Genomic DNA, 51,020 nt, shown 5'->3' with positions numbered 1-51,020 from the left:
CCGCCGACGACGCCACCAAGCCCAAGCCATGACCAGCCACTACACCCGACAAGCCCTCACCGAGCCGTGATCACAATCCCCGGCTGGAGTACTAGCTGGTCTGATCGCGGTCTTTCCAAGCCGGTCGCAGCTCACCGCTCACCTGCCCGCGGAACGCCTCCTAGATGGCGCACGTCGCGTCCGTGCGATCGGGTTGTCTCTCAACATGCTCTGCCAGGATTACGCGGACCGTCACTGGCAAGCGCTCCTGGCAAGCGGCACCCACGCACGATGCCTGTTTTTGGATCCAGCGGGGACAGCGATCAAGGCGCGCGAGGCGGAGGAGGGATTCCTATCCGGGCAGCTCACGGCGCTGACGAAACTCAACCTGGAGACATTGCTGCGAGTCCGCGAGCGCCTACCCGTTGAACTCCGGACTCGGATGGAGTTGGCGACCTATGACGAGACTCTTCGCTTCAACGTCGTGCTCGCGGATGATCAGTGTGTGGCGCAGCCCTACCTGACCGACAGTCGCGGCGTCGACTCACCCGCCTTCGTGATCCAACGAGACGCGCACCGGACCGGGCTCTACCAGGTGTTCGAGCAGTTCTTCGAGTCGCATTGGCAGCGCGGGAAGGCGCTGTGAGCGCCTATAAGGACCTCCTTCCCGTCGCGACCGAGGCCGTCAGGCGAGCTGTTCTGGCGATGCGGCAGGGCGTTCCTGGCGCACTCACCCTCAAGGGCGACCGCGACGTCGCCTCCGACCTCGACTTCGCTATCGAGCGGGATGTTCGCGCCTTCCTGGCAGCGGAGACGCCCGACATCGGCTTTCTCGGTGAAGAGGAGGGAAACGCCGGTCGAGCCGACCTCCGGTGGGTACTCGACCCCATCGACGGCACCGCGAACTTCCTCCGTCGGTTGCCGATGTGCGCCGTCTCGCTCGCACTCGTGCATCGGAACAATCCGGTGCTCGGCGTGATCGAGCTGCCGTTCCTGGGCTCGCTCTACACCGCCGTGGAAGGCTGCGGCGCGCACGCTAACGGGCAGCGCATAGCGACTAGCGGGGTCAGCGTCTTGAGGGACGCGATCGTCGCCGTCGGCGATTACGCGGTCGGACCCGACGCCGATACCAAGAACGCGATGAGACTCGCCCTGGCCGCCCAGCTCGCTGCACGGGCCCAGCGCGTACGAATGACGGGTAGCGCCGCGCTCGACCTGGCCTGGCTCGCCGAGGGACGACTGGACGCTGCGATAACTCTTTCGAACCACCTGTGGGACATGGCAGCCGGCGTCATCATCGCGCGGGAGGCGGGGGCTCTCGTGGTGGATCGGTACGGCGCCGCGCACGACAGTGCATCTCAGGAGACACTGGCGGCGTCTCCGCTGCTCATGCCGGCGATACTCGACCTGTATTGGGGTGCGGCAGGCTTATGAGCGATTCCTCTCTTCGTACTGAAGGATCTGCGGCCATGCCATCTGACGCCTGGAACCAGGATCGCTGTCGATGATCCGACAGACGCAGGGACAAAGCTTCTGACGCCTACCGCACCGGCTTCCGCCCGGCGTTCATCGCGGCTAGCTTGCCTTCGTGGGGGATCTTGAGCAGGGCATCTACGAACACCTGATCACGGAGAAGCTGGCGACGCAGCTCAGGCATGTCGATAGCGCCCTCGTCCGGGATGCGAAGCTGGATGCCGCCGACGCGCACGACGTCCTGGCCCGGCACATCGCGGGCCTCGCGCGGCGGGCGCTCCTCGGCGTCGGCGGCGGAGGGAACAAGCTGGCCCGGCAGGTTGACCTGGCAAACCGCATCGCCGCGCACATCGCTCAGGCCGAGCCCCGCGCCGTCACCGCCGACGACCAGGTGGCAGACGCCCAACGTCTGTTGCACGCCATCGCCTCACCGCCCACCCCACCGGCCGCACCGGTCTTCCCGATCCGCCCCTCGACGCCGCTTTCCACCGGCGCGCTCCTGGTCAACGGCCGGCACCAGCCGCGCATCGGCCACGAGGTCAGCCACGAGATGGCGTCGGCGGACGAGGTGGACCTGCTCTGCGCCTTCATCAAGTGGCACGGGCTGCGCATCATCGAGCCCGCGATCACCGAGCTGGTCGGCAGAGGCGGTCGGGTACGGGTCATCACGACGACGTACATGGGCGCCACCGATCAGCGGGCGCTCGATCGGCTCGCCGAGCTGGGTGCCGAGATCAAGGTGTCCTACGAGACGCGGACCACCCGCCTGCACGCCAAGGCATGGCTGTTCCGGCGGAACAACGGCACCACCACCGCGTACGTCGGCTCGTCGAACCTCTCCAAGACCGCGCTCGTCGACGGCGTGGAGTGGAACGTGCGCATCTCGAACCTGGAGCAGCCGCACATCATCGACACGTTCGAGGCGACGTTCGCCGACTACTGGAACGACTCGGCGTTCGAGACCTACGACCCGGCAGCCGATGGCGAGCGCCTACGTGTCGCGTTGCGCGGGGAACGCGCCGACGACGCACCGACTGAGATCGCGAACCTGGACGTGCGGCCGTTCCCGTACCAGCAGGAAGTTCTTGACGACCTCGACGCCGAACGCCTGGTGCACGGCCGCTGGCGCAACCTGGTGGTGATGGCGACCGGCACCGGCAAGACGGTGGTGGCGGCGCTCGACTATCGCCGGCTCCGGCGAGCCGGCCGCGTCGACTCGCTGCTCTTCGTCGCACATCAGGAGCAGATCCTGCGGCAGAGCCGGTCGGTGTTCCGCCAGGTCATGGGTGACGGCACGTTTGGCGAGACGCTTGTGGGCGGCGATCGGCCGCAGGGGTGGAAGCACGTCTTCGCGTCGATCCAGTCGTTGCGCCAGCGGGAGATCGACCCCGAGGCGTTCGACATGGTGATCGTCGACGAGTTCCACCACGCCGAGGCGGCCACCTACACGGCGCTGCTGGAACGGCTTCGGCCGCGCGTACTCCTGGGTCTGACCGCGACGCCCGAGCGGAGCGACGGCCGTGACGTGCGCCGGTGGTTCGACGGCCGCGCGTCGGTGGAGTTGCACCTGTGGGAGGCCCTCGAACGGCAGTTGCTGGCGCCGTTTCAGTATTTCGGCCTGCACGACGACGTGGACCTGACGCGGGTGCGGTGGAAGCGCGGACAGGGGTACGACAAGGGCGAGCTCGACGGCGTCTACACCGGCAATCACGCACGGGCGCGGCTCATCCTGCACGCGGTCCGGCGGATCGCTGACGTCGGGCGGATGCGCGCGCTCGGCTTCTGCGTCAGCATCGGGCACGCGGAGTTCATGGCCGACTGGTTCACCCGGCACGGTGTACCGGCGGCGGCAGTGACATCGCAGGTCAACCGGCCGGAGCAGCACACGCTGATCGACCGCTTCCGCAAGCGCGAGGTGAAGGTGCTCTTCACTGTCGACCTGTTCAACGAGGGCGTCGACCTGCCGATGGTCGACACCATCCTCATGTTGCGCCCCACCGAGAGCGCCACGATCTTCCTCCAGCAGCTCGGACGGGGTCTGCGGCTGGACGACGACAAGCCGTGCCTGACGGTGCTCGACTTCATCGGCGGTCAGCACGCGAACTTCCGGTTCGACATGCGCTGGCGGGCGCTCGCCGGGGTCAGCCGGCGGGCGGTCGAAGCGGCCGTCCGGGAGGACTTCCCCTCGCTACCCAGCGGCTGCCACATCGAGCTGGACCGGGTGGCGAAGGAGATCGTCCTCGCCAACCTCAAGTCGGCGCTCCCGACGTCGAAGAACGCGCTTGTGGCCGAGCTGCGGCAGCTCGGTGACGTCAGTCTGTCCGACTTCCTGCGCGAGACCGGCCTGGAAATCGAGGACGTCTACCGATCGGCGAGCATCGGCGGCTGGGCCGGGCTGCGGCGCCTCGCCGGTCTCGACCCGGACGAAGGCGGCCCGGACGACCGTGACCTGAGCCGGGCCATCGGCCGGATGCTCCACACCGATGATGTCGACAGGTTGGATCTGATCGCTCAGGTCGCCGCCGGACAGCGCCCCACCGCCGGGCGGCTGCTCGACATGCTGCACTTCAGCCTGTGGGGGGCGTCGGTGCCGCTGGCCGAACGCGACGCCCGGCTCAGGAGGCTGTGGGCGGAACCGGCGCGCTGTGCCGAGCTGCCGCAGGTAGTCGACGTGCTCCGTGACCGCATCCATCGGGTCACCGAGCCACCTGCCCCGGGCCGGGTGCCGCTGCGGGTACACGCCCGCTACAGCCGCAACGAGGCGTGCGCAGCATTCGGCATGACCAACCCCGGCTCGCTGCGCGAGGGCGTGAAGTGGCTGCCCGACGAGCGCGCGGATCTGTTCTTCGTCACGCTCGTGAAGTCCGAGGAGCACTACTCCCCCACCACCATGTACGCCGACCGCGCTATCACGGACAAGCTGTTCCAGTGGGAGTCGCAGAGCACCACCTCATCAGGCTCGGCCACCGGCCAGCGGTACGTCAACCACGTCGCGCAGGGCTCGACGGTGCACCTGTTCGTCCGCGAGACCAAGATCGCCGATCGCGACCTGGGCGCACCGCCGTACCTGTACGCGGGTCCGATGACATACCGGGAGCACAGCGGCGACCGGCCCATGCGGATCCTCTGGGAGCTGCGGCATCCGCTGCCCGCCGACATGTACGCCGCCGCCCGGGCGATCGCTGCCTGACCTGGGATCTCGCCCGCTCGCCGAGTCAGGCGAGCGGGCGAGAAGCGTCGGCCTGCTCACGACGTCGGGCCGGCGCTGGCAGCACTCGGGACAACAGCACCGCCACCCCACCCGCGACCACCCCGACCATCGTCCCGGTGACCAGGCTCGACATCACCGCCGCACCCCGCAACAACGCCTCCCGCGCCCCCGGCTCCAGCCCGGCCAGCCCTGGCGCATCCATCCCCAGCGACGAGTCCCAGAACACCTGGTGACCGGCCGCCAGGAACACCCCGTACAGCGCCCCGATCACCACGATCGTCAGGAACGGGCGCGGTGGCCGCCGCCACAGCACGGCGGCCACCCAGCACAGCGGCGGCCCGACCGCCAGCAGCGCAGCCACGACCGTGCCCTCCGGCACGACGTCCAGGTCGTGCAGCGCCACGCGCGGGGCGGCCAACGCGGCGAGCGCAACCAACGCCGGCCAGGAGAACCCGAGGGTACGGCGACCCGCGCTCATCGCGTCACCTCCGCCGACCCGGAGCCGGATGCCGAAGCCGGCGCCGAAGCGGGCACCGAAGCCGACGCGGGAGCCGGAACGGACGCGGTCGAGCGCACGAACTTCAGCAGCGCGACGAACGCGAGTACGGCCGTCACCGCGCCCCCGGCGAAGCGCACCCAGTGACCGGCGACGAATTCGGCCGCGACCTGGCGCAGGTACTCCGGCGAGTGCGTTCCCACCGGGTCCACGAACATGATCTCGTTGCGCGGCCAGAAGAAGACAGCGGAGAACACGAACTCGCAGACGACGAACACGGCCGTGGCGCCGGCGACCCACCAGCGCAGCCGGCGGTCGCGCCAGGTGAGCAGCATCGCGGCGACGCTGCTGAGGATCACCGACGCGCCGAGCGGCGGGAAGTAGTCGTGCGGGCCGCCGTGGACGAGGAACTCGCGGGCCCGGTCGAGCGAGGCGGGCGCGTCGCTGAAGATGTTCGGGTAGAGCATGACGGTCTCGGCGGCGACCCCGCCGAACGACATCATTGCCGCCCACACCATGACAATAAGGGCGAGCCAGGTCAGTCTTGTGCGTACCACGAGGGTTCTCCTCACGTTTCGGGGACGCCATCGACGCTAGGTCGGCCGTCCCCGGCCGTCGTCCGCGTGGCCGCGCGACCGGATGTCGCTTCTCGGCGTACGCCTCGGGGTCGTCCCTGACGCCTGCGGACGACAGCGGTGAGGGTCCGCGCGGACCTAGGCTCGAAGGCGTGCCCGACACCTCGCCCACCCGCGCCGATGTGCTGCTCGCGGCGGCCACGCTCGGCCTGGTCGCGGTGGCCGTGGCGGCCGACCGGCCCTCGCCCGGCGGCGCGGTGCTCGCCGTCGTGGTCGGCGCGGTGCTCGGCGGGCTGGTGCTGTGCGCCAGGCGGTGGCCGCTGCCGGCGTTGGTCGCCACGGCGGTCGTGATCCTCGGGTACTACGCGCTGGACCTGCCGCCCGTCGGAGTGGCCGCCCCGGCCGCCGCCGTCCTCTACCGGGTGTCCGAGCGCGGGCGTGTCGTCCCGGCCGCCGTGGTGGCCGGGAGCCTGCTGGCCGTGTCCGTGGTCGCCCGGCTGGCCGAGGGCGACGACATCGCGGTGGTCGTCGGTACGGAACTCGGCTCCGAGGCGGCGTTGCTGCTCGCCGTCATCGCCCTCGGTGACGCGGTACGCAACCGCAGGTCGCTGCGGGCGGCGCTGGTCCGGCAGGCGGTCGCGGCCGACGAGGAGCGCCACCGGGAGGCGGCCCGTCAGGTCGAGGCGGAACGGCTGCGCATCGCCCGGGAGGTGCACGACACGCTCGGGCACACCATGTCGGTGATCACGTTGCAGTCCGCCGTCGCCCGGGAGGCGCTCGCCGACAGCGACCCGGCGCAGGCGGAGAGCGCGCTGGCCGCCATCCGGTCGGTGAGCGGCAGCGCGATGGCGGAGCTGCGGGCGACGCTCGGCACGCTGCGCCGGGAACCCGGTCCACGGGAACCGGCCCCCGGCTTCGACCGGCTCCCGGCGCTCGTGGACGGCGTACGCCGGGGTGGGCTGACTGTCGACCTGCGGATCGAAGGTCCGGTGGACACGCTGCCGGCAGTCGTGGGCAGCACCGTCTACCGGGTCGTGCAGGAGGCGTTGACGAACGTCCTGCGCCACGCCGATGCCACCCGGGTCACCGTCACGGTCCGCGCCACGCCCGGCCGGCTCGCGCTGGAGGTGGTGGACGACGGCCGCGGCGGCCCGCCCGCCGGGCGCAGGGACGGGACGGGCCAGGGCCTGCGCGGCATGGCCGAGCGGATAGCCCTGCTCGGCGGCACCGTAGAAACCGGCACCATCCAAACCGGCAGCACCGGAGCAACCGCCGCAACCGGCACGGGCGGCACCGCCGGCTTCCGGGTGTCGGTCCACCTGCCACTGACGGGAGTCGCCGCGTGAACCCGATCCGCGTCGTGCTCGTCGACGACCAGCACCTCGTACGTACCGGCCTGCGCGCGCTGCTCGACCGGGCGCCGGACATCGAGGTGGTGGGCGAGGCCGGCGACGGCGGCAGCGGCCTCTCGGTGGTACGGGAGCAGCGGCCCGACATCGTGCTGATGGACGTACGGATGCCCGGCGGGGACGGACTGGAGGCGACCCGGCGGATCCTGACCGACTCGATGCTGGACGGCGTGCAGGTCGTCATGCTCACCACGTTCGACGACGACGAGTACCTGTTCGAGGCGATCCGCGCCGGGGCAGCGGGTTTCCTGCTCAAGGACACCCCGCCCGACGCGCTGCGGGACGCGGTCCGGACCGTCGCCGGTGGCGACGCGCTGCTCTCCCCCGCCGTCACCCGGCGGGTGCTCGCCGCGGCGGCCCGTTCACCGGTGGCCGACCCGGGGCGGCTGGCCGGACTGACCGCACGGGAACGGGACGTGCTGGCGCAGGTGGGCGCCGGACGGTCCAACGCGGAGATCGGGCAGGCGTTGTTCCTGAGCCCCGACACCGCCCGCACCTACGTGAGCCGGCTGCTCCAGAAGCTGAACGCCCGCGACCGGGCGCAGCTCGTCGTGATCGCGTACGAGAGCGGGCTGGTCCGCCCCGGCGAGGGCTGAGCCGCGCCGGGGCGGGTCACAGTCAGGTCGACGCCGCGTCCGCAGGTGCCGGTGCCGCGTGCCGGCCGCCGCCGTTGCGCCGTTCGTCGCCGTGCCCCGGCCACCACGCCTTGTGGCCGATCAGCCCGGTCAGCGCCGGCACGAAGAACATCGACATGACGAACGCGGACAGCACGATCCCGATCGCCACCGCGAAGCCCATCTGCTGGAGGAACGAGATCGGCGCGAGCATCAGCACCCCGAACGTGCCGGCCAGGATCAGCCCGGCCGCGGCGACTGTCGGCCCGGCGTGTTCCACCCCGATCGCGGCGGCCTGGTGCGGTTCGTGGCCCTCGCGCGCCTCCTCGCGTAGTCGGGCGATCATCAGGATGTTGTAGTCGGTGCCGATCGCCACCACGAACAGGTAGAGGATGATCGGCAGCTGGAACGTCACGCCCGGGTTGCCCTGGAGCCCCTGGAACACGTAGACGGTGGCGCCGAGCGTGGCGGCGAAGTTGAGTAGCACGGCGATCACCAGGTAGACCGGCGCGACGAGGCTGCGCAGGAGCAGCGCCAGGATGATCGCGATCAGGAGTGCGGCCACCGGCAGGATCACCGACAGGTCCCTGTTGTTCGCCGAGTTGATGTCCGCGAAGATCGCCGTGGTGCCGCCGACGAGTGCCCTGGTGCCCGGCGGAGCCGCCTCGTGCAGGGACTTCCGCAGGTCGTCGCGTACGAGCGTGATCGCCTCGTTGGACATCGGGTTCTCGTTCAGCAGCAGGTTGATCCGGACGACGCTCGGGTCGGTGGCGCTGCGCTCCGGCGGCTGCGCCTGCCCGACGCCGGGTGCGCGCGCCGACGCGGCGGCGAAGTCGTTCACCTGCTGCTCGGTGAGCGGGGTGCCGTTGCCGGTGGTCAGGTAGACCTCGGTGGGCGCGAGCGCCCCGGCGGCGAACCCGCGCTGGAGGTCCTGGGCGGCCCGCGCCGACTCGGTGTCCTGCGGGAAGCCGGCGCCGAAGTCGTAGTCGGCCTTGTAGCCGAGCACACCGGCGGCGAGCGCGACGAGCAGCGCGCCCGAAGCGGCGGCCACCACGGCCGGGCGGCGGCCGACGACGGCGCCGAGCCGCCGGGACAGGGTCGCCTTGGGCGGGCGCTGCCACGCCTTCGACGGCCAGAACACCCACCGGCCGAGCAGCGACACGAGCGCCGGGATCAGGGTCAGCGAGGTGACGAGCATGACGCCGACGGCGATGGCGAGCGCCGGGCCGAGCGACCCGAAGAAGCCGAGTGAGGCGAGCAGCAGCACCAGGAACGCCACGATGACCGCACCGGCGGCGGAGGTGATGACCTCGCCGACCCGCTGCACCGAGACGATCATGGCGGTGCGCTTGTCGTCTCCGGCGCGCAGGCGCTCGCGGTAGCGGAACAGCAGGAACAGGATGTAGTCGGTGCCGATGCCGAACAGCACGATCAGCAGGATGGTCTGGAGGTCCTGGCTGACGTTGAGGTCGAACGCCTTGCCGGCGGCGGCGACCAGCCCGGTGGTGACGGACATGACGACGCTGATGACCACGACCGGCAGCAGCGCGGCGATCGGGCTGCGGAAGATGATCAGGATCAGCCCGATGATGAGGACGATGGTGGCGACGCCGACGACGGCGAACGCGTCGTTGAACGTGTCCTCGTTGTCGACGAAGCTCGCCACGTCGCCCGCCACCCCGGCGGTCAGGCCGCTGCCGGCCAGGTCCGGCCCGAGGGCGGCGCGCAGGTCGCGTACCGCGTCGAGCAGGCCCGGGTCGTCGGGGCTGTCGGCGTCGAGACCGACGGTGACCACCTGCACGGACTTGTCCGGCGCGACGGCCTGCGGGCCGGTGAGGTAGCCGGAGGTCTGCGGGATGTTCCGGGCCTTGAGCGCGGCGGCCAGCTGCCCCACGCGCGCCTCGCCGGCCGCGGTCAGCGGTTTGCCGTCGCTGCGTTTGACGACGACCGTTGCGGTGGCGGTGGCGGCCTGCGGGAACGACTTCGCGCCCAGCTCGGTGGCCTGCACCGACTCGTAGGTGCGCGGCAGGAAGCTTTCCTGGTCCGCGGAGGTGATGTCGCTCAGCGAAGGACTGGCGGCGATGATCGCGATCGCGGCGACGACCCAGCCGCCGATCACCCACCAGGCCTTGCCCACGACGAATCTGCCCAGGCGCTCGAACATCGTTTCCCCCGTGTGTTCGGCTGTGTCGCACGCGATCCTACGCTGCGTGAGCAATCCCTTTCGGACGGCTCGCGGACTTCCGTCGATGATCCGGGTGGTCGAGGATCGACGGATGAGCGCGACGCTGCCCGGTCCCGGAGTGCTGACGGCCTGGTTGGCGGCGACGGTGCCGGCTCCGCTGGTCTTCTTCGAGTGGACCCACAGATGGGAGGAGGACCAGCCGGTCTCGACCGCGCTGTGGTGGCCCGTGCTCGCGTCACCGGTGCTCGCCGCCGTGCTGGCGGCCCGGCAGCCCCGGCGGCCCGGGGTGGCCCTGGGCGTGTCCACGCTGGTCGCGACGGCGCTTCTCGCGTTGTCACTGGCGTTCTTCCGGTGGGTCGTGCCGCTGACCGGCGAGGCCCGCTGGGGGCGGGCTCTGCTCGGCGGCGCGGCGCTCGCGGTGGCCGGAGCGCTGATCGGGTACGCCGCCGGCGGGCGCCTGCCCCACCGGGCCCGCCCGGCGTCGCGGCGCGGCTATCTGATCGGCGGGCTCGCCGTGGTGTTCGGCGCGCTGCTGGCCCAGTCCGCGGTAGGGCTCGGCGCCGAGGACAGCACGATCGGGCAACCCCCGCATGAGTACGGCGGCGTCGGCCCCTACTCGACGTCGGCGGGCCGGTTCACGGCACCGGCCGCCGGGGCGTACGCGATCTTCGCGGTGGGCTTCTCCCCGGCGGACCCGGACTGCCGCGTCACCGGCGGCGGCGCGGAGGTCCGGACGGCCGAGCCGGTCTCCGTCCCGCCGGGCGACTACGGCAGCGACGCCGCCACCTATTCCTGGGTGGCGACCGTGCGGGTGCCGATGCCGGGTACGTGGACGCTCGACTGCCGCACGACCGACCCGGAGGCGTCCTACGTGGTCGGTGACGTGCCGGAGATCCGGGGCGCGGTCGGCGAGGTGATCCACTGGCCGGTGGGCGTGATCTGGCTGCTCGGCGCGGTTCCCGGCCTGCTGATCGTCGCGGACACCGCCAGGCGACGGCGAGCCGGTCCGATGGTCGCGGTGTCCGGCAGGATGACCGCGTGAACGACGACGAATGGTACGAGCGGCACGGACTGCGTCCGGCAGACGTCGAGCCGGTGCGGTCGATGCTGCGCGAGCAGATCCGTCTCGGTGCCGATAACGACAGCGCCCTCATCCACCTGGGCTGCGAGCAGTTGTTCCTGCACGGTGACCTGGCCGACGTACTGCTGATCTGGCAGGCCAAGCACTCCAGCTTCGACGCCGCGTGCTCCGTGGAATGGCAGTTGCTGTGCGGGGCGGGGCGGGAGCAGACGCTCGCTCACCTGCGGACGCTCGGCACGGCGGAGGCGGCCGAGGTTCTCGCCTACCTGTCGGCTGTCGATCCCGAGGACGTAGCAGCGTTCGACGTGGCCGAGCAGTCTCGCTGGTACGTCGAATACCACGGCGGATTGTCGTAGGGGTCTCGTAGCCTGGCGCGGTCATCGACGATCGCAGGGAGGCGACGTGCTCGACCACTTCTCCGTAGCGGTACGCGACCTGAAGGCCAGCGGCGCCTTCTACGACGCGGTCCTCGCCCCGCTGGGCGGGCGGCGGCTGATGGAGCCCGGCCCGATCGGCTACGGCGTCGACGCGCCCGACTTCTGGGTGGAGCCCGCGCCGTCCGGCGCCACGCCGGTGCCGGTGCACATCGCGTTCACCGCCGCCGACCGCGCGACGGTGCGCGCGTTCCACGACGCGGCGGTGGCGGCCGGGGCGGAGGTGCTGCACGCGCCGAAGGAGTGGCCGGAATACCACGCCGCCTACTACGGCGCGTTCGTCCGCGACCCGGACGGCAACAACGTCGAGGCGGTCTGCCACCGCCCGGAGTGACTCCCGGCGCGTCCGGGAGGCAGGATGGACCGGTGGAGATCGAGCCGGTCGAGCACGCTCCCGTACGCGCCATCCGCCGGGCCTGGCTGGCGCAGCGCTGGCACGATCTCGCCTTCCTGCACTGGGCGGTCCCGCCGGAACGGGTGGCGCCGCTGCTGCCCGCCGGCACCCGGCCGGACACGCTCGACGGGCTCACCTACGTGGGGCTGATCGGGTTCCGGATGGTCGGGCTGGGTCTCGGCCGTGGCCCGGGCGTGCCGTACCTCGGCACATTCTGGGAGACGAACGTCCGGCTCTACTCGGTCGAGGGTTCGGGGCGGCGCGCTGTCGTGTTCCGCTCGCTCGACGCGTCCCGCCTGGTGCCGGTGCTGGTGGCCCAGGTGAGCCTGCGTCTGCCGTACAAGTGGTCGGCGATGCGGCTGGACCGGTCCGGTGACACGCTCACCTACCGCTGCCGCCGCCGCTGGCCCGGTCCGGCCGGCGCGACCAGCCGGATGGCGGTACGCGTCGGCGCGCCCATCCCCGAGCCGACGCCGCTGGAACACTTCCTGACCGCCCGCTGGGGCCTGCACACCCGGGCGTACGGCCGCACCCGCCACCTGCCGAACTGGCATCCACAGTGGCCGCTGCACCGCGCCGAACTGCTGCACCTCGACGACGAGCTGGTCACCGCCGCGGGCCTGCCCGCACCGGACGGGCCGCCGGTGAGCGTGCTCTACTCCTCCGGCGTACCTGTCGTCTTCGGCGGCCCCACGTCGGTCGGGTGACCGCCACGTTGATCGACGCCAGGTCGCCGCAGTGGCGGCATCCGGCACACCGGAACACCGCCACTTCCCCGAGGTGGCGCCGGCACGTCCGCGCGGCGCGGAGGCGAGCGGGGTCAGTGCAGCGGGTCGTGGGTGCCGTGCGGGACGTCGGGACGGCATCGGCGTACCCGGTCCGCGGCCATCCGGCCACCCACCGCCAGCCCGTACCGCTCCACCGCGGCGAGCCCGTACGCGCTGCACGTCGGCGTGTAGCGGCAGGTCGCCGGCCAGCGGTGCGACAGCCAGCGCCGGTAACCGAGGATGGCGGCCCGGCCGGCTCGGTCCACGGCGGGCCGCCGGACGACGCCCGCGGTCACCGAGCCGAGGGTGAGCAGCATCGAGAAGAGGCCCAGGTCGCAGCAGCCCGGCCCGTCGCAGGTGGGCACGTCGCAGTTGCACCAGTCCCGGCTCTTCTTTTTCTTGTGGTGCCGCTTCCGGAAGATCACCACGCCATGATGCGACACGCCCGCCAGTGTCGATGAGGCGACCGGACCGGGTCCGGTGTGATCGGGTCGGTGGGCGGCCGGGAACCTAGCGTCGAAGGCGTCACCAGGAGGGAAGACCGGGTGCTGGATCGGCTCAACGCCGCGCTGGACCACCTCGAACAGCGGCTCGACCAGCCGCTCGACGTGGCCGCGCTGGCCCGGATCGCGGGCGTGTCGGAGCACCACTTCGGCCGGCTGTTCTCGGCGCTGGCCGGGCTGCCGCTGTCGGAGTACGTGCGCCGACGCCGGATGACGCTTGCGGGCGCCGACGTGCTCGCCGGCCGGGAGTCGCTGCTCGACGTGGCGGTCCGCTGGGGGTACGGCTCGAACGAGGCGTTCGCCCGCGCGTTCCGGGCCGTGCACGGCGTCGGGCCGACGCAGGCCCGGCAGGCCGGTGCGGTGCTGCGGTCCCAGCCCCGGATGTCCTTCCGGCTCGTCGTCGAAGGGAACACCAGCATGGACTACCGGATCGTGACCAAGGACGCCTTCCGGCTCGCCGGGCTGACGGCCCGGGTGCCGCTCGTGCACGAGGGGATGAACCCGCACATCGTGGCGTTCGTCAGGGGCATCGACCCGGCTACCGTCCGCCGCATCGAGGCGCTGTCCGACCAGGAGCCGCACGGGATCGTCAACGTCAGCGCCGAGCTGGCCGGTTCCCGGGACGAGGGCACCGAGCTGGACTACTGGTACGCGGCGGTCACCGGCGCGGACGTGCCGGACGACCTGCGCAGTCTGCCGGTCGAGGCCGGCGAGTGGGCGGTGTTCTCCAGTTCCGGGGCGTTCCCGGTGGCGGTGCAGCACCTGTGGCGGGCCGTGTTCACGTCGTGGTTCCCGTCCAACCCGTACGAGACCCGGCCGGGGCCGGAGATCTCGCGGGTGCGGGTCGCGGAGGACGGCGGCACCGCCGACGCGGAGCTGTGGATCCCGGTTCGCCGCATCTAGGGTCGCGCCACCGCCGCCGCTCGCGCCAGCGCGGCCGGCACGTCGTGCACGTGGTACGGATGCTCGCCCGGCTCGATCGCGGCGAGGAACATCGCGTACACGGCGGCCAGCCGCAGCGGCGCGACCGGCCGGAGCAGGTCGACGACCCGGTGCGGGTCGCTGCCGGGCACGTCGGCCCGCCACCGTCGCGCCCATGCGTCGACCAGCCGGGCGGCGACGCCGGCGTCGACGTCCTCGGTGAGGCGCAGGATGTCGAAGGCGGGGTGGCCGACGAACGAGTCCGCCCAGTCGATCACGGTCCGGCGCCGGTCGTCGCCGCGCACGTTGCCGGGGTGCAGGTCGCCGTGCACGAGCGTGTCCGGCAGGCCGCAGCCGGCGACCTGCCGGAGCCGCCGGTCGAGCCCGTCGAGCAGGCCGGCTGCGGCCGACACGTCGTGCCCGGCGAGCCGTTCCCGGATCCAGCCCGCCAGCCGCGCCCCGCGCAGGTCCGGCACCCCCGCCGCGACCAACTCGCCGACGATCCCGCACGCCCGCCGCTGCACCGCATGATGCTCAGCCGCGACGGCGGCCCGCTCGCCTTCCCCGGCCCCGTACCGGTCCGCACCCGGCACGTCCGCCAGCAGCATCCGCCCCTCCCTGTCGGCGGCGAGCACGACCGGCCCGTTGATCAAGGAGTTCGTGTCGTCTGGGAGATCGTCACCGACACCAACTCCTTGATCACCGGGGAAGCCCAGGACTGTGGGTTCGTGCCGGGCGAACGGGGGGAACTGCTTCAGCCACGCCGGGCCCTGGTCGGTGTCCAGGCGCCAGATGGCGGAGAGGTTCCAGGTGCGCTGCTGCGCCACCGCCGTCACCCGGCGGCCGAGCCGGCTCAGCTCGCCGGTCGCCCACGCGACGCTGCAAGCCGGACCGCCGGCCTCCGCCCACGGCTGGCGCAGCGGGTGCGGCGCGAGGTCCACGGTCGCCGGTTCCAGGGGTACGGCCGGTGCGTCGACTACCTGCGCCAGGTAGCGGACATGGCCGCCGGGAGGCGCGGAACGGTCGGCGTCGAGCAGCCGCAGCACCGTCACCTCCAGACCGTGGCGCTGCCGGACGGTGTCGACGATCGAGTGGACCTCCTGCCACCACGGCTCCGGCACGTCGAACGGCGGCAGCGCGCCGAGCGGACGGCCGGTGGCGTCGAGCAGGACCAGCGAGACGGTGCGGGACACGGCCGGACGGTATCCGGGCACCCCTACGGGAGGCGAGCGGATTGATCCGGGTCAGGTTCGGGACCGCTCCCCGATGTCCCGGGCACGGGCGCCCGGAACGCTGAGGCGATGAGCCTCCTCGATTCCCGCACACGTCCCACGCACCAGTGGCTACGCCCGGTCGCCGTGGCGTCTGCGGTGCTGCTGCTCGGCTACGGCCTGCTGCGCCTGCTCGACCGCCTGGACGGGCACAGCGACAAGGGCGCCTGGGCCTGGAACACCGGGCACACGCTGTTCCTGCTCGGCGTCCTCGGCTTCGCCGCGCTGATCGTCGGGCTGCACGGCCTGCTGCGTACCCGGTCGTCGCGACTGCGGACGCTCGACGACGTGGCCGCACCGGCCGGTCTGGTCGGCGCCGCCGCCTTCGTCTGGGTGATCCTCGGTGACCTGTTTCCGCGCTTCGCCGACGCGGTGCCCACGCCCGGCCTGGTGCTGTACGGCGGACCGCTGCTGTTCGAGCTGGGCCTGCTGGTGCTGCTGTACCGGGCGGCGGCGGCCCGGCTGCTGCCGGTGTGGGCGCCGGTGCTGGTGCTGGCCGGGTTCCTGGCGATCGCGGTGAACCTGAACCTGCTGCCCGTGGGCGCCGCGCTGGTGCTGGCCGGGCTGCTGCCGCTGCGCGTCACGCCCCGCCCGGTGGCCTGACCGGCGTCACCGCCAGACGGTCCGGCGGAGCCCCTTGTGACCGGCGCACACGTCGCGCTGGCCGCCGGTGCGGCTGATCGAGCCGTCGCGGCACTGCACCAGCCAGCCGCGGTCGGACCAGAACCCGGGTACGCACTCGAACCAGTCGCACACCCCGGCAGCCGGCCGGCGGATGCGCTGGCCGTCGCAGAAGTCGTACCCGAAGGGGTTCGCCGGTGCGCCGCAGCGGCGCTCGACCGGCGGCTGCGGCGTGCCGCGCGGCGGTGCGGGACGGACGCGGGACGGCTCAGGGCTCGTGCTGGGCCGGACCTGGACGGCGGGCGCGACGTGCGGCGGCGCGGGCGTGCCGGTGGCCCCCGGGGTCGCGGCGGCGGCGCGCTCCGAGCCGGCCCGGGTGGGCGGGTTGGACTCGATGAGCATCGCCGGCACGATCAGCGCGAGCGCCGCGCCGACCGCCACCGTCCGCCGGCCGCCGGGCACCAGCGCGGTGACGCGGGCCTGGGCGGGGCTGAGCACTGCGGGGCGTTCCGGCCGCGCCGCGGTGTGCTCCGCGATCAGCTCGTCCAGCTCGGCCACGACTGCGGCGCGCTGCTCGATCGCGTCGGCGAACGCCAGCGTGAGCGTGAACCGGAAGTCGGCCGCCGCGCCGGTGGGCAGCAGCAACCCGGAGGTACGCCGCCGGTCCAGCACCTGGATCAGGGTGACCGGCGCGCCGGGGTCGTGGGACAGGCCGGTCATCCGGCCGTACGCCCAGTCGCGCCGGCCGCGTCCGCCGAGCAGGACCAGGCGCCGGTTGGTGAGCACGGCGAGCCCGGCGTCGACCACCTTGACGCCCTCGGGGCGGCGGGGGCGCAGCGCGGGCGGGTCGGGGTCGACTGTCAGTTCGGGGGCGGGCAGCACGGCTGTGTGCCGGACCTCGACCAGTTGCGCGGCCGGGAGTGTCCAGAAGACCACCTCGCCGGGAGCCAGCTCCATCGGCAGGCCGACGCCCGCCTGAGCCGAGCCGTGGAAGGACACCGCGAGGGTACGCAGGCGGCGCAGCTCGTCGTCGCGGCGTCGCCACGCCTCGTCCGCGGCGCGGAAGGCCCGCTGTCGCCGCTCGTTCTGCCGGTGCGCCCACCGGTACCGCCATGTGGAACCCGTCGAATCAGTCTTCGTCACGCCGACTCCTCCGCCGCGCGAGCCCACCAATCGGGGTGTCATTCATGTCAACTGTGCGGCAGGGGTACGAAGACACGCGAAAGTCGCCAATTAGACCGATCGGCTGATTGACCTACACAATCGGCGGAAACTCCCGCGTCGATTCACGTTCCGTGCCACCGGCTCCCGGCGGTCCCGCTTCGTCATGCGCGCGCGTGGACACGTCGGTAACGTCAGCCGCAACGGCGGGGCGGAGCGCGGCCCCCGGGCGGCGAGGAGGTGCACCGGTGGGCGACCCGGCCGTGGTGGTGGGAGTGGACATCGGCACCACCAGTTCCAAGGCCGTCGCGTTCGACACCACCGGCCGGCAACTGGCCAGCCACTCGATCGGCTACCCGCTGGAGGAGCCGAACCCGGGCTGGGCCGAGCAGGACCCGGACCTCATCCACGAAGCCGTGATCGGCGTGATCCGCACGGTCGTGGACGAGCTGCGCGTACCGGTTGCGGGCCTGTCGTTCAGCACCGCCATGCACAGCCTGATCGGGCTGGACGCCGACGGCACCCCGCTGACCCCGTCGATCACCTGGGCCGACTCCCGCGCGAGCGCGCAGGCCGAACGCCTGCGGGCCGCGCCCTCCGGGCTCGCCCTGCACCGGCGCACCGGCACCCCGGTCCACCCGATGGCGCCGCTGCCCAAGCTGGTCTGGTTCGCCGAGCAGGAACCGAAGCTGCACGAGCGGGTCGCGCACTGGGTCGGCATCAAGGATCTCGTGCTGCGGCGGCTCGCCGACGCGCTCGTCACCGACCACTCGGTGGCGTCCGCCACCGGCCTGATGGACATCCACCGGCTGGCCTGGGACACCGAGGCGCTCCGCCTCGCCGGAATCACCGAGGAGCAGCTCCCCCAGCTCGTACCCACCACCCACGTGCTGCCCGGGCTCACCCCCGAGGCGGCCCGCGCCACCGGGCTGCCCGTGGACACCCCGCTGGTGGTGGGCGCCGGCGACGGGCCACTGGCGAACCTCGGGCTCGGCGCGGTACGCCCCGGCGTGGTGGCCTGCTCGATCGGCACCAGCGGCGCGATGCGGGTGATGGTGGAACGCCCCGGCGTGGACCCGCTCGGCGGTGTGTTCTGCTACGCGCTCACCGAGGACCGCTGGGTGGTCGGCGGCGCCATCAACAACGGCGGCATCGTCCTCCAGTGGGCGAACGACGCGCTCGCCCCCGAGCTGGGCGAGCACGCCGAGGAGGAGCTGCTCGACCTGGCCGCCACGGCGCCGGTCGGCTCCGGCGGGCTGATCATGCTGCCGTACCTGCTCAGCGAGCGGGCGCCGCACTGGAGCGCGCTGCCCCGCGGCGCGTACGTCGGGCTGACCCACGGCCACGGCCGGGCGCACCTGGTCCGGGCCGCGCTGGAGGGCGTCTGCCAGCAGCTCGCCCTGGTCCTCGCCTCGGTCCGGGCCGCCGGGAACGAGGTACGCGAGGTCCGCGCCAGCGGCGGGTTCGCCCGCAGCGCGCTGTGGCGGCAGATCCTCGCCGACGCGCTCGGCATGCCGGTGCGGTTCCCCGCCGGGCACGAGGGGTCCGGCTTCGGCGCGGCGCTGCTCGGCATGCAGGCGCTCGGCCTGATCTCCTCGATCGAGGTCGCCGCCGATCTGGTCCGGATCGAGGAGACGGTCCGCCCGGATCCCGCCTCCGCCGCCACGTACGCCGCACTGCTCCCCCTCTTCTCCGAGCTGTACGACGCCCTCGTACCCACGTTCGCGTCCCTGCGGCGGATGGCACCGAGCCTTCCGCCGGAACCACCACCCACCGCACCACCCCGCTGACCGACCGAAGGGCGTGATAGCCGTGGTCACACTGCTCGCCGCACCCGCGGAGCCGCTCACGAACGCCGGTGACACCCAGCTCGTCCTCGCGGCCCTGCTGGGCATCGCCGCGGTGGTGCTGCTCATCGCGTGGGGCAAGGTGCATCCGTTCCTGGCGCTGATCCTCGGCGCCGCGGTGCTCGGCGTGGTCGCCGCCGTACCCGTCGACAAGATCGTCACCTCGTTCAGCGGCGGCGTCGGCTCCACTGTGGGCGGCGTGGGCCTGCTGATCGCGCTCGGCGCGATGATCGGCGGCCTGCTGGCCGAGTCCGGCGGGGCGGACGGCATCGTGGAGCGGGTGGTCGGCCGGGTCTCCGGGACCGCGCTGCCCTGGGCGATGGCCGGTGTGGCCGCGCTTATCGGCCTGCCGCTGTTCTTCGAGGTCGGCGTGGTGCTGCTGGTGCCGATCGTGCTGCTGGTCTCGCTGCGGGTGAACGTGCCGCTGATGAAGATCGGCATTCCCGCGCTCGCCGGCCTGTCGGTGCTGCACGGCCTGGTGCCGCCGCACCCCGGCCCGCTGGTGGCGATCGACGCGCTCGGCGCCAACCTCGGTCAGACGCTCGCGCTGGGCCTGCTGGTGGCGATCCCCACGGTGATCATCGCCGGCCCGGTCTTCGGCAACTTCATCGCCCGGTACGTGCCGGCCACCGCACCGGCCGAGCTGCTGCCGACCCGGCGCGACGCGGCCGTCGACCGCAGCCCGACCCGGCCCGGTGACGGCCGGCTCGACGCCGACGGCGACCTGGTCACCGCGGACGACCTGGTCAACCCGGGCACCGGACGGCCCGGCGGCGCGATCGACGAGCCGGTCGGGCGGCGCTCGCGCCGGTCCCCGGCGCTCTGGGCGGCTGTGGTGACGGTGCTGCTGCCGGTGGTGCTGATGCTGCTGCGGGCGATCGGCGAGCTGACGCTCGGCGAGGACACCGCAGGCCGCAAGGCGCTGGACATCGCCGGCACCCCGATCATCGCCCTGCTGGCAGGCGTCATCTTCGCCATGATCTTCCTGGGCTACCGGTCCGGCTTCAGCCGTACCCAGGTCTCGGGTTTCCTCGGCGGCTCGCTGCCGCCGATCGCCGGCATCCTGCTGATCGTCGCCGCCGGTGGCGGCTTCAAGCAGGTGCTCGTCGACGCCGGCGTGGGCAACCTGGTCGCGAACGCCGCCGACGGTGCGAACCTCTCGCCGCTGCTGCTCGGCTGGCTGGTAGCGGTCGGCATCCGGGTCGCCACCGGCTCGGCCACCGTCGCCACCATCACCGCCGCCGGTATCGTCGCACCGCTGGCCGCCACGCTCCAGGGCCCCGAGGTGGCGCTGCTGGCGCTGGCCATCGGCTGCGGGTCGCTGTTCTTCTCCCACGTCAACGACGCCGGCTTCTGGCTGGTGAAGGAGTACTTCGGGTTGACAGTCGGGCAGACCATCAAGAGCTGGTCGGTGATGGAGACCATCATCTCGGTGGTCGGCTTCCTCGGCGTCCTGCTGCTCGACGTCTTCATCTAGCGACGGTCAGGGAGCCTCGACGCCGGAGATGCGGAACTTGTGCACCTCGGCGCCGAGGATCTCCGTCACCTGCTCGGCCTCCGGGCCGGAGCCCCGGAACGCCAGCAACTGCTCGTCGGACTCCCACCGCTCGTAGACGTTGATCCGGCCCGGCTCGACCAGGTCGGCGCTGACCGCGAAGTCGACGCAGCCGGGCGCGTCCCGGGCCGCGCGGACGGCGGCCTCGCAGGACGCCAGGTAGGCGTCCCGCCGGGCCGGATCGACGTAGAGGGTGCCGGCGACGATGAGCATGCCGGCCATCCTGCCACCCGCTCCCGGTCAGGACCGGGTGATCGCGTTGGCGTGGATCGCCTCGTTCAGGTACGCGGCCATCCCGGGCCGCAGCGTCTCGAAGTACGCGGTGAACCGCGGATCCGCCACGTACATGTCGGCCAGGCCGGTGTGGATCTCGTACGAGCAGTCGTACCACCACTTGGTGATGAGCTGCCGGTGCTCCTCGGCCAGCGCCATCGCCTCCGGGCCGTCAGCCGGCGCGCCCGAGTCCATCAGCGCGACGAACCGCCGCCCCCAGTCCTCGTTCTCCGCCTTGTTGCGCAGCCAATCCTCCTTCGAGTAGCGGCCCGCGCGCTCCTGCGACTGCCGGTACGCCTCGGTGCCGCCCCAGCGCTGCTCCGCCTCCTCGGCGTGCTCGTCCGGGTCGAAGTCACCGAACACCTCGAACCGCTCCTCCGGCGTCAACTGGATCCCCAACGTCCTCGCCTCCATCGCGTGTTCGATCGCCGCGACCATCTCCTGGAGCTTCCCGATCCGCCCGGACAGCAGCTCGTGCTGCCGACGCAGGTGCGCCACCGGGTCGGCGTCCGGATCGTCCAGGATCTCGGCGATCTCCTCCAGCGGGAACCCCAGCTCGCGGTAGTACCGGATGAGCTGCAACCGGTCCAGGTCGGCCTCGTCGTAGCGGCGGTAGCCCGCAGGCGTGCGCCCGCTGGGCCGCAGCAGCCCGATCTCGTCGTAGTGGTGCAGCGTCCGGACCGTCACCCGGGCCGCCCGCGCCACCTGTCCCACCGTGTACGGCATGGTTCCCTCCCTTCCGCGACCAAGACTCCCGCCTCCCGCTGCGTGAGGGTCAAGCCGGACAGCACGACGCCCCGACCAGGATCGGCCGGGGGCGTCGTCGGTACGGTCAGTTGGTGACCTTCTCCTTCTCGGGAGCGGCGAAGGTCGCGTTGGCCGGGGTGCGGAAGGCGTGCACCAGACCGGCGATCGAGAGCAGCAGGAGCAGACCCGCGCCGAGGTACAGGGCCAGGGCGCCCTGCTCGGCCTTGCGGCCGAACTCGCTGAAGCCGTACGAGGTGAGCAGCAGGCCGCGCAGCGTCTCGCCCTTGAACACGGTCTCCCGCTGGGCGCTCACCTCGGCGAGCTGCTTCTGAAGGTCGGCCAGGTTGGCGGCGTTGCTCTGCTCGGCCTGGGCCACCTGCGCCCGCAGCGCGCTCTGCGGCTCGCCCAGGTCGGCGTAGGTCTTGCCACCGGCCATGTTCTTCAGGTGCAGGCCGATGTACTCGTTGGCGTAGCACTCGGCCTGCTTGCCGGTGGTCATCTTCTGGCCGGCGTACTCGCGCAGGCAGTCCGACTTCTTCTCCTCGTCGGACAGCTTGTCCGCCGGGGTGAAGGTGATGTGCTGCGCGCCGAGCTGGTCGCGTACGTAGTCGTTGGCGAAGTTGGCGTTCGTCGTCAGGACGACGCCGACGACGAGCAGCAGGACCGCCAGGCCCAGCCCACCGATGCTGAACAGCAGATCGAGCGTCCGTCGCTTCATATCAAACTCCCGTGTGGAGGGTGTGTTCGTCTTGTTGACGAGAACCATCATGGCGGTGCCGGACCGCCGGTGAGCAGGGTCGAATCCCCTGTCCCGTCCGGGACCTTCGGCCCCCGTGGACCCGGGCCGGTCAGCGCTCGGCGCCGGCCCCGGACAACGCGGGGAGCAGGTCCGGCAGGGCGGCCGGACGGCCGTACCGCCAGCCCTGGCCCTGCCGGCAGCCGATCGCGGTGACCGCCGCGTGCTGCGCGACAGTCTCCACACCCTCGGCCACCACGGCCAGGTCGAACGCGCCGGCCAGCCGGTTCACCATCTCGACGGTGGCGTACGCGCGGGCGTCGCCGGCGTCCAGCCGGGACACGAACGACCTGTCGATCTTCAGCTCGGTGGCCGGGATACGGTGCAGGTAGCTCAGCGAGGAGTACCCGGTGCCGAAGTCGTCGATGGCGATGCGGATGCCGAGGTCGCGCAGCTGGGACAGCCGGTCGAGCACCGACTCGCTGCCCTCGATCAGCGCCGACTCGGTCAGCTCCAGGGTGAGCGCGCGGGGCGGCAGGCCGGCCGCGCCGACCGCGCCGGTGACAGTCGCGATCAGGTCCGGCCGGCACAGGTGGGCGGCGGCGATGTTCACCGCCACAGTCACGTCCGGCGCGTGCTCGCGCCAGGTGGCCGCGGCCCGGCACGCCTCGTGGATGACCCACCTGTCGATGGCCACGATCAGCCCGGTCTCCTCGGCCAGCGGCAGGAACCGCGCCGGGGTCAGCACACCCAGCCGGGGATGCCGCCAGCGCACCAGCGCCTCGGCGCTGCGTACCGTGCCGGTGTCCAGGTCGACGATGGGCTGGAACTCCATCAGCAACTGGCCCTCGTCCACCGCGCGGCGCAGGTCGGCGATCAGTTCGGCCCGGCTGACCGCCGACTCGCGCAGCTCCGGCGTGCACGTCCGGTACGCGGCCTTGCCTGCCGCCTTCGCCGCGTACATGGCGATGTCGGCGTCCCGGAGCAGGTCGGTGTGCGAGGTGTGCTGCGGCCCGTACTCGGCGATGCCGATGCTCGCCGACGGGTGGACGCCCAGATCCTCCTCGCCGGGCAGCGGTTCCAGGGCTGCCAGCAGCCGGACCGCGAGCCCTTCGGGTGACACCGGGCGCTCCCCTGCGACGAGCACTGCGAACTCGTCGCCGCCGAGACGGGCGATCATCCCGTCCGGGCCGACCGCGTCCCGCATCCGCTCCGCGGTGGTGGTCAACAGCCGGTCCCCGGCGGCGTGCCCGAACCTGTCGTTCACCTGCTTGAAGCCGTCCAGGTCGAGCAGCACCACGGCGACCGGCCCACCCCCGCGCAACGCCCGCCGCAGCCGCCGTACGAACGTCAGCCGGTTGGGCAGGCCGGTGAGCTGGTCGGAGTACGCGAGCCGGCGCAGCCGCCCGACCAGCCGCAGGTTCTCGTTCGCGGCCAGCCCCTGGCGCAGCGCCAGCACCCCGAGCAGGCCCATCATGCCGACGAAGACGACCTGCGGGGTCTGCCCGCTGGGTTGCCGCGACAGCAGGACCGCGACGATCGCACCGCCCACCGGCAGGTACGGCAGCGCGACCCGCCACCACGGCGGCAGCGGCGAGTCGACCACGTCGTCCTCGCCCTCCCCGTCGTTCGGCGGCGGATAGCGGGTGGCCAGGCCGACCAGCAGGTAGCTCAGCGGCCAGCAGACGTCGACCGGGTGCCCCGGCGTGTAGTCGCCGCGCGCGACCAGGGAGACGTAGACGGCGTCCGCGCCGGACCGGATCGCCAGGCCCGCACCGATCACCGTGAGCGCCCGCCACATCGGCCGGCCCGGACCGGCGACCGCCACGAGGATGGTGAGCTGCATCAGGTCGAACATCGGGTAGAGCAGCCCGAACGTCCGCATCGGGTCGGCCAGCTCGGCGTCGGTGATCCGGTGGAACACCACCACCCAGCCGATCGGGATGAGGGCCAGCCCGACGATGACCCCGTCGAGCAGGGTGCGGGCCCGGCCGATCACGCTGCGCGGGCCGGTGCGGGAGCAGAGCAGCGCGGCGGTGCCGGTGACGATGCCGGCGGCGAACAGGCCCCCCACCAGCGGCGTGTGGGGCAGGCCGAGCCCGCCGAGCCGTTCCACCGTCCACACCGCACGGCCGAGCGCGGCGAGGGCCATGGTGGCGGCGAGCAGTTCCCAGAACCGGCGCAACACGGCCGGCTGACGTCGCGCCGCGCCGGCGCAGAGCACTGCCGCCCAGCTCGACACCGCCATCGCGCCGAGGTCGCTCACCAGCGCCGCGCCCGGCAGACGGGCGGCCAGCCAGGCCATCTCCCCGAGTACGACGACAGCGGCCGCGACAAGTCCGACACGGCCGACGAGCGGATGACGGGCCGGCGCCGCGACGGCGAGGCTCACGTCGTGCTGGGATACAACGATGCGCTCCGGCTCTCTTCCAGACGTGCACCCTCGACGACGAGGACCGGACGACGGACGGCGCAAGCCTAGCCAGCGCCGGGGACTGCCGCCAGAGTCGACGACTGTCGGTCAGCGGACCGCAGGCGGGTGCCGGTAGAGGGAGACCAGCACGCCGTAGCGCGGCTGCCCCGGCGGCGCCTCCTCGGCCTCGCCGACCAGTTCGTCCAGCGTGGACCGCAGGCGCCGGGCCTGGGCCGGCGTGAGCCGCAGGTGTCGCAGGTGCACGAGCGGGTCGGGGTCACCGGCGAGTTCCTCGGCGTACGCCCCGAGCAGCGCGGCGGTGGCGCCCGCGTCGGTGTCAGCGCCGACGAGCCGGCGGAACGTGCGTTCGTGGTAGCGCTCGGTGCCGCCCCGGACCTGGCGGCTGTGCGCCGGGCGGACCATGCCGGCCTCGGTCAGCACCGCGAGGTGGTGGGCCACCGTGCCCTTCGCCGCGCCGAGACGGGCGGCGAGCTGGCTGAGCGTGGCGGGACCGGCTCCGAGCGCGAACAGCAGCCGGTGCCGGAACGGGTGGGCCAGCGCCTTGAACTGGGCCGGGTCGCGGATCTCCAGCGGATCGTCGGTCACCGCGAAAGCGTCTAGTTCTCTTGACGCTTTGTCAACCGGCTGCTCTACTTCTCCCCCACCGCGAGAACGGGGACTCGATGGATCCGGACCAGATCACCGCCATCGTCGAACGGGCCGCCGCGCTGGTGGCCGACGAGTACGTCCTGCCCGACGTCGCCGACCGGGTCGCCGGCCACCTGCGCGAGCGCCTGCGCGCCGGGGCGTACGCCGGTGCGGGCGACCCCGCCACGCTCGGCGCGCTCGTCACCGCCGACCTCCAGTCGGCGAACCGCGACCTGCACCTGCGGCTCAAGCACCACGACCAGCCGCTGTCCGACAGGGCCGACGACCCGACCGGGGAACACTTCGCGCGCCTCGCCGCGCTCGGCATGGGCGGCGCGACCCGGGTGCAACGGCTGCCGGGAAACGTCGGGCTGCTGGAGATCCAGCCGTACGTGTTCCCGCCCGACCTGGCCGGCGACGCGCTGACCGCCGCGCTGCGGCTGCTCGCCGGCACCGACGCGCTCCTGCTCGACCTGCGCGGCACCGAGGGCGGCAGCCCGGACGGGGTGGCGCTGCTCTGCGGCTGGTTCTTCGCCGAGCCGACGCACCTGCACACCATGCACGAGCGCTCCGGCGCCACCCGCCAGTTCTGGAGTGCCGCCTGGCTGCCGGTCCCCCGCTACGCGCCGGAGAAGCCGGTCCACGTGCTCACCGGTCCGGCGACGTTCTCCGGCGGCGAGGAACTGGCGTACGACCTTCAGCAGTTCGGCCGGGCCACAGTGGTCGGTGAGCCCACCCGGGGCGGCGCGCATCCCCGCGTCGGGCACCGGCTGCACCCGCACCTGGAACTGACGGTGCCGGTGGCCCGGCCCGTGCACGCGGCGAGCGGCACCAACTGGGAGGGCTGCGGCGTCACCCCGGACCTGGCGAGCCCGGCCGACGGGGCGCGCGACGTCGCGTACCGCCGGAGCCTGGAGGCGCTGCTCGCGGCGGACCCGGACCGGCCGACGGCGGCCGAGGCGCGGACGGCTCTCGCCGCCCTGGGCTGAGCCGCGCGGGTCAGGACCAGTCCTCCGCCGGGGCCGGGTCCTGCGGCGCGACGGCCGTGCCGGGCGGCCCGCCGTGCGTCCACGGCGTCTCCTCCGGCGCCGGGAACGCGCCGCCCGGCAGGAAGCCGTCGGACAAGCTGGTCAGGCAGATCCGCTCGCCCACCTCGGGCACGCTGCCGGGAGGCGCGGTCAGCCCCCGGCCCATCCCGCCGGACAGTTCCAGCACCACCTCGGTCTTGCCGTCGGCGCCGGGCGTCACGAACACGACCTTCGCCTTCTGCGCCGGGCGGGCCGGGGAGTACAGCGTCGCGCCCACCGGCATCGGCACCGGCTCGGTGGTGACCACCTGGATGCGCGGGCGCAGCACCGGCCGCTTGCCGGAGTCGTCCACCCGCGCCGGGTCGGCGAGCGTCACCTCGCCGACGAACGCCTCACCGGACAGCCGGTGCTCGGCCATCACCAGCGGATCGTCGTAGGCGCGCTGCACCGCCCACGCGGTCGACGCCCGTTCCAGCCGCTGCAACCGCAGCGCCGCCGCCACCGCGCCGTCGCGCCGCGGCTGCGGGCCGCCCCCGGCGTCGACGTGCTCGGCGTGCGCGGTGAACGCGTCCCGGTCACCGGCCCACCGGCCCGCCACCCGCGCGCCGGCCGGCAGCGCCCGCAACAGCCCGACGCCGCGCCACATCAGCTCCCAGGTGGGCGCGAGCTGGTCGCGCAGCAGGCCGGCGAGCTCGTCGTACGCGGCCGCGCGGGCCGCCGGGTCGTCCTCGGCCCGGGTGTACGCCTCGATCGCCGGGGCGAGCCGGCGGTTGTCGAAGTCCGGGTCGGTGGCCGGACCGGCCGGCGGGCAGTGTGCCGGGTCCTCGGCACGGGCCGCCGCCTCGGCGCCGGTCAGCCCGGCCGGCGGGTCGAGCCAGCCCAGCACCGCCGGCAGGTGCAGGTCCTCCACCACGCTCTGCCCGGTCGCCCAGTGCAACGTCAGCGCCTCGGTGAGCGCCAGCAACGCCGACGAGCCGGGCTGCTCGGCGCGCTCGGCGAAGAACGTCAGCCAGCGGCCGAGCAGCGGCACCGACTGGTGCACCGGATAGTCGCCGTCGGTACGGCGGAACCGGGTGGAACGGCCGAACAGCCGCAGGAACGTGATCCCGGCCGGGTTCGGCACCAGCAGTTGCGGCGCGTCGACGTACCGGTGGCGGACGTCGCGGCCCCGGTCCACCGGCACCGCCTCGGTCAGGTCGCGGAACTCGTCCAGGTACGGCAGCACGATCGCGGCCAGCTCGGCGGCGAACGCGAACCGCTGGTCCCGGTTGCGTGGCTGCGGTACCACGAGCAGCCGGGCCTCGTCGGGCGCGGCGCCGACCATCGCTGCGAGCGGGGCGTTCGCCTCACCGGCCAGCGCGAGCGGCACCAGCACCAGCGGCCGGTCGGACAGGTGCAGGTGGCGGACCGTGGCGACCGGCTGGGCCCGCCCGGTGGCGACCGCCTGGGCCCGGGCGAGTGCGCGGAGCGTACTCACGCGGGGTGTCCGGCGAGGGCGTCGGCGCGCAGGCGCGCGGCGGCCCGCAGCAGCGCGGCGGCCTCCGCCTGCTCCGGCTCGGGCGCGGTTACGCCCTCGGCGAGCGCCAGCACGTCGGCGACGTCCTCGACGCCGCCCAGCGCCTCACGGACCGGCCGGCCCAGCGCGCCGGTCTGCCCGCGCGCCTCGTGCCGGCAGAAGTACGCCAGCTCGCAGGCGGCCAGGCAGTCGGGTGCGTAGCGCGCGGGCACCTGGTGCAGCGCGGCGGCGAGCGTGGCCGGATCGGCCGCCGGGTCGACCGTGAACCCGGCCGGTACGGCGGCGAGCAGCTCCTCGACCCGGGCCATCCGGGCCAGCTGGCGGCGCAGCACCAGCAGTTGCCGGCGCACGTCGAGCAGGCTGGCCACCGGCTGGTTGGCGAAGTCGCGCGGGCAGACCAGCACCACCTCGTGCGACACCAGCTCCGGGTCGCGTCCCTCGGCGGCGAGCAGCTCGCGCAGCGCCAGCACGTAGACGGCGGACTGGATCGCGGCGGCGGCGACCTTGCCCGGGTCGGCCTGCCCGTCGATCACCGGGAACGACTTGATCTCCACGACGTGGAACCGGCCGGCCAGCCGCGCGGCGACCAGGTCCGGTTCCAGGTGCACCCGGGTGCCGGCCACGTCCAGGCCGAGCAGCGGGTGGTCGAACAGCGCCGGGCCGTCGCCGCTCGCGGTCAGCGCCGCCCGGGACCGTTCCGGCCGGTCGTCGTCGGCGCCGAGGTCGGTCCAGGTCGCGGCCTCCGGCACCGGTACGCCGAGCCGCTCCGCGACCAGGCGCAGCAGTTCCGCCCCGCCGTCGGCCTTGACCTGGGCCTCGAACGCGTTGCCCCGGGTGATCGCGAAACGGGACTGCCCGAACCGGGCCGGGAAGCCGAGCCGCTCGGCGAGCGCCGGCTTGTCCGCGCCAGCGCTGTCCAGCACGGCGCGGCGGGTGCAGCCGGGGTTGCCGGTCAGCGCGGCGATGGTACGGGCGTTGTGCCGCCGGGGCGGCCCACCACCCCGGATCTGCGCCAGCCGCTCCTCCATCCGATGAAGTGTAAGGAAGGGCCCCTTGTTAACGCCTCCGGTAGAGGAAGGGCCCCTTCTTAACACGGCGGTCAGATCTCCCTCAGGCGTCGCCACCACCAGCCCCTGCCCCGCTCCCAGTCGTTGACCGGCCAGGGCACCGGCACGGTACGGCGATGGAATTCCCGGCCGAGGGGCTCGACGACGCACAGCAGGTCGGCTCGGGCCGTCGGCGGCCGGTGCAGCACTGAGCGAGCAGTTCGCGATGGTTCTCCGGTTCGATACCGGGGTCGGGCCACCCCGTCAGCGGTCGGCGGAGCGGTTCCAGGGCGAGCGCGGGGACTGCGCTCCCGCCACCGGACGACGCCGGCGGCGGTGCCGGCGCCCGGGCGTGCAGGGTGGACGGGCAGCGGTGTGCACCGGCGGGGCGATCGGAGTGGCGGGCTGCCGGCCGATCAGCCAGCAGAGGAAGCGGGTCACCGGTCAGCCGACCGGGAGGCGCTCGGCCTCAGCGCGGGAGATGTCGTACTGGGCGCCGCAGAACGTGCACTGCTGCCCGTACCGGGTGCGCAGCGGGATCAGCGGGATGAAGAAGAGGCTGAACTTGGTGACCCGGCGGGTGATCACCTGGGCGGCCTGGTTGCCGCAGTTGCGGCAGACAGCGGTGACGACGCCGGACCGGACAACCTTGGTCCGCAGCCCGAAGATGAAGAACATCGCCCGGCATTACCCAACCGGCGCCCGTGTTAAAAGGGGCCCCCTCCTCTACCGGAGGCGTTAAGAGGGGGCCCTTCCTTACAGCCAGATGGGCTTCCAGTCCGGCACCTCGTGGAAGCGTCGCAGCTCGGCGAACCCGGAGACGATGCCGGTCCAGGCGCCGTACGGCGGGTTGCCCTCGTCGAAGCCGGACTGCACGAACGTCAGCTTCGTCCGGCCCTCGGACTCGTCCAGCTCCCAGGAGGTCACGCCGGTCGGTCCCCAGTCGATGGACAGCGCCCGCCCCGGCGTCACGTCGAACACCTTCGCGGCCTCACCGGCGTCGAAGCCGCCCATCGCGTACCGGCCGCCCTCCCAGGGCTCGATGCCGATCGGGTAGCCGAACCAGGCGCCGGCCTGCTCGGAGTCGGTGAGCGACGTCCACACCTTGTCCATCGGGGCGTCGATCAGCAGTTCGCCGCGCAGGTCGGCGGAGGTGAAGTCGGTACGCGGCAGCAGCGGCCGGCCGTCGAGGTGGTCGTTGAGGTTGGCGATCGCCAGGTACCAGAACGTCTGGAGCACGCCCCGGATGCTGCTGCCGCTCATCGCCTCCTCGAAGCTGAAGTGGCTCTGCCGCAGCGTGAGTACGGTGGCGTCGCCGTCGGGCTCCAGCTCGAACTCGGTGGTGGTCTCCACCCCGTCGAGCGTCCACGCGAAGCGCAGCGTCCGGTCGTCGGCGTGCAGCAGCCGCTGGTGTGGCGCGTCGCCCTCGGGCGTGTAGCGGCCCCAGAACTCGTACCGCCGGGGCAGCTCGACCTCGGCGTGCTCGGCCAGCCAGACGCGCAGCTCGGCGGCGTCGGTCAGGGCCCGGCGGACGGTCGCCACCGGGGCGGCGAGGCGGGCGCGGATGATCATCGGCTCAGTCATGCGTGTCGCCTTTCGGGTAGCAGGCCACGGCGAGCTTGAAGGCGTCTCCCTCGGCGCCGCCGTAGCGCGTGAACAGGTCCTGCAGCGTCGTCTGCAGGTCGTGCAGGAACTCCTGCCGCCGCTCGGCGGGCACCCGGATCTCGCCGGAGACGCCGATGGACGGCAGTTCGGGGGCGGTGCGGTCGAGCGCCGCGATGTCGGCCTGGACCTCCTCCATGAGGTCGAGCAGGTAGCCCAGGCTCAGCTCCTCGCGGGCCCGGCGGGTGCCGCCGATGCGGCCGACCAGGCGGGGCGAGAGCCAGTACGACCGGGCGACGGCCTGGTAGATGCCCTCGGTGATGCCGCGCACCTGCCGCTGCGCCACCTGCTCGGCCAGCCCGGCCGCGACGAGCTGCTTGACGTGGTAGTAGACGCGCTGCGGCGTCTGCTCCAGCCGGGCCGCGACCTCGGTGCAGGTGCGGGGCTCGGCGAGTTGCCGCAGCACCTCGATGCGCTGCGGCTTGAGCAGGACTTCGGCCTGCTCGCGCTGTTCCAGGTACAGGACGTCTCTCATGGCAAAATCAGTTTGTACGTACAAAACTTCTTTGTCAATGGCTTCGACGAAAGGCCGCGCGGTCCGCGCGGCCTTTCGTCGCTACGTCGAGTCAGGGCGTCCAGTCCGGACGCAGCGGGTACCCGTTCACCCCTTCCGGGCCGTTGTGCGTGGCGAGCACGTGGTGCAACTGGATGCCGTTGCGCTCGAACGCCAGCCGGGAGCCGGCCATGTAGAGCCCCCACACCTTCGCGGTGCCCGGCCCGACCTCGCCGACGCAGAAGTCCCAGTGCTCGACCAGGTTGCGGCACCAGCCGGCGAGCGTCAGCGCGTAGTGCTGGCGCAGGTTCTCCTCGTGGTGCACCTCGAACCCGGCGTCGTGGATCTCGCTGATCAGCCGGCCCGGACCGGCCAGCTCACCGTCCGGGAAGACGTACCTGTCGATGAACGCGCCGGAGCGGTGCGGCGCCCGGTTGTCGGCCCGGGTGATGCAGTGGTTCAGCAGCCGCCCGCCCGGCTTGAGCCGGGAGCGCAGCGCGCCGAAGTAGGCCGGGTAGTTGCGCACCCCGATGTGCTCGGTCAGGCCGATCGAGGAGATCGCGTCGAACTGCTCGCGCGGCGCGTCCCGGTAGTCCAGGTGACGCACCTCGGCCAGCTCGCTCAGCCCCTCCCGCTCGATCGCGGCGCGCGCCCAGTCGGCCTGCGCCTTCGACAGCGTCACACCGAGCGCCTTGACGCCGTACTCGCGGGCCGCGTGCCGGACCATGCCGCCCCAGCCGCAGCCGACGTCCAGCAGCCGCATCCCCGGCTTGAGCGCCAGCTTGCCGGCGACCAGGTCGTACTTGTTGCGCTGCGCCTCCTCCAGGGTGTCGCCGGGGCTGCGGAAGACCGCGCAGGTGTACGTCATGGACGGCCCGAGCACCTTCTCGTAGAAGGCGTTCGACACGTCGTAGTGGTGCGAGATCGCGGTGCTGTCCCGGATGCGCGAGTGCCGCAGGCCGGTCATCAGCCGCCGCCAGCGCGGCGCCGCCTCCTGCGGCGGGGGCGGCGGCGGGCGCAGCCGTTCCCAGCCCAGCCCTCGGACCAGCGCGAGCGCCTCGCTCATCGCCGGGATCCGCAGCGGCACCTCGTCCTTGATCACCCGCAGCGCCTCGTACGGGTCGCCCGGGTGCACCCCCTCCAGCCCCAGGTCGCCGCTGACGTAGGCCCGGGCCATGCCCAGGTCGCCCGGCGCGGTGAGCAGGTAGGACAGGCCCCGCTCGGTGCGGATCGCCAGGGTGATCCCGGCGTCGGCCGGGCCCAGCGTGCTGCCGTCGTAGCCGGTGACCCGGACGGGCAGGTCGCCGGTGGTGACCGCGCGGACCACGTCCGCGACTGTGGGTCCGGTACGCCGCCCGCCCGCCGGCGGGCCGGCCGGGGTGCTCGCCGCCCCCGGTGTTCGGTCGGTCAGACTCATGCTCGGGATACCGCCTTCTCGTACAGTCCGGTGAGTCGGTGGTCCGGGTCGTAGCGGTCCTTCACGGCACGCCAGGTGTCCCCGCCGTAGAGGCGGTCGAACTCCCCCCGGTCGTAGTACGCGTCGGAGTAGAGCGACTTGTGACCGCCCACCTCCGACACCATGCGCTCGATCTGGCGGTTGACGTCGCCGTCGGCGGCGCCCGCCGCGATGGCGACGCTTCCCCAGAAGCCGATGTTCACATACGTTTCGCCCGGTCGGAGCGGATATAGCGGCCACGCCTTCGCCGACCCGGGACCGGACGGCTCGCGCAGCCGCAGCGGGCACAGCCACACCGGCGTCATGCCCACGTTCGCGGCGAACCAGCGCAGGAACTCGGGCGTGCGGTCCAGCGGGACCTCCACGTCCTGCACCACCCGCTCCCGGGCCGGGCGGCCCCGCCACCTGTCGACCCGGGCGGCCACCTGGTGCCGGTGCTCCAGCCGCACGATCCGGTGGTAGACGTCGCTGCGCCGGTAGCGCCGCGGCCACAGCCGCCGCACCACCGGGTGCTGCACCCCGAACGCCGCCGAACACCAGAACCAGTCGGTGTCCCAGCGCCAGAGATAGTCGTACGCGGTGAGCGTGTCCCGGGTGCGCCGGCGCAGCGAGCGGTAGTAGATCTCCTGGCCGGTGTAGTCGGACGGGCCGTCGTCGGCCTCGTCGGTGAACGTGCCGAGCACGAGGTACGCCTCGCCGGGGCTGAACACCACCCCGTCCATGGCGTCGACCGGCTCACCGCCCCAGGCGCCCTTGGCGACCACCTCGCCGATCGCGTCGACCAGCTCCTCCAGCCGGGTGAACCGGATGTTGCGCAGTGACACGTACCGGCGGACCGGTTGCAGCTCGATGCGCAGCCGGGTCGCGTAGCCGAGGCTGCCCAGCGAGTTGGGGAAGGCGCGGTGCAGGTCGGCGTGCTCGCCCCGGGGCCGGGTCGTGACGATCTCCCCCGCGCCGGTGAGGACGTCCATCTCCAGCACCGACTCGTGCGGCAGGCCGTTGCGGAAGGAGGTGGACTCGATGCCCAGCCCGGTCACCGCCCCGCCCAGCGTGATGGTGCGCAACTGCGGCACGACCAGCGGCATCAGGCCGTGCGGCAGCGTCGCGTCGACCAGATCCTCGTAGGTGCACATGCCCTGCACGTCGGCGGTGCGGGCCGCCGGGTCCACGGCGAGCACCCCGGTCAGGCCGCTCACGTCCAGGCCGGGCGTACGCGGCGCGGAGCGGGGCCGGAACAGGTTCGAGGTCTGCTTGGCCAGCCGTACGGGTTCCCCGGCGGGCACCGCGGCGTAGGAGCGCCGCAGCGTGTCCACCGCCCGTTCATGATCACGGACAGCGTGCATGAGATCACCTTACGCTCGGGTACGACAATTCGTGGGATGTCCACGGTGGCCATTCCGCGACCGGCCGACGACGCGCGCGTTACCGTGACCGCCATGCCGAATCCCGCGCTCACCGCACTCGACGACGCCGGCCTGCCGTACCGGGTGATCCGCCACGGCCCGGTCGCGAGCCTCGCCGAGGCGGCTGCGGCGCGCGGCGTCGAGGTGCCCGACGTGGTCAAGACGATCGTGGTCCGCCGCGGCGAGGGCGACCTGCTGTTCGTGCTGACGCCCGGCGGCCGGGTGATCTCCTGGCCGAAGCTGCGCGCCCTGCTCGGGGTGAGCCGGCTGTCGATGCCCGACGCCGAGGCGGCGAAGGCCGCCACCGGGTACGCGCGCGGCACCATCACGCCGTTCGGCGCCACCACCGCCTGGCCGGTGGTCGCCGACGAGCGGCTGCGCGGCCGGGAGATCACGCTCGGCGCGGGCGAGCACGGCCTCGCCGTCGCGGTCGACGCGGACACCGCGCTGGCCGCGCTCGGCGCGACGGTGGCCGACGTGACGGACGAGGAGCCGACGCGCTGAGCGGTGGCCGGCACGCGCCCACCGGCATAGCGTGGAGGACATGCCGAAAGCCGTCTGGAACGACCTCGTCGTCGCCGAGAGCGACGACACAGTGGTGGTCGAGGGCAACCACTACTTCCCCCGTGCCGCGCTGCGCGACGACCTGATCCGGGAGTCCGACACCCACACGGTCTGCCCGTGGAAGGGCACGGCCTCCTACTACACGCTCGAACACGGCGGCGCCACCAGCCCGGACGCCGTCTGGTACTACCCCGATCCCAAGCCGGACGCGGAGATGGTCCGCGACCGGGTGGCGTTCTGGAAGGACGTCCGGGTCGTCGACTGAGTCACCGTGCCGCCGGGGCGACTGGCACCCGGCGGCCCCGGTGGGTCACTATGCCCCCATGGCCGACCCGCACTCCGACCCGTCCGGCACCGTCTACGGCGCCCGCCGCGCCCGTGGCGCCCGTGGTTTCCGGCTGCCCCAGGACCCGCTGATGCGGATCGCGCTGGGCGTCGGCGTGGCGGGCGTACTCCTCGGGGTCTTCTTCGCCACCGGCGTGCTCGGCGGCGGTGACGACCGGCCGGTGGTGCCGGCGGCGGCAGTGCCCACAGCGGAGCCGAGCGAGCCGAGCGCGGAACCGACGGCGGAGCCCACGCCGTCGTCGTCGCCCTCGCCGAGCGCGGCGCCGAGCACACCCGCCGCGCCGGTGGCCACGCCGAAGGTGATCCGGGGCGTGCCGTCCGGACGCTGCCTCGGCGTGACGGGCGACGAGGCCGAGGGCGCGCAGGCGGCGCTGGCCGACTGCACCGGCGGGCCGGAGCAGCAGTGGGTGGTCACGCCGGTCACGAACGACACCTACCTGCTCGTCAACGCGGCGAGCGGCAAGTGCCTGGACGTCAACGAGGCGAAGACCGACGACGGCGTCGACGTGCAGCAGTGGTCGTGCAACGGGCAGGCCAACCAGCAGTGGCGGTTCCAGCAGGCCGGTGACGGTGCGGCGCTGCTTGTGGCAGTGCACAGCGGCAAGTGCGCGCAGGTCGACGACGCGGGCACCGAGCCCGGCCGCGAGCTGGAGCAGGCGCCGTGCAGCGGCGCTCCCGAGCAGCAGTGGGCGGCCGGCTGACCGGTCGGCCCCGGTGGCGCCGACCCGTCAGCCGCGGTAGCTCCAGGCCCGTCAGCCGCGGTAGCTCCAGGCCCGCCGGCCCGCCGCCACGGGCAGCGCGAACGCGGGCTCGCCGGCGGGACGGCGCCGCAGCAGCAGCGACAGCCCGGCCGCGCCGACCGACAGCGCGCCCGCCACGTACCAGGCCAGCGCGTAGTCGCCGAGCCGGTCCCGGACCAGACCGGCGCCGGTGGCCGCCAGCGCGGCGCCGAACTGGTGCGCGGCGAACACCCAGCCGAACACCACGGCGCCGGACGCGCCGAACCACTCCCGGCACAACGCCACAGTCGGCGGGACCGTCGCCACCCAGTCCAGCCCGTAGAAGACGATGAAGACCAGCATGCTCGGCTCGGCCGTACCGGCGAACAGGCTCGGCAGCACCAGCAGCGACGCCCCGCGCAACGCGTAGTAGGCACCGAGCAGCAGCCGGGCGTCGACCCGGTCGGTGAGCCACCCGGAGGCGATCGAGCCGGCGATGTCGAAGAGCCCGACCACGGCGAGCAGACCCGCGGCTGTGGTCTCCGGCATGCCGTGGTCGTGGGCGGCCGGCACGAAGTGCGTACCGACCAGGCCGTTCGTGGTCGCGCCGCAGATCGCGAAACCGCCGGCGAGCAGCCAGAACGGCCGCGTCCGCGCGGCGGCGGCGAGCGCGCCGACCGCCCGCGCCGCGGCGCCGCCCTCCGGCCGGGCCGGCGGCACGACCTCGGTCGCGCCGTAGGCGGGCCGCCCCAGGTCCGCCGGATGCTCCCGCAACAACCACACCACAAGGGGTACGACCGCCAGCGCGGCCCCGGCGACGACGAGTGCCGCCGTGCGCCAGCCGTGGTCGCGCACCAGCACCGCGAGCAGCGGAAGGAAGACGAGCTGCCCGGCCGCGCCCCCGGCGGTGAGCACACCCGTCACCAGGCCCCGCCGCTTGACGAACCAGCGCCCGGTCACCGTCGCCACGAACGCCAGCGCCATCGAGCCGGTGCCCAGCCCGACGAGGACGCCCCAGCACAGCAGGAGCTGCCAGCTCTCGGTCATCCCCACGGTCAGGCCGCTGCCGGCGGCCACCAGCACCAACGCACCGGCCACCACCCGCCGGATGCCGAACCGGTCCATCAGCGCGGCGGCGAACGGCGCGGTGAGGCCGTACAGCAGCAGGTTGACCGACACGGCGGCGGAGATGGTCGCCAGCGGCCAGCCGAACTCGGCGTGCAGCGGGTGCAGCAGCACGCCCGGGGTGGCGCGGAAACCTGCGGCACCGACGAGCGCGACGAAGGCCACGGCGGCGACGAGCCAGGCCGGGTGCAGGCGGGATCGTGTCACCAATCGAGTCTCGGACCGGGCGGTTCCTGCGACGAGTGGCCGGAAAGCCATCGTGCGCAATAATCGGGCCATGTCCGTACCGCACCGGGTCGCCGTCCTCGCCCTCGACGGCGTGGTGGCGCTCGACCTCGGCACCCCCGCCCAGGTCCTCGGCGCCGCCCGCGCCGACGACAGAACCCCGCTGTACGCGGTGGCGACCTGCACCCCCGGCGGCCTGCCGATACGCAGCAGTGCCGGCTTCCAGGTCCTCCCCGACCACGGGCTGGAACTGCTGGAGCGCGCCGACACCGTGATCGTCCCCGGCATCCACTCCGGCTCGCCGCTGCACGACGGCACGGTGGCCGCCGAGGTGGCCCAGGCGCTGCGGGCCGCGTACGACCGGGGCGCCCGCGTCATGTCCATCTGCACCGGCGCGTTCGTGCTCGCCGCCGCCGGCCTGCTCGACGGCCGCCCGGCCACCACGCACTGGGCGTACGCGTCGCGCTTCCGCCGCCTGCACCCCGGCGTACGGCTCGACCCCGACGTGCTCTTCGTCGACGACGGCCGCGTGCTCACCTCGGCCGGGGTGGCCGCCGGAATCGACCTGTGCCTGCACGTCGTCCGCACGGACCACGGCAGCGCGGTGGCCAACCGGGCCGCCCGGCGCTGCGTGGTGCCGCCGTGGCGCGACGGTGGGCAGGCCCAGTACATCGAGCGGCCGGTACCCCGCGGCGCTGACAACGGCACAGCGGCCACCCGCGAGTGGGCGCGGCAGCGGCTGCACGAGCCGGTGGCGCTGCGCGAGATGGCGGCGCACGCGCGGATGAGCGTCCGAACGTTCACCAGGCACTTCCGGTCCGAGACCGGGCTCAGCCCGGCGCAGTGGCTGCTCCAGCAGCGCACCGAGCACGCCCGGGTGCTGCTGGAGACGACGGATCTGAGCGTCGACCGGATCGCCCGGGACGCGGGTTTCGGCACCACTGCCGCGCTGCGACAGCACTTCCACGCGCGGGTAGGCGTATCCCCCACCGCCTACCGCCGCACGTTCCGCCACCCGTCCCCTGCGACGTCCCCCGCCCCGCCCGCGCCCGCTTCCGTCGATCTTGGAGTTGTGGCGCCTGGAAGGCCAGGCATGTCGGAGTTGTCCACTGCCACAACTCCATGATCGATTGTCTGCCGGTCAGGCGAGGTGGGGCTGGCGGCGCAGGGCGCGGAGCTGGGCCAGGTGCAGCGGCAGGTGCACGCGGATGTGCAGGTCCAGCGCCCTGCCCCAGGGCAGCGAGTCGTCCACGTCCAGGTCGAAGCCCTCGCGCAGCACGGTGTCCACCGGCGTCTCCGCCGCCGGGCCGAGCCGCTCCGCCAACGCGCACAACTTCTGGCTGGTGGCCCGGAACAGCGCGGCCAGACCGTCCAGCCCGCCGCACTCGGAGACGAGCGCGTCCAGTTGCGGCCGGTGGATGGTGTCCAGGTCGTAGTACGCGAACGGCGAGCCGGCCAGCACCGCCTCGGTCGCCTCGCTCATCAGCTCGTCGTTGGCGGCGAGGTGCGCGACGATCTGCTCGGCGCTCAGCTGACCATCGGGCGGCGGCCCGAACCCGCCCGCGTCGATCTCCGCGAACAACTCCTCGTACGCCTGCCGCAGTGCCGGGGCGTCCACCTCGTCCATGCCCCGCATCCAACCCTCGCAGCCGCTGCGGGCACCCCGGCTACCGTGCCCGGTTCACCCAGACGCGTGAAGGCCGGCACCCCGTTGGTTCGGGGTGCCGGCCTTCAGCTTGGTCTCACTTGTTCTCTTAGCTGTTCCAGTGCTGGGCGACGAGGTCGGCGGCCTGCTGCTCCCACTGGGCGTAGTGGTCCGGGTAGGCCGACACCTGCACGGTCTGGGCGGCCTTGGTCAGCGGCATGTCCTGCCAGCCGTCGACCTGCTTCAGACCCTTCAGGAACGCCGTCGTGGAGTACTCCGGGTCGGTGATCTGCTCGACCGTGCCCCAACCGCTCGACGGGCGCTGCTGGAACAGGCCCTGCGAGTCATGGTCGTTACGGTCACCGAGGTGGCCGAGGTTCTCCAGCTTCGACTCCTGCAACGCCGTAGCGATCGACACGACAGCGGCACGCTCGTCCATGCCGGCCTTCTTCGTCGCCGCAATGATCGCCTTCACGTTCTTGGTCTGCTCGTCGTTCAGGTCGATACGCGACTGATTGCCCTGCACACCGTGCGGGATCAGCTTGTCACCCTGCACCGTCACCGCAACCGGCTTGGTGTGGGTGGTGTCCGCCGCGTGAGCAGCCACCGGACCGGCGAACACGCCACCGGTGAAAGCCAGACCAGCAACACCCAGAATGCTCTTACGCAGAATCGTGTTCATGGAGGGCTCCATTCGGGGGATCGACGCCCACACCGACAGGGGGGCCGGCGCGGGTGCGAGCACCGCCAGGCGCTCAAGAAAGTCTTCGGGGGATCCGGCTGCTCGCGAGGGCAGGGGGGTGCCTCGTCGCGGCGCCGGAAGCATGTTCAACGACCCGCCACCCGCCACCATTCCCGGAGGCTCAACACGCCACCGGAGAGCAGGCGCGGGGGTTCACGTCGTCGGAACCGTGTTCAACGACCAGCCGGCCAGGATGATTCCCAGGCTTGCGGACACCACCCCGCTCGCGGGGCGCGCCGCCGACGCTCGGTCGTTCACCCGGTTACAACGCCACCCACCCGCCCGCGATTCCACCCCCAGAGTGCCACCCACCACCCCCGAACCGGACACCCCCGCCCACGTCAGCACGGATCGCACCACACGCACCCGCGCCGTCGATCATGAAGTTGACGCCGACAAACCCGACACCAAACACCGCCAACTTCATGATCGCCCCCGAGCCAGGCGGGGCTGACCCGGGCGAGAGGACGGCACCCCGGATCACCTGCGCGATCTTGCAGTTCGAGCCCTTCAGGTGCCCCATTCGCGCGGTTTGCGGGGTACGAAAGTGCAAGATCGCGGATGCCCCAGGGGATCCCGGGCGGCTCTTGTGCCCGAGCTGACGAGGACTCGCCAAGGCTCTAGGAGAGGCCGCCGATCTTGGAGTTGTGGCACCTCGCGAAAGCCGCAAATCGGGCATCATGGGCACCACAACTCCAAGATCGACGAGAGCGCGAGAGCGCACGGGCGAGAGCGCGGGCGCACGGGCGAGAGCGCGGGCGCACGGGCGAGAGCGCGGGCGAGAGGACGCGCGAGCGCAGGTGGGCGGGCGCAAGCTCAGCGACGGCCGTGGCGGGCGCGTAGGTAGTCGGAGACGACGTACTCGCCCAGGTCGTCCAGGTCCGGGGTGAACATCCGGCCACCCGAACGCCGCGCCACCGCATCCACGAACCGGCGCAGCCCTGGATCGTCGCCCAGCATGAACAGGTTGAGCGTCGCGCCGTACCGGGTCAGCCGGTCCACCTCCCGGATCGTCGCCGAGATCGTCTCCGGCAGCGGCGGCCAGTGGAAGTACGCCTCACCGTCCTCCGGGTCCAGGTGCGCTGTCGGCTCGCCGTCGGTGACCACCAGCACCACCGGCTCGGCACCCGGGTGGCGGCGCAGGTGCCGGCCGGCGATCCGCAGCGCGTGCTGGAGGTTGGTGCCCTGCTGCATGTCCGGCTCCACCGCCGCCAGCTCCTGCTGGGTCAGCGGCATCGCCTCCCGGCCGAAGCCGACGATCTGCAGCGCGTCCTGCGGGAACCGGGTCGCCATCAGGTGTGACAGGGCCAGCGCGGTCTGCTTCATCGGACCCCAGCGGCCCTGCGAGATCATCGAGTACGACAGGTCGACGCACAGCACCACCGCCGCCGACGCCCGCCGTTCGGTCTCCACCACCTCGAAGTCCTCGACCGCGAGCGGCACCGGCACCCCGGGACCGGCCCGTCGTACCGCCCGGGTGAGCGTGCGCACCACGTCCAGCGGCTGTTCGTCGCCGTACTCCCAGGGGCGTGACGCCCCGCTCACCTCGCCTGCGGCGCCCGCCGTGCGCAGGTCGTGCCGGCCGCGCGGGCCGGCGGTCAGGTCGGAGAAGACGCGCCGCAGCGCAGTGCTCGCGAGCCGGCGCAGCGCCTTGGGGCTGAGCGTCAGCCCGTCCGCGTCGCGGGTGACCCAGCCCTGGCGGCGCAGTTCGCGCTCCAGCTCCTGCAACCGGCGTACGTCGTCGGCGGCGTCCCGGCCCAGCGTACGGGCGACCGCCTCCACGTCGACGTCGTCGAGTGTGGCGCCGGGCTGGTCCTGGTCGAGGGAGTCCAGCAGCTCGTCGAGTTCGGCGATCTCGTCCAGCGCGCCGGTGGCCTCGCCGTAGCCGAGCGGCTGGTCGCCGCGTACCCGCTCGCCGCGCTGCCAGTTCAGGTCCGGCCGCAGCGACCGCAGGTGCGCGTCGAGCTGGGACAGTTCACCGGAGAGCCGGTCGCCGAGCGACTGACGCATCAGCCCGGCGAGTTCCTCACGTTGCCGGTCCGACAGCGACCGCATGAGCCGCTCACCTGCGGCGGCCCGCCGGGCCAGTACGTCGATCAGCTCGTCGACGTCCCTGGGGCGTTCCGGGAAGAACTCGCCGTGGCGGCGCATGAACTCGGCGAACGCGTCGGTGGTGTCCTCGGAGCGGGCGTGCCGGGCGAGCAGGTCGTTGAGGTCGCGCATCATCTCGGCGAGCTGCCGCTGGACGGCCGGGTCGGCGGTGGCCCGGGCCGCGTCGCGCAGCCCGGCGAATCGCTGCTCCAGCACGTCGCCGCGCAGCCCGTCGAGGATCCGCTGGTACGTCTGCCGCGCCTCCGCGCTGGCCCAGTCGTACTCGGAAAGCTCCGACACCGCGCGGGCGGTGGAGCGGGGCAGGTTGTCGAGCACGGCCTCGGCGAACCGGGCGTCGTCGCCGTCGCGGCCGCGCAGCTCGTCGCGTTCGGCGGCGAGCGCCTGGTCGAGCAGTGCCCGGGCCCGGGTGACGGCGCCGTCGAGGTCGCCCCGGCGCAGTGCCTCCCGGCGCAGGCGGCGGGCGCGGGCGGCCAGGTCGTCGAGCCCGCCGCGCCCTTGCGGGCCGCGTCGCAGCAGCTCGCGCAGCGATTCGCGCAGGCTGCCGCCGGCGAGCACGTCCGAGCCGACCGCGTCCACAGCGGCGCGTACGTCGTACGGCGGGGCGAGCGGGTCGGGTCCGCCGCGCCACTGCCCGTACCGGAAGCGGTTGCCGCCGGCCACTGTCAGTCCCGGTCCCCGTAGACGGTGCGCCCGGAGTCGGTGACGTCCTTGCCGAGCCGGCGGGTCAGGTGCAGCCCTTCCAGCACGAACTCGATGCCGGCGGCCGCCTCCTCCGGGCTGGGCGCGTCGCCGAGCCCGAGCCGGTCGAGCACCTTGGCCAGCCCTGGCACGGTGCCGACCTGGCGTAGCAGCTCGGACGAGGAGACCAGTTCGCCGGTCTCGACGGCGCCGCCCTCGGCGACGATCGCGGTGAAGCCGGACAGGTCGAGCCCGGCGAGCCGGGCGCGGAACGTCTCGGCGGTGGCGGTACGCAGCAGGTGCGCGAGCACCTCGATCTCGCGTCCCTCCTCGCCGCTCTCGAACTCGACCTTGCCGCGCAGGGTGGAGGTCACCGACACGGTGTCCCCGATCCGGGCCACAGGCGCCTCCGGCCGGGACGCCGACCCGGCCGCCCCACCCGAGACACCAGCGCCGGCAGAAGCACCGGCCAGCAGACCCGAACGACGCAACGCGGCGGCGGCCACCGTCTCCGCGGCGGCGATGGCGAACCGGGCGGACACACCGGAGCGCGGGTCGACCGACGGCGACTCCCGCACGTCGCGGGCGAACCGGGCCAGCACCTCCAGCACGTGCTCCGGCACGACGGCGACCAGGTCGGCCTCCTGCCGGATCAGCGCCAGCTCCAGGTCCAGGTCGAGCGGATAGTGGGTCCGGATCTCCGCGCCGAACCGGTCCTTCAGCGGCGTGATGATCCGGCCCCGGTTGGTGTAGTCCTCCGGGTTGGCACTGGCCACGAGCAGCAGGTCCAGCGGCAGCCGTAGCTGGTAGCCGCGGACCTGGATGTCGCGTTCCTCCAGCACGTTGAGCAGCGCCACCTGGATGCGTTCGGCCAGGTCGGGCAGCTCGTTGACGGCGAAGACGCCCCGGTTGGTACGCGGTACGAGCCCGAAGTGGATGGTCTCCGGGTCGCCGAGCGTGCGCCCCTGGGCGAGGCGGATCGGGTCGACGTCGCCGATCAGGTCACCGACGCTGGTGTCCGGCGTGGCGAGCTTCTCGCCGTACCGCATCGAGCGGTGCAGCCACCCGATCGCCAGGTCGTCGCCGGCCGAGTCGACGAGCGCCTGGGACGCCGGGGTGAGCGGGTGCATCGGGTGCTCGTTGAGTACCGAGCCGGGGATCACCGGGGTCCACTCGTCCAGCAGCGCGCCGAGCGAACGGATCAGCCGGGTCTTGCCCTGCCCGCGCTCGCCGAGCAGCACCATGTCGTGCCCGGCGAGCAGCGCGCGCTCGACCTCGGGCAGCACCGTGTCCTCGTAGCCCACGATGCCGGGGAAGCGGTCCTCGCCGGAGCCCATCCGGGCGAGGAGGTTGTCTCGGAGTTCCTGTTTGACCGTGCGGTAGCGGTGGCCGGTAGCGCGCAGCTCGCCGAGTGTGCTCGGCAGGTCGGCGGGCGGGACCGGGGAAACCTGGTTGGGAGCGGTCACCCGATCCACGCTAGCTCAGAATTCGCGTACCGCCCGGGGGTCGGTCCCGCCCCGTGCCGGGACCGACCCTCCGGGCGGCGTCTCAGGCGCGGCGTCGCAGGTGGTACGCGTACGCGGCACCGGCCAGCGTGACCGCCCAGACCGGCCACAGCACCATCGGCAGGGCGGCGGCGTTGCCCTCCCTGATCAGCTCGGCGAACTGCGGCGCGGCGAGCAGGTCGAGGCTGGCCGCCAGCACGGCGAGCGCGACCAGCCCGGCCGGGATCACCGCGAGGAGCACCGGCACCCGCCGGCCCGCCAGCCCGGGCATCCAGCGCGGGAACCGCTCTCCCCAGCGGGCCACCAGTCCGAGCGTGAGCACCGCGCCGACCACGGCGAACGCGCCCAGCCCCGCGCCGGCCCAGATCGCACCGTCGGCCCGCATCTCGGCGAGCGTCTCCCGGGACATTCCCAGCGGGACACCGGCCAGCCAGGCGAACCGGGTGAACGCGTAGAGCACCGGGACGACGGCCGCCGTCCACGTCGCCCACCGGCCCCACCGGGCGGCCGCGGCGGGCGCGGTCCAGCCCGGAGCGGACCCGTCGGCGATCCGGCGACGCCAGCGCAGCAGCGCGCCGGCCAGCAGCATCCCCCCGGCCATGGCAGCCAGCCGGGCGAACAGCGGCCAGGTGAAGACGTCGGCGTAGTCCACCGAGGGCCAGCCGAACGGCGCCCCGATGATCAGCATCGGCGCGTAGCCGAGCAGGGCGAGCACCCGCATCCCGGGCACCACCACCGCCAACGCGAGGGCGACGGTCGAGGCGTACCCGGTGATCAGCAGGCGCACCGGGCGGGACTGCAGCCGGGCCGGGCCGGTCATGGCCAGGGCGGCGACGGCGCCGGTCAGCAGGACCACCGCGAACAGCGGCGGGCCGACGGCGTCCGGCAGCAACTGGAGCAGGCCGGCGGCGTCCCCGCCGTGCGGGTCGTTCGTGCCGAACGGGTAGCCGGCGCCGGTGAGCGCCGACAGCAGGGCGAGCACGCCCCAGCCGCCGAGCCAGGCGGCGGCGAGCGGGGCGGCCGGGTCCAGCCGGGTGCGGGTGTCCCGGGGAGGTGCGGAGGTGATGGTCGTCGTCATGCCCTCAGCCTGGACCGGCCAGGCGCGCGTTCCATCCCGCCACGGGGTGGACCCGCTCCCCCACGGGAGGGACCGGTCAGCCGGCCGGGATCACGAAGCCCGACTCGTAGGCGGCGACCACCGCCTGGGTCCGGTCCCGGACCCCGAGCTTGGCCAGCACGTTCCCGACGTGCGTCTTCACCGTCTCGACGCCGACGACCAGCCGGGCGGCGATCTCCGGATTGGACAGGCCGGCGGCCATCAGCCGCAGCACCTCGGCCTCGCGCTCGGTCAGGCGCGCGGCGCGAAGCCGGTCGCCGTCGCGCCGCCCGTACGTGTCGACGAGCTGCCGGATGGCGGCCGGGAACAGCAGCGAATCCCCGGCCGCCACCACCCGGATCGACTGCACCACCTCGGCCGGGCGGGCCCGTTTGAGGAGGAAACCGGCTGCCCCGGCGCGCAGCGCCTCGTAGACGTACTCGTCGTTGGCGAACGTGGTGACCACCAGGACCCGGGGCGGGTCGGCGGAGGCGGCGAGCAACCGGCGGGTGGCCTGGATGCCGTCGATGGCCGGCATCCGCACGTCCATCAGCACCACCCGCGGTCGCAGCTTCGCGACCAGCGGCGGCACCTGGGCCCCGTCCGCCGCCTCGCCGACGACACGCAGGTCCGGCTGGGCGTCCACGATCGCCCGCAGGCCGACCCGGATCAGTTCGTCGTCGTCGACGATCAGCACGTCGATGGTCACCGGACCTCCCCTCTCGGCACCGGCAGGGTGGCCCGGACGCGCCAGCGATCCCCGTCGGGGCCGGCGTCCAGCCGGCCGCCGAGCAGCAGCACCCGCTCCCGCATGCCGTCGAGGCCGCGCCCGCCGCGGGCCGGCCCGGCGGCGCCACGCACGCTGTTGACGAGCTCGATCGCCAGCCCTTCCGGGGGTACGGCGACTCGCAGCGCGACCGGTCCACGGCCGTGCCGGGCGGCGTTCGTCAGCCCTTCCTGGACGATGCGGTAGCCCTCGCGGGACACCACGGCGGGCAGCGCGTCGAGCGCCCCGTCGACGCGGGACTCGACGTCCAGCCCGGCGGCGCGGGCCGCGGCGACCAGCCGGTCGAGTCCGGCGAGCGTGGACTGCGGCGCGGGTGCCGTCGCGGCGCCGGCCTCGCGGAGCAACCCGAGGACGTGGTCCAGGTCGTCCATGGCACGGCGGCTGGTCTCCTCGATGGCCGTCAGGGCCCGCCGGCTGAACTCGGGGTCGGTGTCGAGCAGTTCCCGCGCGGCGCCGGCCTGGAGGGTCGCCACGGTCAGGGCGTGGCCGACCGAGTCGTGCAGTTCCCGGGCCAGCCGGTTGCGTTCGGCCAGCCGTACCGCGTGGGCCTCCAGCGCGGCGATCCGCTCGGCCTGGGCCGGGCCGAGCAGCACCGGCGCCATCGAGGCGGCGAGCGCACCCAGACCGGCCACGGCGTAGCCGAGCCCGGCCAGCACGGCCAGGCCGGCCAGCCCGGCCTGGACCGGGTGCGCCGGATCGACGGGGCCGAACCGCTGGTCCGCCACGGCGCCGGTGTCCATCCCGGCCAGGCCGGCGACGAAGACCAGCGCCATCGGGAACGCGCTGATCGCGGCGAACCACACCACCGCGCCGGTGCCCAGGTGCAGGGCGATCCAGAGCGCGGCGCGCAGCCGGGTCTCCCGGTCGATCCGGTGCCCGGGCGCGGGCTCCGGCAGGTCGACGGCGAGCAGCGCCCGGGCGGCGGCGATCTCCAGCGCCCGGCTGCCGGCCAGGAACACCGGCACCACGGCGAGCCCGGCGGCCACCAGCAGCAGGCCGAGCACGAGCGGGCGGGGCGCTGTCGCGTTCCCCAGCATCTGCGCGAAGACCACCGCCAGCAAGGCGTACGGCAGGGCGAGCACGCCACCGAGGAGCAGGAACACGGCGCGGCGCCAGGTGCTGGCGCGCACCAGCGGCGCGAACACCCCCCGGACCGTCACCCGGTCATTGTCCGCCCCGTCGTACCGGTCCGGCTCCCCCGTGCCGGGGAGATTCCGGCCGGCTCACCCGCCCAGGCGGGCGCGGACCATCCGGGGTACGGCGGCCAGCCCGGTGACCGGGCGGAACGCGTGTGCGGCGGCGACCAGTGCGGCGTACTCGTCGTCGGCGAGGTCGATCTCGGCGGCGGCGGCGTTGCGTTCCATCTGCTCGACCCCGGAGGCACCCGGGATGGCCACCACGTTCGGGTGCCGCAGCACGTACGCGAGCGCGATCTGGCTCGGCGTCGCGTCGTGCGCGTCGGCGACCTCGCGCAGCGTGGCGATCAGCGCGGTGCCGCGTTCCAGGTTCTCCGGCAGGAAGTACGGGTTGGCCCGGCGTACCGCCCCGGCGGGCGGGTTCGTGGCGTCGTAGCGGCCGGAGAGGAAACCCTGCGCCAGCGGCGAGTATGCGATGACGATGCGGCCGGCCTGCTCCGCGTACGGGATGAGGTCTTCTTCGGGGCCGCGGTCGATCATGCTGTAGCGGACCTGGTTGCTCAGCACCCGGCGGCCCAGCGCGGCCTCGGCGAACCGCCACCGGCGCAGGCCGTAGTTGCTGACGCCGACCTCGCCGACCAGCCCGACGTCCTGCAGGGAGCGCATGCCGCGCATGGTGGTGGTGTCGGCTACCACCGGGTTGGCCTGGTGCACCTGGTAGAGGTCGATGCCGTCGACGCCGAGCCGGGCGGCGGAGGCGACAGCGCGCTGCTGCACCACCGGGGCGACCGGCAGCAACGGGAAGATCTTGGTGGCGACCACGACCTTGGCCCGGTCGTCGCCCAGGGCCGCGCCGAGGATGCGTTCGCTGCGGCCGAAGCCGTACAGCTCGGCGGTGTCGAACAGGGTGACGCCAAGGTCGAGCGCCCGCCGGACGATCTCGGCGGCGCGGCGCTCGTACTCGGGGCCGTAGCCCCACTCCTTGGAGCCGAACTGCCAGGTGCCGAGGCCGATCTTGGAGATGGGCTTGGGGGTGTCGAGCCGCACGTAACGCATGAGGCCGAACGTACCCGGGCTGCTGCGTGCGCACTCCGGTCCGGACAGAATGGCCTGGTGACCTACCTCGCCAGCGACGACCGTTACCACGAGATGATCTACCGGCGCACCGGCCGGAGCGGGCTGAAGCTGCCTGTCATCTCCCTCGGCCTGTGGCACAACTTCGGACCGGACCGCCCCTTCGAGCGGCAGCGCGACATCGTCCGCCGCGCCTTCGACCTCGGCATCACCCACTTCGACCTGGCGAACAACTACGGCCCGCCGCCCGGTTCGGCGGAGGAGAACTTCGGCCGGCTGCTCGCCACCGACCTGAAGCCGTACCGGGACGAGCTGGTGATCTCCAGCAAGGCCGGGTACCTGATGTGGCCCGGCCCGTACGGCGAGTGGGGTTCGCGCAAGTACCTGATCTCGTCGCTGGACCAGTCGCTGCGCCGCCTCGGGCTGGACTACGTCGACGTCTTCTACTCGCACCGGTTCGACCCGGAGACTCCGCTGGAGGAAACGATGGGCGCGCTCGACGCGATCGTCCGCTCCGGCAAGGCACTCTACGTGGGCATCTCCAACTACGACTCGGAGCAGACCGAGCGGGCCGCGGCGATCCTCCGCGACCTGGGCACGCCGCTGCTGATCAACCAGCCGTCGTACTCGATGATGAACCGCTGGACGGAGAGCGACGGCCTGCTGGACACGCTGGAGAGCGTCGGCGCCGGCTGCATCGCGTACAGCCCGCTCGCCCAGGGCCTGCTCACCGACCGTTACCTGAAGGGCATCCCGGCCGACTCCCGGGTGCGCACGAGCGTCTTCCTGAACGAGAGCGACCTCGACGAGGAGACGATGGCGACGGTCCGGGGGCTCGCCGCGGTGGCGCAGCGGCGCGGGCAGACCCTGGCCCAGCTCGCCCTGGCATGGGCGCTGCGCGACCCGCGCATGACCAGCCTCATCATCGGCGCGAGCAGCGTCGGGCAGCTGGAGGGCAACGTGGCCGCGTTGAACAACCTCGACCTCGCCGGGGACGACCTGGCCGAGATCGAGCGCCTGCTCGGCTGAGTCACCAGATGCGGCGCCGCCCGGCGCGGTGGTTGCGGACACCGCACGGCCTCCCGGGCGGCGGCCCGCCGGTCCGTCGCAGTCCGACCACCGCCGCCGCGAGCAGCGCGACGACGAGCGCCGCCGCGCCGACCAGGAGCGGCCGGGACAGCGGTCCGCCGTCGGTCACCGTCGCGACCGGCACCGCCGGCTCGTCGTCGGCCGCCGGCACGGCGAGGGTACGCGGAGGCGACGCGCTCGCCTTCGGCGCTGCCGACGGCGGGTCCGACGCACCGCGTGCCGCCCGGAAGATCACGTCCGAGCACGAGTAGTACGTGTCCTGGGTGTCCGAGTTCTGCCAGATCACATAGACGATGTGCCGGCCGGTACGGTCGGCTGGCAGCCGCCCCCGCATCTCGTACGCGCCCGCGCGGATCGGCGGGTCGGTGACCTGAAGGAACGGCTTCTCCTCCAGATCCGCCCAGGTCAGCACGCGCCGAGGCGAGTACGAGCCGGTGGTGACGTAGTACCGGAACGTGCCCCGGTGCGGAATGGTGGTGCGGTAGCGGAACGTGTGCCGGGCCCCGGCCGTGAGCGTGGTGGCTGGCCAGTCGGCGCGCGCCAGGTCCAGTCCCCGGTACGCGGACAGCCCGCCGCTGCACAGCTCCCCGTCCGGGATGCGTTCCCGGTCCCGCCCGTCGATCCGCGCCACCCGGATGTTGTCCCACTCGCGTACCGCCGCTCCGGCGGCGACCGCGGCCCGGCAGGCGGGCGTCTGCGCCCGGCCACCCTCGGGCCCGCACGCGGCGGCCCGGCTCAGCGGGCTGGTCGGCGCACCGTGCGCCGCGGCCGGCGCGGCGGTCAGCGGCACCGTCGCGGCGACGGCGGCGAGCGCGGCGAGCGCGCGACGTGCGGCCATGTGATCGACCTCCCGCGCACTGGTACGGCCGCGAGCCGCCAAAGGTTCGATCCGCGCCGATCGGCCGGGGCGGCATGACCGAACGGACAACCGGGGCGGCGACGGACACCTGATGGGCCCTACAGTGACGAAACCCTGTGATCGAGGAGCGTCCCTTGTCCGAGCCGGCCCCGTCCCCCGAGCCGTCCCGCGCCGCCCCCGCGGCCGGGCCCGCGCCGGGCGACGTCCCCGCCCCCGCACAGCCGTACCTGCTGGTCCTGCCCACGATGGAGCGCGCTCCCGCGCCGGTGCCCTGGCCGGGCGCCGAGGGGCAGCCCGGCTGGGCGATTCCGGTCACCGTGCCACCCGGCACCCAGGGGTACGCGTTGTTCGTCCCGCTGGTCCCGGCGACCGGCCAGCAGACGGCGACCGGCCAGCCTGCGGCGGCGGTGCCCGCCCAGGCCACAGCGCCCGCCGCCGAGCACTCCCCCGTGGAGGGCGCCGCCCCCGCCGCCGCACCGGCCGACCGGCCGGCGAGCGGAGAGGCTGTCGCTGCCTCACCGGACGCGGCTTCGGCCACTACCCAGGCGGCCGGCTCGAAGCCGTCCGTCGCGAGCGCCGACGCAGCGGGGGCGGCCACGGCCGGCTCCGGTGAGGCCGGCGCGCGTCCCGGCGACGGCGCTCCGCAGACGGCCACTTCCGCGACCTCAGACCCGGCGGGGGCCTCGCAGACGCCTGCCGCTCCCGCGGGCACGCAGCCGGCCTCCGGGTCATGGGCAGCGCCGGGCACGCAGCCGGCCTCCGGGCCGCCGCCCGCGCCGGGTGCGCAACGTGCTCCGGGCACGCCGCCTCCGCACGGCGGTGGGCCGGTGCCCGCGCCGCCGTACCCCGGAATGGGGTGGAGCGGGCACCCCCAGGCGCCGACGTGGGCGCCGCGACCACAGGTGCCGCGGACCTCGTTCCTCGGCGCGCGGTGGCCCGGCCCGAAGGCGGCGACCGGGCGGGCCGTGCCGCTCGCGGTGCTGGCCGCCGCGGTCGGCAGCGCGGTCTTCGTGCCGCTGGGCCGCGTCGGCGTCGGCTGGTTCCTGGGGTGGCTCACGCTCACGCTCGCGGTGGTGCTGGCGGTCCGGTCGAGGACCGCGGAGCTGCCGCGCGCCGACAAGCTCATCCGGGCCGGGTGGGCGGCGGCCGCGCTGGCCCTGATCGCCGTGCCGGCGTTCCGCAACGCCTGGTGGCTCGTGACGTTCTGCGTGCTCGGCGCGCTCGGCTGCGCCACCCTCGCGATCATCGGCGGGCGGCTGGTGCGCTCGGTCCTGTTCGGCCTGGTGGCGACGCCGTTCGCGGCGTTGCGCGGCCTGCCGTGGGTACGCCGGCACATCACCGCCTCGCCGCAGGAGGCGACGGTACGCAAGGTGACCGTCTCGGTGGTCGCCACGGTCGTGG

Annotated in this window: 48 protein-coding genes (1 of these 48 only partly in view); 20 read left to right on the top strand and 28 right to left on the bottom strand. The window is 73.3% G+C overall.

All coding sequences use genetic code 11. The annotated features are described in order from the left end of the window. Positions 1 to 193: 193 nt before the first annotated feature. The 3 genes from FB454_RS29240 (at position 194) to FB454_RS29230 (ending at position 4,642) form a co-directional block, all read left to right on the top strand. Positions 194 to 625, top strand: coding sequence for a DUF5919 domain-containing protein (locus FB454_RS29240; protein WP_486485476.1), 432 nt, complete (start codon positions 194 to 196; stop codon positions 623 to 625). Beyond that, a complete protein-coding gene (locus FB454_RS29235) occupies positions 622 to 1,413 on the top strand; it encodes an inositol monophosphatase family protein (protein ID WP_030272984.1) in 792 nt (263 codons plus the stop codon). Before FB454_RS29240 ends, FB454_RS29235 begins: the two co-directional genes overlap by 4 nt. Before the next feature lie 154 nt (positions 1,414 to 1,567). Beyond that, positions 1,568 to 4,642, top strand: coding sequence for a DEAD/DEAH box helicase (locus FB454_RS29230; RefSeq protein ID WP_145755058.1), 3,075 nt, complete (start codon positions 1,568 to 1,570; stop codon positions 4,640 to 4,642). A 25-nt stretch (positions 4,643 to 4,667) separates the two neighbouring features. Here FB454_RS29230 and FB454_RS29225 read toward each other — a convergent pair whose 3' ends face one another. After that, complete coding sequence (locus FB454_RS29225; protein ID WP_145755059.1) at positions 4,668 to 5,141, bottom strand: hypothetical protein; 474 nt, start codon at positions 5,139 to 5,141, stop codon at positions 4,668 to 4,670. Beyond that, positions 5,138 to 5,716, bottom strand: a complete 579-nt coding sequence (locus tag FB454_RS29220) for an anthrone oxygenase family protein (protein WP_145755060.1) — start codon at positions 5,714 to 5,716, stop codon at positions 5,138 to 5,140. The genes FB454_RS29225 and FB454_RS29220 overlap by 4 nt, the downstream gene beginning before the upstream one ends. A gap of 170 nt (positions 5,717 to 5,886) precedes the next feature. On the opposite strand from FB454_RS29220, the gene FB454_RS29215 reads away from it, so the two are divergent. Together FB454_RS29215 and FB454_RS29210 are read left to right on the top strand one after the other, a co-directional pair. After that, positions 5,887 to 7,080 carry a sensor histidine kinase gene (locus FB454_RS29215; RefSeq protein WP_145755061.1) on the top strand — a complete coding sequence of 398 codons (1,194 nt, stop codon included), beginning with the start codon at positions 5,887 to 5,889 and terminating at the stop codon, positions 7,078 to 7,080. Further along, a complete protein-coding gene (locus FB454_RS29210; RefSeq protein WP_145755062.1) occupies positions 7,077 to 7,739 on the top strand; it encodes a response regulator transcription factor in 663 nt (220 codons plus the stop codon). Before FB454_RS29215 ends, FB454_RS29210 begins: the two co-directional genes overlap by 4 nt. A gap of 22 nt (positions 7,740 to 7,761) precedes the next feature. On the opposite strand, the gene FB454_RS29205 is transcribed toward FB454_RS29210, so the two are convergent. Then, positions 7,762 to 9,921 (bottom strand): MMPL family transporter, encoded by a 2,160-nt coding sequence (locus FB454_RS29205; RefSeq protein ID WP_145823892.1) that lies wholly within the window; start codon positions 9,919 to 9,921, stop codon positions 7,762 to 7,764. A 112-nt stretch (positions 9,922 to 10,033) separates the two neighbouring features. Here FB454_RS29205 and FB454_RS29200 point away from each other — a divergent pair, with 112 nt between their 5' ends. From FB454_RS29200 to FB454_RS29185, 4 genes are read left to right on the top strand one after another with little or no spacing between them, the layout of a single operon-like run. After that, positions 10,034 to 10,984: a hypothetical protein gene (locus FB454_RS29200; RefSeq protein ID WP_145755064.1), complete on the top strand. Its 951-nt coding sequence runs from the start codon at positions 10,034 to 10,036 to the stop codon at positions 10,982 to 10,984. Next, entirely contained in the window at positions 10,981 to 11,379 is a 399-nt protein-coding gene (locus FB454_RS29195; protein ID WP_030272997.1) for a hypothetical protein, read from the top strand. Before FB454_RS29200 ends, FB454_RS29195 begins: the two co-directional genes overlap by 4 nt. Positions 11,380 to 11,425: 46 nt before the next feature. Continuing rightward, a complete protein-coding gene (locus FB454_RS29190; protein WP_145755065.1) occupies positions 11,426 to 11,791 on the top strand; it encodes a VOC family protein in 366 nt (121 codons plus the stop codon). 32 nt (positions 11,792 to 11,823) lie between these two features. Continuing rightward, positions 11,824 to 12,558, top strand: a complete 735-nt coding sequence (locus FB454_RS29185) for a YqjF family protein (protein WP_145755066.1) — start codon at positions 11,824 to 11,826, stop codon at positions 12,556 to 12,558. Positions 12,559 to 12,671: 113 nt separating this feature from the next. On the opposite strand, the gene yidD is transcribed toward FB454_RS29185, so the two are convergent. Beyond that, positions 12,672 to 13,043, bottom strand: coding sequence for a membrane protein insertion efficiency factor YidD (gene yidD, locus FB454_RS29180; RefSeq protein WP_225319755.1), 372 nt, complete (start codon positions 13,041 to 13,043; stop codon positions 12,672 to 12,674). Between the two features lie 120 nt (positions 13,044 to 13,163). On the opposite strand from yidD, the gene FB454_RS29175 reads away from it, so the two are divergent. Beyond that, positions 13,164 to 14,024: an AraC family transcriptional regulator gene (locus tag FB454_RS29175; RefSeq protein WP_013284273.1), complete on the top strand. Its 861-nt coding sequence runs from the start codon at positions 13,164 to 13,166 to the stop codon at positions 14,022 to 14,024. Here FB454_RS29175 and FB454_RS29170 read toward each other — a convergent pair. Further along, positions 14,021 to 15,235, bottom strand: a complete 1,215-nt coding sequence (locus tag FB454_RS29170; protein ID WP_145823891.1) for an aminoglycoside phosphotransferase family protein — start codon at positions 15,233 to 15,235, stop codon at positions 14,021 to 14,023. The genes FB454_RS29175 and FB454_RS29170 overlap by 4 nt on opposite strands. Positions 15,236 to 15,343: 108 nt before the next feature. On the opposite strand from FB454_RS29170, the gene FB454_RS29165 reads away from it, so the two are divergent. After that, positions 15,344 to 15,916, top strand: coding sequence for a hypothetical protein (locus FB454_RS29165; protein WP_114919526.1), 573 nt, complete (start codon positions 15,344 to 15,346; stop codon positions 15,914 to 15,916). 6 nt (positions 15,917 to 15,922) lie between these two features. Here the strand turns inward: FB454_RS29165 and FB454_RS29160 are convergent, their stop codons facing one another. Continuing rightward, positions 15,923 to 17,077: a hypothetical protein gene (locus tag FB454_RS29160; RefSeq protein WP_145823890.1), complete on the bottom strand. Its 1,155-nt coding sequence runs from the start codon at positions 17,075 to 17,077 to the stop codon at positions 15,923 to 15,925. Between the two features lie 266 nt (positions 17,078 to 17,343). Between FB454_RS29160 and FB454_RS29155 the strand changes: the two genes are divergently transcribed. Both FB454_RS29155 and FB454_RS29150 read left to right on the top strand, forming a co-directional pair. Continuing rightward, complete coding sequence (locus tag FB454_RS29155) at positions 17,344 to 18,885, top strand: gluconokinase (RefSeq protein ID WP_145823889.1); 1,542 nt, start codon at positions 17,344 to 17,346, stop codon at positions 18,883 to 18,885. 22 nt (positions 18,886 to 18,907) lie between these two features. Next, positions 18,908 to 20,419, top strand: a complete 1,512-nt coding sequence (locus tag FB454_RS29150) for a GntT/GntP/DsdX family permease (RefSeq protein WP_145823888.1) — start codon at positions 18,908 to 18,910, stop codon at positions 20,417 to 20,419. Positions 20,420 to 20,425: 6 nt separating this feature from the next. Here the strand turns inward: FB454_RS29150 and FB454_RS29145 are convergent, their stop codons facing one another. The 5 genes from FB454_RS29145 to FB454_RS29125 all read right to left on the bottom strand — a co-directional run bounded on the left by FB454_RS29145 (position 20,426) and on the right by FB454_RS29125 (position 25,272). Next, entirely contained in the window at positions 20,426 to 20,710 is a 285-nt protein-coding gene (locus tag FB454_RS29145; protein ID WP_013474158.1) for a putative quinol monooxygenase, read from the bottom strand. A gap of 27 nt (positions 20,711 to 20,737) precedes the next feature. After that, a complete protein-coding gene (locus FB454_RS29140; protein WP_013474157.1) occupies positions 20,738 to 21,496 on the bottom strand; it encodes a MerR family transcriptional regulator in 759 nt (252 codons plus the stop codon). Positions 21,497 to 21,602: 106 nt separating this feature from the next. Continuing rightward, positions 21,603 to 22,235, bottom strand: coding sequence for a hypothetical protein (locus FB454_RS29135; protein ID WP_071096614.1), 633 nt, complete (start codon positions 22,233 to 22,235; stop codon positions 21,603 to 21,605). Positions 22,236 to 22,365: 130 nt separating this feature from the next. Next, the gene (locus tag FB454_RS29130) at positions 22,366 to 24,645 is read right to left on the bottom strand and encodes a putative bifunctional diguanylate cyclase/phosphodiesterase (RefSeq protein ID WP_225319768.1); all 2,280 of its coding nucleotides are present in this window, start codon (positions 24,643 to 24,645) and stop codon (positions 22,366 to 22,368) included. 129 nt (positions 24,646 to 24,774) lie between these two features. Next, complete coding sequence (locus tag FB454_RS29125) at positions 24,775 to 25,272, bottom strand: ArsR/SmtB family transcription factor (RefSeq protein WP_013284263.1); 498 nt, start codon at positions 25,270 to 25,272, stop codon at positions 24,775 to 24,777. A gap of 77 nt (positions 25,273 to 25,349) precedes the next feature. Between FB454_RS29125 and FB454_RS29120 the strand changes: the two genes are divergently transcribed. After that, positions 25,350 to 26,303, top strand: a complete 954-nt coding sequence (locus FB454_RS29120) for a S41 family peptidase (RefSeq protein WP_145823887.1) — start codon at positions 25,350 to 25,352, stop codon at positions 26,301 to 26,303. Between the two features lie 10 nt (positions 26,304 to 26,313). On the opposite strand, the gene FB454_RS29115 is transcribed toward FB454_RS29120, so the two are convergent. From FB454_RS29115 to FB454_RS29085, 7 genes are all read right to left on the bottom strand, one after another. After that, positions 26,314 to 27,819, bottom strand: coding sequence for a hypothetical protein (locus tag FB454_RS29115; protein WP_030273009.1), 1,506 nt, complete (start codon positions 27,817 to 27,819; stop codon positions 26,314 to 26,316). Beyond that, the gene (locus FB454_RS29110; protein ID WP_013284260.1) at positions 27,816 to 28,886 is read right to left on the bottom strand and encodes a hypothetical protein; all 1,071 of its coding nucleotides are present in this window, start codon (positions 28,884 to 28,886) and stop codon (positions 27,816 to 27,818) included. The genes FB454_RS29115 and FB454_RS29110 overlap by 4 nt, the downstream gene beginning before the upstream one ends. A 462-nt stretch (positions 28,887 to 29,348) precedes the next feature. Continuing rightward, on the bottom strand, positions 29,349 to 29,582 hold the full coding sequence (locus FB454_RS29105; protein WP_013284259.1) for a zinc-ribbon domain-containing protein: 234 nt from the start codon (positions 29,580 to 29,582) through the stop codon (positions 29,349 to 29,351). Positions 29,583 to 29,660: 78 nt separating this feature from the next. Next, entirely contained in the window at positions 29,661 to 30,488 is an 828-nt protein-coding gene (locus tag FB454_RS29100; RefSeq protein WP_013284258.1) for an SRPBCC family protein, read from the bottom strand. Beyond that, positions 30,481 to 31,041, bottom strand: coding sequence for a winged helix-turn-helix domain-containing protein (locus tag FB454_RS29095; RefSeq protein WP_145823886.1), 561 nt, complete (start codon positions 31,039 to 31,041; stop codon positions 30,481 to 30,483). The genes FB454_RS29100 and FB454_RS29095 overlap by 8 nt, the downstream gene beginning before the upstream one ends. A 91-nt stretch (positions 31,042 to 31,132) precedes the next feature. After that, on the bottom strand, positions 31,133 to 32,476 hold the full coding sequence (locus tag FB454_RS29090) for a class I SAM-dependent methyltransferase (protein ID WP_013474152.1): 1,344 nt from the start codon (positions 32,474 to 32,476) through the stop codon (positions 31,133 to 31,135). Then, a complete protein-coding gene (locus FB454_RS29085; protein WP_114919518.1) occupies positions 32,473 to 33,858 on the bottom strand; it encodes an FAD-binding oxidoreductase in 1,386 nt (461 codons plus the stop codon). Before FB454_RS29085 ends, FB454_RS29090 begins: the two co-directional genes overlap by 4 nt. A gap of 93 nt (positions 33,859 to 33,951) precedes the next feature. Here FB454_RS29085 and FB454_RS29080 point away from each other — a divergent pair, with 93 nt between their 5' ends. The 3 genes from FB454_RS29080 to FB454_RS29070 are packed head-to-tail and all read left to right on the top strand — an operon-like array spanning position 33,952 to position 35,528. Next, a complete protein-coding gene (locus tag FB454_RS29080; protein WP_114921202.1) occupies positions 33,952 to 34,422 on the top strand; it encodes an aminoacyl-tRNA deacylase in 471 nt (156 codons plus the stop codon). A 40-nt stretch (positions 34,423 to 34,462) separates the two neighbouring features. Then, on the top strand, positions 34,463 to 34,747 hold the full coding sequence (locus tag FB454_RS29075) for a DUF427 domain-containing protein (RefSeq protein ID WP_013284253.1): 285 nt from the start codon (positions 34,463 to 34,465) through the stop codon (positions 34,745 to 34,747). A 58-nt stretch (positions 34,748 to 34,805) separates the two neighbouring features. After that, complete coding sequence (locus FB454_RS29070) at positions 34,806 to 35,528, top strand: RICIN domain-containing protein (protein ID WP_145823885.1); 723 nt, start codon at positions 34,806 to 34,808, stop codon at positions 35,526 to 35,528. 51 nt (positions 35,529 to 35,579) lie between these two features. Here FB454_RS29070 and FB454_RS29065 read toward each other — a convergent pair whose 3' ends face one another. Next, positions 35,580 to 36,878, bottom strand: coding sequence for an MFS transporter (locus tag FB454_RS29065; protein WP_030273015.1), 1,299 nt, complete (start codon positions 36,876 to 36,878; stop codon positions 35,580 to 35,582). 70 nt (positions 36,879 to 36,948) lie between these two features. On the opposite strand from FB454_RS29065, the gene FB454_RS29060 reads away from it, so the two are divergent. Continuing rightward, complete coding sequence (locus FB454_RS29060; protein WP_186461672.1) at positions 36,949 to 38,022, top strand: GlxA family transcriptional regulator; 1,074 nt, start codon at positions 36,949 to 36,951, stop codon at positions 38,020 to 38,022. Positions 38,023 to 38,037: 15 nt separating this feature from the next. Here the strand turns inward: FB454_RS29060 and FB454_RS29055 are convergent, their stop codons facing one another. The 8 genes from FB454_RS29055 to FB454_RS29020 all read right to left on the bottom strand — a co-directional run bounded on the left by FB454_RS29055 (position 38,038) and on the right by FB454_RS29020 (position 47,653). Continuing rightward, the gene (locus FB454_RS29055) at positions 38,038 to 38,532 is read right to left on the bottom strand and encodes a hypothetical protein (RefSeq protein ID WP_145823883.1); all 495 of its coding nucleotides are present in this window, start codon (positions 38,530 to 38,532) and stop codon (positions 38,038 to 38,040) included. A gap of 118 nt (positions 38,533 to 38,650) precedes the next feature. Then, positions 38,651 to 39,223 carry a hypothetical protein gene (locus FB454_RS29050; RefSeq protein ID WP_145823882.1) on the bottom strand — a complete coding sequence of 191 codons (573 nt, stop codon included), beginning with the start codon at positions 39,221 to 39,223 and terminating at the stop codon, positions 38,651 to 38,653. An 876-nt stretch (positions 39,224 to 40,099) separates the two neighbouring features. Continuing rightward, positions 40,100 to 42,055, bottom strand: coding sequence for a VWA domain-containing protein (locus FB454_RS29045; protein ID WP_145823881.1), 1,956 nt, complete (start codon positions 42,053 to 42,055; stop codon positions 40,100 to 40,102). A gap of 2 nt (positions 42,056 to 42,057) precedes the next feature. After that, on the bottom strand, positions 42,058 to 43,548 hold the full coding sequence (locus FB454_RS29040; protein WP_145823880.1) for a magnesium chelatase ATPase subunit I: 1,491 nt from the start codon (positions 43,546 to 43,548) through the stop codon (positions 42,058 to 42,060). 73 nt (positions 43,549 to 43,621) lie between these two features. Then, positions 43,622 to 44,656: a hypothetical protein gene (locus FB454_RS29035; RefSeq protein ID WP_145823879.1), complete on the bottom strand. Its 1,035-nt coding sequence runs from the start codon at positions 44,654 to 44,656 to the stop codon at positions 43,622 to 43,624. A 76-nt stretch (positions 44,657 to 44,732) separates the two neighbouring features. After that, positions 44,733 to 45,383 (bottom strand): response regulator transcription factor, encoded by a 651-nt coding sequence (locus FB454_RS29030; RefSeq protein ID WP_145823878.1) that lies wholly within the window; start codon positions 45,381 to 45,383, stop codon positions 44,733 to 44,735. Further along, entirely contained in the window at positions 45,380 to 46,621 is a 1,242-nt protein-coding gene (locus tag FB454_RS29025; protein WP_145823877.1) for a sensor histidine kinase, read from the bottom strand. The genes FB454_RS29030 and FB454_RS29025 overlap by 4 nt, the downstream gene beginning before the upstream one ends. 63 nt (positions 46,622 to 46,684) lie before the next feature. After that, positions 46,685 to 47,653 (bottom strand): aldo/keto reductase, encoded by a 969-nt coding sequence (locus FB454_RS29020; protein WP_013284242.1) that lies wholly within the window; start codon positions 47,651 to 47,653, stop codon positions 46,685 to 46,687. A gap of 57 nt (positions 47,654 to 47,710) precedes the next feature. Here FB454_RS29020 and mgrA point away from each other — a divergent pair, with 57 nt between their 5' ends. Then, positions 47,711 to 48,700: an L-glyceraldehyde 3-phosphate reductase gene (gene mgrA, locus FB454_RS29015; RefSeq protein WP_145823876.1), complete on the top strand. Its 990-nt coding sequence runs from the start codon at positions 47,711 to 47,713 to the stop codon at positions 48,698 to 48,700. 1 nt (position 48,701) lies between these two features. Here the strand turns inward: mgrA and FB454_RS29010 are convergent, their stop codons facing one another. Then, positions 48,702 to 49,598 (bottom strand): lytic polysaccharide monooxygenase, encoded by an 897-nt coding sequence (locus tag FB454_RS29010; protein WP_145823875.1) that lies wholly within the window; start codon positions 49,596 to 49,598, stop codon positions 48,702 to 48,704. A gap of 155 nt (positions 49,599 to 49,753) precedes the next feature. On the opposite strand from FB454_RS29010, the gene FB454_RS29005 reads away from it, so the two are divergent. After that, positions 49,754 to 51,020 carry the 5' portion of a DUF4153 domain-containing protein gene (locus FB454_RS29005; RefSeq protein ID WP_145823874.1) on the top strand. The gene runs 1,016 nt beyond the window's last position, so 1,267 of the gene's 2,283 nt are visible here — the first part of the coding sequence; it begins with the start codon at positions 49,754 to 49,756; its stop codon lies off the right edge, out of view.

It is taken from the genome of Micromonospora sp. CNZ297 (genome assembly GCF_007827625.1).
Note: the sequence above shows the minus strand (reverse complement) of the source record. Positions and strands in the feature narration are given on the sequence as shown.

Bases quoted from the DNA above. Each gene is read 5' to 3' on its own strand.
- FB454_RS29225 (WP_145755059.1), bottom strand. From the start codon at position 5,141: ATGAGCGCGGGTCGCCGTACCCTCGGGTTCTCCTGGCCGGCGTTGGTT.
- FB454_RS29205 (WP_145823892.1), bottom strand. From the start codon at position 9,921: ATGTTCGAGCGCCTGGGCAGATTCGTCGTGGGCAAGGCCTGGTGGGTG.
- FB454_RS29200 (WP_145755064.1), top strand. From the start codon at position 10,034: ATGAGCGCGACGCTGCCCGGTCCCGGAGTGCTGACGGCCTGGTTGGCG.
- FB454_RS29165 (WP_114919526.1), top strand. From the start codon at position 15,344: ATGAGCCTCCTCGATTCCCGCACACGTCCCACGCACCAGTGGCTACGC.
- FB454_RS29145 (WP_013474158.1), bottom strand. From the start codon at position 20,710: ATGCTCATCGTCGCCGGCACCCTCTACGTCGATCCGGCCCGGCGGGAC.
- FB454_RS29140 (WP_013474157.1), bottom strand. From the start codon at position 21,496: ATGCCGTACACGGTGGGACAGGTGGCGCGGGCGGCCCGGGTGACGGTC.
- FB454_RS29135 (WP_071096614.1), bottom strand. From the start codon at position 22,235: ATGAAGCGACGGACGCTCGATCTGCTGTTCAGCATCGGTGGGCTGGGC.
- FB454_RS29120 (WP_145823887.1), top strand. From the start codon at position 25,350: ATGGATCCGGACCAGATCACCGCCATCGTCGAACGGGCCGCCGCGCTG.
- FB454_RS29110 (WP_013284260.1), bottom strand. From the start codon at position 28,886: ATGGAGGAGCGGCTGGCGCAGATCCGGGGTGGTGGGCCGCCCCGGCGG.
- FB454_RS29105 (WP_013284259.1), bottom strand. From the start codon at position 29,582: ATGTTCTTCATCTTCGGGCTGCGGACCAAGGTTGTCCGGTCCGGCGTC.
- FB454_RS29100 (WP_013284258.1), bottom strand. From the start codon at position 30,488: ATGACTGAGCCGATGATCATCCGCGCCCGCCTCGCCGCCCCGGTGGCG.
- FB454_RS29095 (WP_145823886.1), bottom strand. From the start codon at position 31,041: ATGAGAGACGTCCTGTACCTGGAACAGCGCGAGCAGGCCGAAGTCCTG.
- FB454_RS29090 (WP_013474152.1), bottom strand. From the start codon at position 32,476: ATGAGTCTGACCGACCGAACACCGGGGGCGGCGAGCACCCCGGCCGGC.
- FB454_RS29085 (WP_114919518.1), bottom strand. From the start codon at position 33,858: ATGCACGCTGTCCGTGATCATGAACGGGCGGTGGACACGCTGCGGCGC.
- FB454_RS29080 (WP_114921202.1), top strand. From the start codon at position 33,952: ATGCCGAATCCCGCGCTCACCGCACTCGACGACGCCGGCCTGCCGTAC.
- FB454_RS29075 (WP_013284253.1), top strand. From the start codon at position 34,463: ATGCCGAAAGCCGTCTGGAACGACCTCGTCGTCGCCGAGAGCGACGAC.
- FB454_RS29070 (WP_145823885.1), top strand. From the start codon at position 34,806: ATGGCCGACCCGCACTCCGACCCGTCCGGCACCGTCTACGGCGCCCGC.
- FB454_RS29060 (WP_186461672.1), top strand. From the start codon at position 36,949: ATGTCCGTACCGCACCGGGTCGCCGTCCTCGCCCTCGACGGCGTGGTG.
- FB454_RS29055 (WP_145823883.1), bottom strand. From the start codon at position 38,532: ATGCGGGGCATGGACGAGGTGGACGCCCCGGCACTGCGGCAGGCGTAC.
- FB454_RS29050 (WP_145823882.1), bottom strand. From the start codon at position 39,223: ATGAACACGATTCTGCGTAAGAGCATTCTGGGTGTTGCTGGTCTGGCT.
- FB454_RS29035 (WP_145823879.1), bottom strand. From the start codon at position 44,656: ATGACGACGACCATCACCTCCGCACCTCCCCGGGACACCCGCACCCGG.
- FB454_RS29020 (WP_013284242.1), bottom strand. From the start codon at position 47,653: ATGCGTTACGTGCGGCTCGACACCCCCAAGCCCATCTCCAAGATCGGC.
- FB454_RS29010 (WP_145823875.1), bottom strand. From the start codon at position 49,598: ATGGCCGCACGTCGCGCGCTCGCCGCGCTCGCCGCCGTCGCCGCGACG.